The following is a 55125-nucleotide window of genomic DNA, read 5'->3' on the forward strand; positions in this document are numbered from 1 at the left end:
CGGTGATTTCGAGTTTCGTGGTCGGGCCGGTCTTGTCGTCCGCCTGGACAGTCACGGTCTGACACCCCGCAAGAAGCAGGCCCATGGAGACGAGTGCGAATGTCAGGCAAAATGCATGCGGCCCCATGACGACCCCCGCCATTGTCCGTACCGCTGCCCAAGATACTCCCGAAGACTTTTGCCCGCAAACAAGCGCCTTCCTTTGCCGCGCTCGATCAACCCCGCGGCATCGTTGCCGCCCACAAACGATGCCCGTCCGTCAGCACCTTCCTCTGTCGCTATCGCAACCTCGTCGAACGCTTCGTCAGCACTCAGGCACTTCCGTGCCGTCGTCACCGGCTTCGACAAGCACAGCGAAAACGACCTTGCTCTCGTCAAACTCGCTTCAGCCAAAACCTGGTTGTGCTCTACAGGTCGGTGACCTAGAAGAAGCTTCGAACGCTCGGAGCGGCGTTCAGGCAGGAGCCCGACCATGATCAAGATGAGCGTCTACTATCCGGCCGATGGCGGCTCGAAGTTCGATCACGACTACTACCGCACCCGCCACATGCCACTGATCCAGGAACGGCTCGGCGATGCCTGCCTGCGCTACGAGATCGATAAGGGCCTTGCGGGTCGCGAGCCTGGAAGCGCGCCGGGGTTCGTCGCGGCGTGCCACGTCTACTCGCCGAGCCTCGAGACATTCCAGGAGGCGTTAGGTCCCCACCGCGCCGAGATTGCCGCGGACGTCGCCAACTATACGGACATCGCGCCCATCGTGCAGATCAGCGAAGTCGTTGGAGGGTAGGGTGCTTTGGCGCACCATGACCCATGGTGGCGCAGCCGGTGCAGAACCGGTTGACGGTCGGGGACATGTGGTTGCCGTCGAAGCGTAAACGACCTTGCTCTCGTCAGTCTAGCTTCAGCCAAAACCTGGTCGTGCTTTATAGGTCGGTGACCTAGGCCAGCGCGAAGACGCGGGCCGGGCCGCCGGTGCCGCCGCGGTGCTTCGGCGCGCCGAGGATGAGAGTTGCGCCCTTGACCGGCAGCTTGTCGAGATTGGCTGCTGCCTCCAGCCCCCAGCGACCCTCCGGCAGCCAGGCATAATGCGTGGCGAAATCGGGCGAGGGGCCATGGTCGAGCGACAGCGTATCGACGGCGATACCAGCCGCCTTGCTTTCCTCGATCAGATATTTGGCCGCCTCGACGTGGAAGCCGGGGAAATGCAGCTTGCCGCCGCCATCGGCATTGCGGAACTTGTCCGTGCCCAGATGCGCGCCCCAGCCCGACAGCATGGCGACGCAGGCGTTTTCCGGGATCTCGCCATTGGCGGCGACCCAGGCCTTGAGGTCTTCGGGCGTCACCTGTGCATCGGCATCGGCCTCAGCCTTCTTTCTGATATCGACAATCACCAGCGGCACCACCAGCTTGTCGACGGGCAGTTCGGCGACCGAGAGGCCATCGGCGGAAAAGTGCAGGGGCGCGTCGACATGGGTGCCGGTGTGTTCGTTCACCCGGAGCTCGAACATGTTGAACTTGTCTTTTGCGTAGTTGAACTTCTCCTCGCGGAAGAACTGCTGCTGGCCGAAGAAGGTCGGGAAATCTTCGTGCAACTCGTGGGTCAGGTCGGTGACGCTTGAATGCCCCTGCGCCAGCGCCGGCGGGGCCGCGCCCACGCTTGCGGCGGCAAGACCCGCGGTTCCGACCGCGGCGGCCTTGAAGAAGCTGCGGCGCGAGAGCATGCGCTCTTTCACCGTTTCCATAACACAGGCATCGCACATCGACTTCTCTCCCCCAAGAGGCCTGAAGACAGGCGCAAAGCCGGCCGAAACACGCTGCCGGCGGTTGCAGGATAGCGCAGTGTCGGCGGCTGTAAACGGTAATTCTCTAGTGAATTTCTGGACAAAGCTGCGAGGCGTCGAGCGAAGCCCCCGTGCGTCATCATCCCGCCAACAAATTCGCTTTTATTACAATTGCGTAATGATGGTATTCTGTCGTTGCCCCGACACGCGCGAACAGGGATACTCCGCGCACAATCGGAACGAACCGCCGGCCGCGCCGCGCTGGGGCGTGTTTTATGTTTAATTCGGAGACTTGAATGCGGGTTTGGAAACAGCTTGCGGTGAGCGCCGCTGTGCTTCTCGTGGGCGCAGCCGTCTGGGTGCGTTTTGTGCCTGGTGCTGGTGAAACGCTGGCGGCGATTGGTGTTTCGCATCCGCTGATTGATGCCTTGTCCAAGCCGGGCGCCGGTGGCGGCGAGGGCGGCGAACGCGGCAATGGCCGCGGGCAGGGCGGCAACAACGCCATTCTCGTCATGGTCCGGCCTTCGGGCACGTCTGTTGTCAACGACCGGCTGAACGCGATCGGCAACGGCGAGGCGATCCATTCCGTCACCGTGACGCCGACGGCAACCGGCAACCTCACCGAAATCCTCGTGCGCTCCGGCGAAAAGGTGTCGCAGGGTCAGGTCATTGCCAAGCTCGACAGCGACGACCAGAAGATTGCTGCCGACCAGGCGAGGCTGACACGTGACAGCGCACGCGAAAAGGTCGAGCGCTACCGCAACCTGAGCACCGCCCGCGCGGTAACAGCCGTGGACGTGCGCGACGCCGAAATCGCCATGCAGACCGCCGAACTGGCGCTGAAGACCGCAGAGCTCGACCTCAAGCGCCGCGACATCGTGGCGCCATCGAAGGGCGTCGTCGGCATCATCACCGTCAATGTCGGCGACTACGTCACGACCACGACGCCGATTGCCGTCGTCGACGACCGCTCGGAAATCCTCGTCGATTTCTGGGTGCCCGAGCGCTTCGCCAACAAGATCTTCGTCGGCCAGCCGGTCACGGCCTTCGCCATCGCCCAGCCGGGCAACCAGCTCGACGGTGCGATCCACGCGATCGACAACCGCCTCGATCAGGCGAGCCGGACGCTGCGCGTGCGCGCACGGCTTGAAAACCCCGACGACAAGCTGAGGGCGGGCATGTCCTTCTCGGTCACCGTGGCCTTTGACGGCGACACTTATCCGACGGTCGATCCGCTGGCGATCCAGTGGAGTTCGGAAGGCTCCTATATCTGGCGCGTCTCCAGCGACAAGAGCGAGAAGGTGCCGGTGAAGATCATTCAGCGCAACCCGGACAAGGTGCTGGTGGACGCCGCACTGTCGCAAGGCGACGAGATCGTCACCGAAGGCGTGCAGCGCCTGCGCGACGGCGGCGCCGTGCGCATCGCCGGCCGCGAGAACAAGCAGGAACCGCAGAAGGTTGCGGAGGAAACCAAGTGAGCGGCGGCGACAGTCAGGCAAGCGGCCATGGTGCCGGCCAAGGCAGCGCCGGCGGCCAGATGTCGGCCCGCGAACGCGGCAAGACCGGCTTTACCGCACTCTTCATCCGCCGGCCGATCTTCGCGCTGGTGGTCAATACGCTGATCGTCGTTGCCGGCCTTGCGGCCTGGAACGGCATCGAGATCCGCGAACTGCCGCAGGTCGACCAGCCGGTCATCTCGGTGACGACAACGCTCGATGGCGCCGCACCCGAGACCATGGACCGCGAGGTGACCTCGGTGGTCGAAGGGGCCGTGTCGCGCGTGCAGGGCATCCGCGACATTTCCTCGACCTCGTCCTTCGGCCGCAGCCGCGTGACGCTGCAGTTCTCCGACACGACCGATATCGGCCAGGCTTCCAACGACATTCGCGACGCGCTCGGCCGGGTGCGCAACCAGCTTCCCGACAATGTCGACGAGCCGAGCATCGTGAAAGCCGATGCTGACAGCCAGCCGATCATGCGGCTGGCGCTGACCTCCGATACGATGTCGATGGAAGACATGACGCTGCTCGTCGAAAACGAGATCAGCGACCGGCTCGCCGCCGTTGAAGGCGTGGCCGACGTTGCCGTCTATGGCGACCAGGAGAAGATCTTCCGCATCGACCTCGACCAGGCGAAGCTCGCCGGGCGCGGCGTGACGGTCGCAAACCTGCGCACTGCGCTTGCCAATGCCTCCTATGACGTGCCAGCCGGCAAGCTGACGAGCGCCAGCCAGGACATCTCGGTACGCGCCACCGCCGACCTGCAGACGCCGGAGCAGTTCGAAAACCTGATCCTCGTCAACAATGTGCGCCTGCGCGATGTGGCGACCGTTACGCTCGGTCCCGACACCGGCACGACGGCGCTGCGCTCCAACGGCCGCCAGGGCATCGGCCTTGGCATCGTGCGCCAGGCGCAGTCCAACACCGTCGATATCTCCGAGGGCGTGCGCAAGGTCGTCGAGACGATCCAGACGCAGATCCTGCCCGAGGGTACGCAGCTCCGCATTACCAGCGATGACGCCGTCTTCATCAACGGTGCTATCCACGAGGTGGAAATCGCGCTGATCGTCGCGGTCTTCATTGTGACGCTGGTCATCTACATGTTCCTGCTCGACTGGCGGGCGACGCTGATCCCGACGATCTCGATGCCGATCGCGCTGATCGGCACGGTGGCGGCGATCTATCTCGCGGGCTTCTCGATCAACATCCTGACGCTGCTCGCGATCGTGCTTGCGACCGGGCTTGTCGTCGACGACGCCATCGTGGTGCTCGAAAACATCGTGCGACGGCGCGCCGAGGGGCTCGGCCCACGCGCGGCGGCCGTTCACGGCACGCTCGAAGTGTTCTTCGCGGTGCTGGCGACGACCGCGACGCTTGCCGCCGTCTTCGTGCCGCTCTCGTTCCTTCCGGGCCAGACCGGCGGTCTCTTCCGCGAGTTCGGCTTCGTGCTTGCCTTCGCGATCCTCCTGTCCTCCTTCGTGTCGCTGACGCTTTGCCCGATGCTCGCCTCGCGCATGCTGACGAAGGATACGCATACGGTGCCGGGGCCGATGGCGCGGTTCGGTGCGCGGGCGGCCGGGTTCTACCGGGTGACGCTGCGCGCCTGCCTCAACTCGCCGCTGATCGTCTTCGTCGTCGCGGGCTTCTTCACCGCCATGGGGGCTGCCGGCTTCCTGACGCTGAAATCGGAGCTGACGCCGACGGAAGACCGCTCGCAGATCATGATGCGCATCAACGCGCCGCAGGGCGTTTCGCTCGAATACGCCCAGGCCCAGATGCGCCGCATCGAGGACGGTTTGCAGCCGTTGGTGAAATCCGGCGAGATCGACAACATCTTCTCGATCTCCGGACAGGGCGGTTCGGTCAACAGCGGCTTCATGGTGCTGACGCTCGCTCCCTGGGACAAGCGTGACCGCACCCAGCAGGAGATCGTCACCGACATCAACAAGGTGACCGGGCGCATTCCTTCGGTTCGCGTCTTTGCGATGCAGCCGAACAGCCTGGGCATTCGCGGCGCCGGCAGCGGCCTGCAGGTGGCGCTCGTCGGCAACGACTACAACAAGCTCGGTGATGCGGCGGCAAAGCTGGTGCGCCAGATGGAAGACACCGGCCGCTTCGAAAACGTCCGCCTCAACTACGAGGCCAACCAGGCGCAGCTTTCGATCACCATCGACCGCGAGCGCGCCTCCGACATGGGCGTCGATATCGGCGGCCTTGCCTGGGCGCTGCAGGCCATGCTCGACGGCAACAGCGTCGTCGACGTCTATGTCGACGGCGAGTCCTATCCGGTGAAGCTTCTGTCCTCGACCAACCCGGTCAACGATCCGACCGATCTGCAGAACATTTTCCTCAAGGCCGGTGACGGCAAGATCGTGCCGATGTCGACGATCGCCAGCGTCGAGGAGATGGCGGTGGCGCCGCAGCTGTCGCGGGAATCGCAGCTTCGCGCCGTTTCGCTTTCGGCCGGCCTCAAGTCCGATCTGGCGCTCGGCGAGGCACTGACCATGGTCGAGCAGATGGCAGAGCCGCTTCTGCCGCCGGGCTCGCGGATCATGCCGCTTGCCGAAGCCGCAACGCTCAACGAAAACGCCAACGGCCTCTTCGTCACCTTCGGCTTCGCGCTCGTCATCATCTTCCTGGTGCTGGCGGCCCAGTTCGAAAGCTTCGTCAGCGGCCTGATTATCATGTCGACGGTGCCGCTGGGGCTTGCCTGCGCGGTCTTTGCGATGATCATGACTGGCAACACGCTGAACATCTACAGCCAGATCGGCCTCGTGATGCTTGTCGGCATCATGGCGAAGAACGGCATCCTGATCGTCGAATTCGCCAACCAGCTGCGCGACCGCGGCCAGGACGTGCGCTCGGCGATCGAGAATGCCGCCAACATCCGCCTGCGCCCTGTCATGATGACGATGATCGCCACCATCGTCGGCGCGGTGCCGCTGGTGCTTGCCAGCGGCGCGGGCGCCGAGGCGCGCATCGCGCTGGGCTGGGTGCTCGTCGGCGGTCTTGGTCTTGCGGTGATCGTCACCCTCTACCTGACGCCGGTCGCCTATCTGGTGATCGCGCGCTTCACCAAGCCGCATGCGGACGAGGAGCGCAAGCTGCACGAGGAAATGGACGCGGCGGCAGCGCTGGAGGTGCGCTAGCCGGAGCGGCCGTCGCGCGACGGCTTATTATTCGAGCCCGGCGGCAACGAGAAAGATCGCTGCCGCCAGCCCGCCGAGCGCGCTGCGCCCGGCGTGAAGCCTGCCCCAGAGACCGAGGAGATCTCGGCTTTCCGGGCCGGCGTCGTCCGGCCGGACTGCCTCCAGCTGGCGGTTGACCGGCATCACGAAGAGCAGCGTATAGGGCCAGTTCAGGATGATGATCGCGGCCCCCAGCCCCCACAGCACATGGCCGGTCTGTCCCCAGGCACCGGCGCCGAACAGGCCCGAGACGAGCGCGAGCGTCGCCTGCATCTCGAAGCCGCGCCGATAGGACGGCACCCACTGCACGAGTGCGGCGCGATCATCGAGATGCAGCCGTGCGGGCTGTTCTGCCCAGGTGATGTAGATGGCGGCGCCGAAGAAAACCGACGCGGTGAGCAAAGCGGTTAGACCCAGCATTTGCCTCTCCTTCCTTCACGCCTCCATCATAATCCAAGGCTCACGAAACGGCAGGTGTTTTCTGCCGTTTCGCTCTCATACGTAGCAGTACCGGAGTTCGGTCGGTCTGAGGCGTGACTTTTGCCAGCAGCAAATGTGGTGCGACGCGGCTTGCCCGTTTGCAAGGCCCTCTGTCTACCGGCCCGCCCGCCCTACGTGCCGTCACGCCGCACGGCCAGCGCCGTCGCGCAGAGCACGACCTCCACCTCTTCTTCGAGTTCGAGGCAGATCTGCCGGTACTCGTCAGCGAGATCCGGGCGGCCGCCGCCCAACACGAGTGCGTCCCGCATGTTGACCGCGAGTTCATAACTGCAGAACAGCTCAATCATGCAATCTGACGATGCCGACGCGATGCTGCCTCTCAGGTGCGGCAACCGCATCATCAGTCGCTTTCTGCCGATCTCTCCAAGCACGTCACACGTCCTTCCGCTCGGCTTTTATACGCAAGGACTTCCCGAACGGATCACCGCGCGGCGCGGTGTGGAGATGACATTTCGGCAAACGGGGACATATCGTGTCGGCTTTTCAGCGTTGGTGTTTTCCACGCTGTCATACAGTCTTGTGACACTCCGGTCTCACGTCAGGCGTTTTCCTGCGCTACTGTGACCGGGAAGTGCGCGAGCGTCTGGACAAAGTGATTCCGATTTGCACAGTAGCGCCTTGAAATGACTGCGCTTCCCGAACATCGAAAAGGCAGCGTGGCGAATGCAAGAGGAAGGGCGTTTTCCGTGGCATTGAAGGCGATCAGGGCTGGCGCGAGAAACGAGGCGGGGATTGCGGCGGCGAAGGCGGACCTTTCCGCCCGCTTCGGCGACCGGTTCCAGACGGGCGAGGCGATCCGCGCCCAGCATGCTCACACCACCACCTATATTCCGGCACAGCTTCCCGACGGCGTGCTGTTTGCCGAAGGCGCCGGGGACGTGCGCGAGATCGTCCAGATCGCCGCGCGACACAAGGTGCCGCTGATCCCGTTCGGCACCGGCTCCTCGCTCGAAGGGCATATCAACGCCCCCCATGGCGGCATCTCGGTCGATCTCTCGCGTATGAACAAGGTGCTCGAGGTCAATGCCGAGGACCTCGACTGCCGCGTCGAGCCGGGCATCACCCGCGAGGAGCTCAACACCTACCTGCGCGACACCGGCCTGTTCTTCCCGATCGATCCCGGCGCCAACGCCTCGATCGGCGGCATGGCCTCGACGCGGGCGTCGGGCACCAATGCGGTGCGCTACGGCACGATGAAAGACAATGTGCTGGCGCTGACGGTGGTGACCGCTGACGGGCGCGAGATCCGCACGGCGCATCGGGCGCGCAAGTCCTCTGCCGGCTACGACCTGACGCGGCTTTTCGTTGGCGCCGAAGGCACGCTCGGCATCATCACCTCGATCACGCTCAGGCTGCAGGGTATTCCGGAGGTCATTTCCGGCGGCGTCTGCCCGTTCCCGACGATCGAGGACGCCTGCAATGCGGTGATCCTCACCATCCAGTCGGGCATTCCGGTCGCGCGCATCGAACTGCTCGATGCGCTGCAGATGAAGGCCTGCAACGGCTATTCCGGCCTTTCCTATCAGGAGACGCCGACGCTCTTCGTCGAATTCCACGGCAGCCCCGAGAGTGTCGAATTACAGGCGCGCCAGTTTGGCGAGATCGCTTCGGAGTTCGGCGCCAGCGACTTCCTCTGGACCACCAATCCGGAGGAACGGGCGCGGCTCTGGAAGGCGCGGCACAATGCCTATTGGGCGCAAAAAAGCCTGATCCCGGGCGCGGCGATCCTGTCGACCGATGTCTGCGTCCCGATCTCGCGGCTGGCGGAATGCGTGGCGGCAACGCAGGAAGATAGCGCCGCCCACGGGCTGACGGCGCCGATCGTCGGCCATGCCGGCGACGGAAACTTTCATGTCGGCTTGCTGTTTGACGACAAGGATCCGGCTGACGTTGTGCGCGCCGAGGCCTTTGTCGAGCGGCTGAACGCGCGGGCGCTGGCCATGGACGGCACCTGCACCGGCGAGCACGGCATCGGCCAGGGCAAGATGCCGTTCCTTGAGGCCGAACTCGGCGACGCGCTCGATCTGATGCGCCAGATCAAGCGCTCGCTTGATCCGGACAATATCTTCAACCCGGGCAAGATTTTCGCTTGAGGTGAGACGCGCGACGGGCCGTTTTTTGGGACAATGCGCCGGCGACAAAGTGTGATACTGCATAATTCTCAAAGTCGGAATCGACCCCTAGGGAATTATGCGGCAAATCAAGGATGCTACGGCGCCATCAGCGGCGCTGCAGCCGGGCGCCGGTTTCTGGCGCTTAAATCGATTTGCGGCGCGGATGCGCCGATGAACGGAATGGGAATATAGGCACGGTGCTTTCGCGAATTCTTCTTGCCGTCGGCGGACTTGTGGTCGTTGCGCTCTTTGCGGCGCTGATCGCCCCGTGGTTCATCGACTGGACGGGTTTCCGCAAGGAGTTCGAGCGCGAGGCAAGCCGCATCATGGGCAAGCCCGTCGTCGTGCATGGCAGCGTCGATGCGCGGCTGATCCCATTCCCAACCGTGACGCTCAACGACGTGCGCGTCGGCGCCGCCGAGGACGGCGACCCGCTGATCCAGGTGGCGCAGTTCTCGATGAGCGCCGAGCTTGCGCCGTTCCTGAGCGGCGAGGCATTGATCTTCGACATGAAGCTCGATCGTCCGCGGGCCAAGGTGCGCCTGTTGCCCGACGGTACGCTCGACTGGGCGAGGGGCCGCCGGGCCTCGATCCCGGCCAAGACCGTCGTGCTTGAAAATGTCGAGATCACCAATGGCCAGGTCGAATTCGTCGACGAACAGACCGGCCGCACCCGCCGCGTGAGCGGCCTTGCCGCAGACATTTCGGCCCGCACGCTCGCCGGGCCCTGGAAGGTTGAGGGGCGCGCCGCGCTCGATGGCGAAGCCGGCAGTTTCTCCTTTACCAGCAACGAAGTGGACGAGGCGGGTACGCTCAGCCTGAAGGCGCGGGTAACGCCCGACAAGCGTCCCTTCGGCGTCGAGACCGACGGTTCGCTGCGCATCGTCGATTTCAGGCCGGTCTATAGCGGCCGCTTCACGCTGACGGAGAACCGCCCGCAGGCCGAGACGAAGGATGCGGATGGGCGGGCGCCGCTGCGCATCAACGGCAACTTCCAGCTGACCAACGAGAGCATCCGCGTCCCGGAATATCGCTTCGAAATCGGCCCGTCGGATGATCCCTATGTGGTCACCGGCGAGGCAACGCTCGATACCGGCAAGGACCAGAAGTTCCTGCTGATCGCCGACGGCCAGCAGATCGACGTCAGCCGCATCGGCCCGAGCCGCAACAACAAGACCGGCCGCGATCCGGCGATCTCGATGCGCCAGCGGCTCGAAGCCATGCTGGCGATCGCCGCCGAAATTCCCATCCCGCAGGTGCCCGGCCGCGCCAGCCTGAAGCTGCCGGCGATCGTCGTCGGCGATACGACGGTCCGCGACGTGCGGATCGACGTACAGCCCGATGGCGCCGGCTGGGTGATCGACAATGTCGTGGCGCTGCTGCCGGGGCGCACGCAGCTCGAAGCCAAGGGGCGGCTGAACCTCAAGGGACAGCGCACCTTCCGCGGCGACCTTCTGCTGGCCTCCAACCAGCCTTCCGGCCTTGCCAACTGGCTGGCGGGCTCGGTCGATCCGGCGATCCGCAAGCTGAGGACCGCCGGCTTTTCCGCCAAGGTGAACCTCACCGATACATTGCAGCAGTTCGAGAACCTCGAAGTGGCGGCCGACGAGGCGAGCCTCAAGGGGCGACTGGAGCGACAGTCCTTCGCCGACCAGCAACCGAACCTCTCGCTGCAGCTGAAAGGTAACCGCATCGACTTCGAAGCCTTGCAGGCGCTGACCGGGCTGGTGGCTGGCGACGCTTCCACCGACACCTTGCTGCAGCATGCGATTGCAGCCGATCTTTCGGCTGACGAGTTTTCCGCCTTCGGCGAGCAAGCGCAGGACGTGCAGGCGGTGCTGACACTGAAGAACGGCCAGCTCCAGGCCGAACGCGTGGCAATCGGCTCGCTCGCCGGCGCACAGCTCGCCTTTTCCGGTCGGGCCAGCGGCGACCTCGAAAAGCCCGTCGTCTCGGCCAAGATGAAGCTTGCCGCCAAGAACCTGACGCCGTTCCTGGAAATGATTGGCCGCCACGCGGTCAATCATCCAGCGCTCCGGCAGTTGATCAAGGCCGGTCCCTATTACAGCGACACGGCCTTCGACGTGACGCTGACGGCCGGCAACAAGGAAGGCAACGCGCCCGCGACCTTCGGCATCTTCGGGACCGCGAACGGTACCAAGATCGCCGCCAGCTACCAGGCGCCCGACATGGCGCAGGCGCTGACCGGCAAGGCCATGCTTTTGGAAGCGACGCTCGAAAATCCCGAGACGCGGCTCCTGCTCGGCCAAACGGGTTTCGATCCCTTGCCCTTCGATGCGGATGCCAACGGCATTCTCTCCGTCAAGCTGCAAAGCACCGACGGACCGACGGCGAACGGCACGGTGACCTTTACGACCGAGAAGACGTCGCTCGCCGCCAAGGGCAGCGTCGATCTTTCCCGCGATCATTTCCTCGAAGGTCAGGCGAAGGTGACGCTGCAGACCCAGGACCTGGAGCCCTATCTTCTGCTCCAGGGCGTGGCCTTGCCGCAGATGGGCAGCGGCCTGCCGCTGACCGTCTCTGCCGATATCGCGACGACGCCCGAAACAATTGCGCTGACCACTGTCGAGGGCAAGGCCGACCACAACGGCTTTACCGGCAATCTGACGATCGACCGCAAGACCCCGGGGGCGGCCAGCGGCCAGCTGACGCTCGACACGCTCGATCTCGCCTGGCTCGGCGAGGGCGTCCTCGGACCGATCGAGGATACGAACGGGGCCTTCTCAAAGGGGGCTCTGGCGCAGCCTGCCTGGACCGGGCTCAACGTGGCACTGGACGTGCAGGCGCAGAAATTCTGGCCGGGCGTCTATGGCGCAGTCACGAGCTTTGCCGGCAAGATGGAATGGAAGGGCGACGAGATTGCGCTGACCGATGCGGCCGGCGACTGGCTGGGCGGCAAGCTCGCCGGGCGGGTGCAGATCGGCAATGCCAATGGCTCGGGCTTCCTGCGCTCGCGCCTGGACGTCAAGGGCGGCGACCTTGCCCAGGCGGGCTGGGCTCATGCGGGCACGCCGGTCGCGACCGGGACTTTCGATCTTTCGGTAGCACTTGAGGCATCGGGTGCGACGCCCGAGGCGATGGCGCATTCGGCAAGCGGTTCGGGTACCACAACCTTCAACGGCATGACGCTCGCCGGCATCAACAGCGCAGCTCTGCCGCAGCTGATCGCGGCAGCCGATGCGCTGAAGACGCAGATCTCGGCGGACGCGATCAGGAGTGCGGCGGAGGCGACGATCTTCTCGGGTCAATCGCTGGTCGGCGTCGTCAAGGCACCCTTCAGCATCGCCGGCGGGGTGCTCCGGGCGCAGAACGTGACGGCTGGCGACGGCAATGCCGCGATGACCGGCGAAGCTTCGCTGGACCTTGCGGCGGGCCGGATCGACGCCGGCATCGATCTGACCTTCCGGCCGGGTGACGAGGCGCTTGCCGGTGCCGAGCCGCGTGTGCGCATCGGCTATGCCGGCCTGCTGGAAGCACCGGGCGTCGATCTCAACGTTGCCGATCTCGCGAACTTCCTGTCGCTTCGCGCCTTCGAGCGCGAGCGCCGGCGGGTCGAGATCCTGCAGGCGAACGTGCTGGAGAAGCAGCGTCTGCGCCGCGAACTTGCGCTTTACAAGGCGCGGGCGGAGGCAAGAGAACTGGAGCGCAAACGCGCCGTTGCCGAGGAACGCCGGCGCGCAGCCGGCGCTGCCGAGGCCGCCCGCCTCAAGGCGGAAGCAGACGCGCGAGCAGAGGCCGAACGCAAGGCCGAAGCGGAGCGACAGGCGGAAGCCGCGCGTCGGGCGGCAGAGGCAGCGCGCAGCGCCGGACAGGGCCAGCCGATCCCGCAGACGGGACCGACCCCCCAGACCGTACCGGACGGTGCCACCGGCACCCCTCCCGGACAGAGGCTCAACTTCGACGTCCTGCCCGACGTTACCGTACAGTAGCCGGCGACTATGCCGGAGCACGACGCTCCCTGGCTTTCGGGGCCGGAGATGCGCTTCCAATTTCGCATCCGGCCATGATCCCATCCTTGGCTTGTGTGCCCTGAAGAGCGTCGCGATCTTTCAGCTTCGCTCTCTGCGCTTTTGATTTTTCGCATGTCGTTATCCCAAGACCACTGCGCGCTTTTGCGCGACATGCTCTGGCTTCAGATTTCGAACATGCCTTTATCGGGCGGGCATTCTCTTGGTTTCCGGCGCATCGTGGCGCGCGAACGGGATCGGCAGAGTTTTAACGAATTCTGAAGCACATCCTCCACTATTGATCGCTAAATTAGCAATTTGCGTTGGATGGGGCAGGGGGTGCGGCTTGCGGGCCGCGTCTTTAATCGGCGCATGGGAAGGACGACGTCGATCGCTCCGGATTGACCCGAGCGGCGCGTCGCCGTCTGCTGAGGGGGCAACGATCAGAGATGCGCTACAATTTGAGGAAGAGAGCCGCCCGTATCTTTGCGGACGAGCGCGGCAACTTTACCGTTCTGACCGCGCTGATAGCTGTGCCGTTGTTGAGTGCCGCGTCGATCGCCATCAACCTGGCGCGGATCAATCTCGAGGCCGCGAAGATGCAGACGGCGCTCGATGCCGCTGCCTTCTCGGCGGTCAAATCCTACGGCGAGGGCGAGACCGAGGCCAGTGCCAGGGATCTCGCCAACAACGTCTTCTTTGCGAATTTCGGCCAGCCGGAGATCGTCGATCAGCTCGGCCCGGAGAGCGGTGTGGCGGTGGCGGCCACGCCGGTGCAGATCGCCTTCGGCGCCGCCGGCGTCGAGACCACGGCGACCGCGGCCTACGCGTTGAAATACAATCCGCTCTTCTTCGGGCTGCAGCCCTATACGATCGACCGGGAAAGTGTTGCCGCGCGCATGCCCGGGAGAGAGGCCTGCATTCTGGCGCTGCACCCGACGGCGAGCCGGGCCTTCGAGGTCAGCGGCGGGGCGAGCGTCGACACATCCGGCTGTACGATCACGTCGAACTCGACCGACGCGCAGTCGATCTACCTCAGCGGCTCGGCCACGCTCAAGGCCGAGTGTCTCTACGCCGCCGGCAAGGTGTCCGCGACGCTCGCCAACCTGCAGCTTGCCTGCGGCAAGGCGGTAGAGGAGGTGACGCCAATTGCCGACCCCTTCCGGTCGAAGAAGATGCCGACCACGGCAGGCTGGGTGAGCCTTGCCGGCTGCGGGCAGAATTTCGTCGGCGGCGGTGGCGGCAACGGCGACTGCAACGGCACCGGCAAGACGCCGAACAACGCGCCCGACACCTACCGCGTCGAGCTGAAGCCTGGCACCTATGGCGATCTCGAAATCAAGGGCAAGGTTCTTCTGAGACCCGGCAACTACATCATCGACGGCGGTAGCCTGAAGTTCACCAGCCAGTCGGTGGTGAGCGCCGAAGGGGTAACCTTCTTCCTCTTGAACGGCGCCCAGCTCGACATTCACGGCGGGGCGACCTTCCAGGTCAGCGCGCCGACGACCGGCGACTGGGCCGGCTTCTCGATCGTCGCCGGGCGCAACAACACGGCCAGCGCCACCATCAACGGCAACAGCGCCTCGTCGCTCGCCGGCATCATCTACATGCCGGCGTCGCGCGAGATCCAGTATGCCGGCAACGGATCGACCGGCGGTGAATGCGTGCGCATCGTCGCCCAGGAAATCACCATGATCGGCAACAGCAGCTTCAAGCTTGATTGCAAGGCGGTGCTGGCCAACACCACCATCAACAATCCCGGCGCGATCCGGCTGGTGCGATAACGACGGACGCGTCTTGCCACCGGCCGTTGGGCCGGCGGCGGATCGCTTGCCGGTGTCCAGGCGCGCCTTGCCTTCAGAAGCGGATGGACAGTCCGAGGATTGGACCTTGCTGGACCACGTCGAAGATGAAGCCGTCATTGTCGTAGTTGACGCCCAGCGCACGATAACCGGCGATCGCCGAGATCGTGTCGTTGAAACGGTAGCCGAGGCCAAGGCCGACGTCCCAGTCGATGTCGGCGCCGCCGGCGCCGACCAGGCCCCAGCCGGTCAGGTAGATCTCCGGGGTGAAGAAGTAGTTGCCGCGCACACCCACCATGCCGTCGACCCAAGTCTTGCGGTCATCGCGGCTGATACCGTCGAGCGGGCCGCCCTGAAAGGATATGGTGGTGTTGACCGACCAGATCCTGGCGCCGCCGACCACGTCGAGATGCGAGTTCTGATCCTCAAACACCGTGTAACCGACGCCGATGAGGCCAGCGAAGGTCTCCGATTCCACATCGACCGTATCGGTGAAGACGCCGCGCGCTTTGCCGTCGCCGGAGAGCTTCGTATAGATCAAGTCACCAAAGACGCTGAAGCGGTCCTTGCGCGCTTCGACGGTGGCCATGGCGGCGAAGTCGAGATTGCTCCAGATGTCGCTGAAGCTGGAGTCGATGTGAACGGTCGGGAGCCCGAATTGCGCTGTGTCGCCGGAGAGGCCCGCCATCCAGAAATAGGGCGCGAAGGTGAATTGCCAGCCGCTCTCGGTTTCTTCCACGGGGGCCGCGGGCGCCATCAGCGGCGTGATGTCGGCCGCGTGGGTCGGCAGGGCGAACAACAGGCCAAGGCAGGCCGTGAGGCCCAGTCGTGTAGGGATACTCATGAAACGCCTCCCGCTTGAGACAATCCCTGAAACGAGAGACGGGCCCGTCTGGAATTGCGCACTACAGACTCTCGAACACAAGGGCAGCGGAAAGTTGCCGCCTCCCGATGTGGGCATTGTTATATAAGTTTATTCGAATACAACTGTTTTGGCCGGAAACGGCGAAGCGGGGCATGCCAAATGCCGCGCGCTGTTGCATCGGCCACACAGTTGCCTTGGATCCGCCAATGCCTGTCGCCCGACACTGTACAGCGCTCGTGCGGCAACGGCGTGAGAACAAGGGCTCAATGTCTCGCGACTAGCCCTTTGACGTGACAGGCCTTGGGCGAATTCTGGCCGCGAATTCTGGCCGCGCTGGCCATCGACGGCGGGAGCTCAGGTCTCGTCGGGCAAGAGCGTCGAGCGTTGCGATTTCAGCCATTCGAGCACATGGACGCGCAGTGCCGAGGAGAGGTTGCTGTCGGGCGTGCGCTGGTCGTCGATTTCGGCGATCAGCTGGGCAAGCGGCACCGCCCGCGTTTCCGCGATCGTCTTCAGCTCCTGCCAGAAGGCGTCTTCGAGCGAGAAGCTGGTGCGATGGCCGTGGAGCGTTGCGGAATGCTTACGGATCATCGCCCGGCCTTAGAGACTGATTCAAGGAATTGGCATTTCGAGTCCGGAAGCTGCCGCAAGTCCTTGCTCCGGAATCACTTTTGCGGGCTCAGTCCTTGTCGACGTCGCCTTCGGCAGGGCGCTCGATGCGGCCCTGGTCAAGGCGGGTCTCCGCCTTGTCGTTCAGCGCTTTCGTCAGGGATTTCTCGGCCTTGGTGCGGCCGAAGGAGATGCGGTTCTGCTCGGCCTGCTTGTCCTTTTCCGTGCGCTCGCGACGCTTGCGGAACTGGCGCAGATTGACGACGTCTCCGGTCATGAGCCTCGGCTCCTCGGATCAGTTCTTCTTGCGGAAGGAATCGAGCGAGACGACGGAGCCGCCGCCATTCTTCGGCTCGGTGGGCTTGTCGTCCTTGGCCGAGGTCTCGGCATTTTCTTCCGGAACGGGATAGGCGGTGATCTCCGCCGATTCCTGTTCTTCTTCCTCGCCGGCCGCCACGTCGAACTCCAGTTCGAAATTGACCGACGGGTCGTAGAAGCCACGGATGGCGTTGAACGGGATCACCAGCCGTTCGGGCGTGTCGGAGAAGGAGAGGCCGATTTCGAAGCCGATTTCGGTGACTTTCAGCTCCCAGAACTGGTGCTGGACCACGATGGTCATCTGTTCGGGATACTTGGCTTTCAGGTGCTGCGAGATGCGCACGCCCGGCGCGCCGGTCAGAAAGGTGATGAAGAAGTGATGCTCTCCCGGCAAGTGACCGGTGGTGGCAACCTCCGTCAGGACCTTTCGGATGACGCTGCGCAGTGCGTCCTGTGCCAGAATGTCGTAGCGGATGTGGTCCTGGCCCATGAGCGTCCCGTCTTTCCTCGAACTCAATCTACTGTCTGCTGTCGGCTTGGAGGTCAAGCCGTCGGCTTTTCATTGCCCGTCTGAAGCAGACGAGTCAATTATTCAAGCATCTATAGACCATTTCGAAGCGGGGGAGAAGGTGAAGGCTTCTGTTGCCAGGTGCCTTCGGACCCCGCCTTACGGTGCTACCCGGAAGGACTTGATTTGAAGTGTCGCACCGCGATTAAGCAGCGAGACGTGCTTCAGCATAGTTGTCGTTTGCAACTATAAGTTTAGCCCGATAACGGTGGTACAATGCCGAGCAAAAAGTCGATCTTTACGCCCTTGTCGATCCTATTTCGCCCCCATTAAAAGCCGATCGATTCTGATCGGTTTTTGGTGGAGGCGCCGGGTACCGCCCCCGGGTCCAATGGGTTTATTTCATCGCCCGTTTATTGCCATAGCCGCCCGAAGACGGCAGAGTTCATATAGGTCTTTCCGGGCCCCAAGAAAAGGGGGATGTGTCGGATATATGACTTTCTCCCGGACTGCCCGGTGCCGAACCGCCTTGACTTGACCGGCATCCATGAAAAACTCCCGCTGCTGCCATGCGGCCGGCAATCTCCGGCCGCAGTTTCGAAAAGCAAAGCAAGCTGGAGGCCTCATGACGGACTACCTCGCAGATGTGCAGAAATACGACAGCGGCGCCGACGAGGCGATCGTGAACAAGATCGTGCGTCACCTTGGCATTGCGCTTCGCAACCGGGATTCCTCGCTCGTTTCGGCGTCGGATCCCAAGGAGCTCGAGCGGGTCAAGGAGAAATGGTGCGAGAAGAAGCTCGGCATCAGCGGCGCCGATGCGGACGGCGCGATCGACGCCACCGTCAAGGCGATGTCGGCGGACCGGTCGAAATCGCGCGTCACCTTCTACTATCTGGTGGCCAAGAACCTCGGCAAGCTACAGACCTTGTAGCTCCCCGCCGAATTATCCGGGATAATCGTCCCGTGGTCATTGGTTCGCCGCCGGCTTCGTCCTAAATTTAGCGAAAGTACGAATCGGCGGCGCCAGACCATGCAGCAATATCTCGACCTTCTCGACCATGTGATGACCAACGGATCCGACCGCGGCGACCGGACGGGAACGGGCACGCGCTCAGTCTTCGGCCACCAGATGCGCTTCGACCTCTCCGAGGGCTTCCCGGTGCTGACGACCAAGAAGCTGCACCTGCGCTCCATCATCCATGAGCTGCTGTGGTTTTTGAAGGGCGACACCAACATCCGCTATCTCAAGGAAAACGGCGTCACCATCTGGGACGAATGGGCAGACGAGAACGGCGACCTCGGCCCGGTCTATGGCTACCAGTGGCGCTCCTGGCCGGCGCCGGACGGGCGCCATATCGACCAGATTGCCGGCCTCGTCGAGAGCCTGAAGACCAACCCGAATTCCCGCCGCCACATCGTCTCGGCCTGGAACCCGGCGCTCGTTGACGAGATGGCGCTGCCGCCCTGCCATTGCCTTTTCCAGTTCTACGTCTCCGACGGCAAGCTCTCCTGCCAGCTCTACCAGCGCTCGGCCGACATCTTCCTCGGCGTGCCCTTCAACATCGCTTCCTATGCGCTCTTGACGATGATGGTGGCGCAGGTGACGGGCCTGAAGCCGGGTGATTTCGTGCACACGCTTGGCGACGCGCACATCTACCACAACCATTTCGAGCAGGCCCGGCTGCAGCTCACCCGCACGCCGAAGGCGCTGCCGCGGATGGAAATCAATCCAGACGTGAAAGATCTCTTTTCCTTCCGTTTCGAAGACTTTACGCTCGTCGGCTACGAAGCCGATTCATCCATCAAGGCGCCGATCGCCGTCTGACATATCCTGATGCTGCGGGTGGCCGGTCCGCATTTCTGAATTCTTCTCGATGCCGATGCCGCGCCACTCTTCGGGCGGGGCAGGAGCTTCGGTCGCCCGCACGCGCAGGGGCCGGCAATCCAAGGTGAGGGGCGGCCGGGGAGGGCTGTCGTCCAAGGGAGGTATCGATGCTCACACTCGTTCATGCGCCGCTGTCGCGATCCTCGCGCATCGTCTGGCTGCTTGAGGAGCTGGGCGCGGAATACGAGATCCGCTACGTCTCGATCCGCCGCTGGGACGGCTCGGGTGAGCCCGACGACAACAACCCGCATCCGCACAAGCAGGTGCCGGCGCTCATCCATAATGGCGCGGTGATCTGGGAGTCGGCCGCCGTCGTGCAGTATCTCACCGACCTTTATCCCGATTGCAGCCTCGGCCGGCCGCCCGGCCACAAGGAGCGTGGCGCCTATCTCTCCTGGCTTGCCTATTACGCGGGGGTGATCGAGCCGACGGCGCTTGCCCACATTTCCGGTGCGACCATCAACAACCCGGCGCAGGCGCGGCTCTACAGCGAAATGTGCGCCCATGTGATCGACGTGCTCACCCGACGGACCTATCTGCTCGGCGAAACGATGAGTGCCGCCGATCTGCTTTTGGCAAGCGCGCTGCAGTGGATGCGCAAGATCCTGCCGGAAAGCACGGTCGTCGATCGCTACATCCGTGTGGTAACGGACCGGGCAGCCTATGACCGCGCCAGAGAAATCGACAGCAAACCGAACGGGTTCCATGACTGAAACGAAGACCACCCACCCGAAGATATCGATCGTCGTCGCCGTTGCCGCCAACGGCGTCATCGGCCGCGACGGCGATCTGCCCTGGCGGCTTTCGACCGATCTCAAGCGCTTCAAGGCGCTGACGATCGGCAAGCCCGTGATCATGGGGCGCAAGACCTGGGCGTCGCTCGGGCGTCCGCTTCCCGGCCGCGCCAACATCGTCATCACCCGCAACGCGGATTTTGTGGCGGAAGGGGCAAGCGTCGTCCCGTCGCTCGATGCGGCGGTAGCGCTTGCCGGCCGAGAGGCGGAGGCCGCGGGCGTGGACGAGATCTGCGTGATCGGTGGCGGCGAGATCTACCGCCAGTCGATCGCGCGTGCCGATATCTTGCATGTGACCGAGGTGCAGGCGACCGTGGATGGCGACACGCGCTTCCCCGATATCGATCCCGGCATTTTCGAGAAGGTCTTCGAAGAGGACCTGCCGCAGGGTGAAAAGGACAGCCACGCCATGCATTTCGTCACCTTTAAGCGGCGTGCGACAGCCTGACGCGGCGGATCGTCAACTATTTTGAACCATTTACGGTGAACTCGGGTCTATCGCGTTGAAAGCGGTGCGGGTGATACCTATAACGGTTTCACATCATGAACGACCGTGCGGTGGCGCGGCCGTTCGGCGTGGGAAGTATTCAAAAGAGAGGTTTTGATGCCCTGGAGCAATCAGAATGGCGGCGGTGGCCCATGGGGCGGCGGCGGTGGCGGCGGCAATCAGGGGGGGCCCTGGGGCCAGGGGCCAAACCGGCCGCGTGGCGGCAAGGGCGGCCCTCCGGATCTGGAAGAGATCATTCGCCGTGGCCAGGACCAGCTCAAGAACGTCGTTCCCGGCGGCTTCAATGGTGGCGTCTTCGCCATTATCGGCCTGCTGATCGTCGGTTTTGTCCTGATCAATTCGATCTACACGGTGCAGCCGGACGAGCGCGGCGTCGAGATGCGCTTCGGCAAGCCGAAGGACGAGATCTCTATGCCTGGCCTGCACTATCATTTCTGGCCATTCGAGACCGTCGAATTCGTCAAGATCACCGAGCAGCAGCAGAACATCGGCGGGCGCTCGAGCGGCCAGTCGAATTCCGGCCTGATGCTCACCGGCGACCAGAACATCGTCAACGTCCAGTTCTCGGTTCTTTACTCGGTCACCGATCCGAAGGCTTACCTCTTCAACGTCGAGAACCCGTCCGACACGCTGCAGCAGGTGGCCGAAAGCGCGATGCGCGAAGTCGTTGGTCGCCGTCCGGCGCAGGACATCTTCCGTGACAACCGTCAGGCGATCGCCGCGGACGTGAAGAGCACGATCCAGGCAACGATGGACACCTACGGCACCGGCGTTTCCGTCAACACGGTCGCCATCGAGGACGCCGCACCGCCGCGCGAAGTGGCCGATGCGTTCGACGAAGTGCAGCGCGCCGAGCAGGACGAGGATCGCTTCGTCGAAGAAGCCAACCAGTATGCCAACCAGGTGCTCGGTAAGGCACGCGGTCAGGGTGCGCAGATCCGCGAAGAAGCGGCCGCCTACAAGGACCGTGTCGTCAAGGAAGCACAGGGTGAGGCGCAGCGCTTCATCTCCGTCTATGACGAGTACTCCAAGGCGCCTGACGTTACCCGCAAGCGTCTCTATCTCGAAACCATGCAGGGCGTTCTCGGCAAGTCGAAGAAGGTCATCATCGACGAGAAGAACGGGCAGGGCGTACTGCCATATCTGCCGCTGAATGAAATCGGTCGTCCGACGACGTCGGGTGCCGCAGCAGTTTCGGGAGCAGGCCAGTGATCAATAATCGTACCTCCGTTATCCTGATCCTGCTCGCCGTCGTCTTCGTCGGCATCTATTCCTCGGTCTTCGTCGTCAACGAGCGTCAGCAGGCGATCGTCGTTCGCTTCGGTCAGATCAAGGACGTCAAGAGCCAGCCGGGCCTCTACTTCAAGCTGCCCTTCGCCTTCATGGATGCCGACCGCGTCCAGTACGTCGAAGACCAGGCACTGCGCTTCGACCTCGACAACATCCGTGTCCAGGTCTCGGGCGGCAAGTTCTATGAAGTTGATGCCTTCGTCGTCTACAAGATCTCCGATCCCCGCCGCTTCCGCGAGACGGTCTCGGGCGATCGCGACTCGGCGGAATCGCGTCTCAGGACCCGTCTCGACGCGTCGCTGCGCCGTGTCTACGGTCTGCGTGGCTTCGAGGCTGCTCTTTCGGACGAGCGTGCGTCGATGATGCGCGAAGTGCGCGCCGACCTCAAAACCGACGCGGAGTCGCTCGGCCTCAACATCGAGGACGTCCGTATCCGTCGCACCGACCTGACGCAGGAGGTCTCGCAACAGACCTACGACCGCATGAAGGCCGAGCGTCTGGCGGAAGCCGAACTGATCCGCGCCCGCGGTAACGAAGAGGGCCAGCGCCGCCGCGCGATTGCCGACCGTCAGGTCGTCGAAATCGTGGCCGAAGCCCAGCGCGATTCGGAAATCCTGCGCGGTGAAGGCGAAGCCGAACGCACAAGGACCTTTGCTGACGCCTTTGCGCGCGATCCGAAGTTCTTCGAGTTCTATCGCTCCATGACCGCTTACACGCAGTCGATCGGTAGCCCGGACACGACGCTGGTGCTTTCGCCGCATTCGGAATTCTTCCGTTACTTCAATAACTCGGAAGGCACTCCGCCGGCCGCGGCACCTCAAGCAGCGACCGGAAACTAGGCGGGCGATGTCAGACTTTCTGACAGGATTCGCTTTCTTCCTGATCATCGAGGGGCTGGTGTACGCACTGGCCCCTTTGGTTTTGGTGGAAATGGCGAAGCGTTTGCCGTATGTCCCCGAACATCAGCTTCGACTGGCGGGGCTCGTTTGCGTGGCTGCCGGGGTCGGACTTGTATGGTTGCTTCGAGGATAATGCGAAATGCCACATAAACTGCTGATCCGGCTGGTCGATGCCGAATACGCCATCACCCGCCTTAATATCGGCTCCAGCATGCCGGAATGGCTGCCGGGGCCGGGCTTCTGGACCGTGTCGAGCTCGCGCGAGGAGATGACGCTGGTCTGCCGGGCCGCCCGCGTGCCGTCCAGCGTCCAGAGTTCGCTCGGCTGGCGCTGCTTCCGTGTCGAGCAGCATTTTGCCTTTGACGTGCCCGGCGTGCTCGCCTCGGTGCTCCGGCCGCTTTCGGATGCCGGCGTCGGCGTCTTTGCCAATTCGACCTTCAGCACCGACTACATCTTCGTTGCCGGCTCCGATCTCGACAAGGCGGTCCAGGCGCTGAAAGACCACGGTCACGAGCTCACCACCTGATCAGCCACGCCCGGCCTCGACGTAAAGGCTTGGCAGGGAACGTCCGTCCTTTCGCACCCTTGCGCGCAAGGATCAGGAAATCGTGTTTGGACCCTTCCGAATTCCGCCTTATCTTCAGAGGAAAGTCGGACGTCGCGGTCTTGCGGCTTGCGTTTGTCAAATCTGCCGCATAAGCCCGGCCGGCGGTTTCGGTCGAGGCGGAATTATGCGAAGAATCAAAGTGCTATGGTGTGCCGGTGTCACCGCACACAGCCAGAGGAGCTGAAGCGAATTGTCCACGCGATCAAAATCCCGAGTACACTCGCTTGGCGCCTCCCTCGGCGTTCTGGCGCTCGCAGGCGCGCTCGCCTTCAGCAGCACCGCGCTCGCCCAGAACACGGCGATCCGGCCGCCGAGCAATGGCCCGGCCTCCGTCGCCGATCTGGCCGCCGGACTGCTGGATGCCGTCGTCAACATCGCGACTTCGCAGAAGGTCAAGAACGACGATGATGCGCCGGCGCCGCAGGTGCCGGAGGGCTCGCCCTACCAGCGCTATTTCGACGAATTCTTCAAGGGCCAGGGCAATCAGGGCGGTAACCGCCAGCGCACGGTCGAATCGCTCGGCTCCGGCTTCGTCATCGATCCCTCTGGCTACATCGTCACCAACAACCACGTGATCGAGGGCGCCGACGACATCGAGATCAACTTCGCCAATGGCAGCAAGCTGAAGGCGAAGCTCGTGGGCAAAGACACACAGACCGATCTCGCGCTGCTGAAGGTCGAGCCGAAGGCGCCGCTGAAGGCCGTGCCTTTCGGGGATTCGCGCAAGATGCGCATCGGCGACTGGGTGATGGCGATCGGCAACCCGTTCGGCCTTGGCGGTTCCGTTTCGGTCGGCATCATCTCGGCGCGCGGCCGCAACATCAACGCCGGCCCCTATGACAATTTCATCCAGACGGACGCTGCGATCAACCGCGGCAATTCCGGCGGGCCGCTGTTCAATATGGCCGGCGAAGTGATCGGCATCAACACGGCGATCATCTCGCCAACGGGCGGCTCGATCGGCATCGGCTTCTCCGTGCCGACCGAACTTGCCGCCAATGTGGTACTTCAGCTCAAGGACTTCGGCGAGACGCGTCGCGGCTGGCTCGGCGTGCGCGTCCAGCCGGTGAACGACGATATCGCCGAGAGCCTGAAGATGGACGCGCCGCGCGGCGCGCTCGTCTCCGGCATCATCGAAGGCGGGCCGATCACGCACGGCGAGATCAAGGCCGGCGACGTCATCGTCAAATTCGACGGCCATGAGGTCGGCGAGGTGCGCGACCTGAAGCGCGTGGTCGCCGAAAGCCCCGTCGGTAAGGCGGTGGATGTCGTGGTGATCCGCGACGGCAAGGAACAGACAGTCAAGGTGACGCTCGGACGCCTCGAGGATGGCGCGCTTGCAAGTGCCGACGCGGCAACCGGCGACGAGGGGTCGAAGGCTGACAAGCCGGAGGCTGCGCCGCTTCCAGCGACCGACGTCGTGCTCGGCATGAAGCTTGCGACGCTCAACGAAGAGGCGCGCAAGAAATACGGCATTGCCGAAGACGTGGACGGCGTTGTCATCACCGAGGTCGCGCCGAATTCGGTCGCGGCAGAGCGGCGCGTAGAGGCGGGCGACGTCATCGTCGAGGTCGGTCAGGAGGCGATGGAGACGCCCGCCGACGTGGCCGACCGGGTCGAGGAGCTGAAATCCAGCGGCCGTCGCCACGCCGCCCTTCTGATCTCCAACAAGTCCGGCGAATTGCGCTTCGTCACCGTTCGGGTGGAGTAGGACGCATCGCGCCTTTCGGCAGTTGCGATTGCGGCATCGGATCGATGCCGCAGCGCCGCTTTCGGTCGAGGCCGATTGTCTGAATCTTTTCAGTGCTATCGCCTCTGGGGCTGAGAGGCTGAATCCACGTCCTCAGGTTTTGATTCAAGGCTGCGGTTCGGCCGACGGGCCGCAGCGCGCTCATGATGGGCACAGACACGGTCCCGCTGCCGCGACCTTCTCCCCGCTTGCGGGGAGAGGGTTAGGGTGAGGGGCATTCGAGAAGCGGTGAGGTGCCCTTCTTTCAGCAGTCCTTGCTCGCTTGCCTGGGGTGCGGGGACGGCTTGCGCGCCGGCTGGAAGGTCATCAGCCTGAGGGCTTCGAACAGAATTTCGATAATCGTATGCATTGCCGCACCTCCTTTCTTGCAAGCATTTCACTCCACTTGCCGGCACCCCTCAAACGAGTTTACAGTCGCCTCCGGATAACTTGAGGTTATGCATGAAGCGCGGCCGACTGCCCCTGACAGCGTTGCGGAGTTTCGAGGCGGCCGGGCGACTGGAGAGTTTCACACTGGCTGCATCGGAGCTTTTCGTCTCGCAGGCGGCCATCAGCCGGCAGGTGCGCGAGCTCGAAGAGCTGATCGGCCGGCCGCTGTTTGAGAGGCTCCACCGCGGTGTGCGGTTGACGGCCGATGGTCAGGCGCTGCTCGGCACGCTGACATCTGCCTTCGACATGGTGGGCGAAAGCCTCGACGCGCTCTCGGGGCGGCGGTTGTCGCAGACGCTGAAGGTCAGCGCCGAGCCATCCTTTGCCGGCTGCTGGCTGGTGCCGCATTTGCAGGAATTTCAGGAGGCGCATCCGGAGATCGATCTGGTGATCGATGCGGAGTCGCGGCTCGCCGAGTTTCGAAGCGGCGAGGCCGATATCGCCATCCGCCACAGCTTGACCGCGCGCTCCTGGTCGCGGGTGGAGACGCGGCCTCTTGCCGAGGTGGAGATGGTCCCGGTGATCACGCCTGCGCTCGCCGGCGCCGGGCGGCCGCTCGACCGACCCGAAGACCTGTTGCAGCATCCATTGTTGCATGAGGATAACCGGCAACTCTGGGAACAATGGTTTGCGGCGGCCGGCACCGCGCCGGTGAAGCTTGCACGCGGCGCGATCTTCGCCGATGGCTCGATGGTGCTGCAGGCGACGCTGCGCGGCAGCGGCGTCGGCCTCATCGACCGCGACCATGCCCGCGACGACATCGCCGCCGGCCGGCTGATCCAGCCGTTCGACGCCTCAGTGCCCTATGGCGCGTTCTTTATCGTGGCGCGGCGCTTCGAGGCGCTGTCGGAGGCGGCCAGAGCCTTTGTCGACTGGATCGAACGGAGCTACCCGGGGGCGGGGCGAAAGCGGTGAGGCGGCCCTTATCCTCACGGCGAGCGCTTGCCCCTCATCCGCCTGCCGGCACCGTCTCCCCGCACGCGGGGAGAAGGAAAGATATGGCGAACACTCGCCATTCTTCAGAGGTGGTTGGGTAGTGCCAGTGCGGCTGGCGTCTCTCTTCCCGCCTGCGGAGAGAGATGTCCGGCAGACAGAGAGGGCAACCCACGAAGCGGCAGCTTATTTCCCGGCCTTTGAACGATGCGCGCGCCATTCCTCGGCGCTGATCGCATAGAGCACATGCCGAACCAGGGTCGGCTGATCGGTTGGGACGCGGGGGTGGTCGAAGTCGCGACTTGGGTCGCGGTGCATGCCGATCCGTTGCATGACAGCGGTCGAGCGGGTGTTGGCGGGAACCGCGAAGGAGACGACCTCGCTCAAGCCCTTTTCCTCGAAGCCGTAGCGCAGCAGGGCGTTGGCCGCTTCGGTGACGTAGCCCTTGCCCCAGTAGGGCGGAGCCAGTCGCCAGCCGATTTCGACGGTTCCTTTGGGCAGGTGCGGCTCCAAATCCGTGAGCGCGAGGCCGCAGAAGCCGATTGGCTTGTCGTCGGCCTTGAGCGCCACGGCGAAGAAGCCGAAGCCGGTTTCGGCGATGCCCTTGCCGACGCGATCGAACAGCGCGTCTGATTCCGCGCGGCTGCGGCGGAAGGGAAAGAATTCCATCACCTTGGGATCGCTGTTGATCGCGAAGAAGAGATCGCGATCGCTTTCCTTCCAGGCGCGGATGCGCAGCCGCTCAGTCTCGGCAATGATCATCCGGCGAAATCCGTCTTGCGATAGCCCTGCAGATAGAGAAGGGCGGTGAGGTCGCCGTGGTCGATGCGGACCTTGGCCTGCTCGGCAACGACGGGCTTGGCGTGCAGCGCCACGCCGGTGCCGGCAAGCTGGATCATGCCGAGATCGTTGGCGCCGTCGCCGACAGCAAGGGCATCGTCCGTCGAGATGCCGAGGCGGTCGGCGATCTCGATCAGCGAATCGACCTTGGCCTGCTTGCCGAGGATGGGATTGGCGACTTCGCCAGTGAGGATGCCGTCTTCGGCGATCAGCGTATTGGCGCGGTTCTCGTCAAAGCCGAGCATCTCGGCGATCGGGCCGGTAAAGACGGTGAAACCGCCGGAGACGAGCGCGGTATAGTGGCCCCTGCTCTTCATCGTTGCGATCAGTTGTTTTCCGCCCGGCGTCAGCGTGATGCGCTTGGCGATGACCTCGTCGACGACGCCAAGTGGCAGGCCCTTCAGAAGTCCTACGCGTTCGATCAGCGCCGGCTCGAAGGCGATCTCGCCGTTCATGGCGCGGGCGGTGATCGCCGCCACCTTGTCTTTCAGGCCGACTTCGGCGGCGAGTTCGTCGATGCATTCCTGGCCGATCATGGTCGAGTCCATGTCGGCGATGAGCAGCTTCTTGCGGCGGCTCTCGGCGTCTTGCACGGCGACATCGACCGGTGCATCGCCGATCACGCCGTGCAGCAGGGTTTCGGCGGCATCCGGATCGGTGCCGTCGGTCAGCGCGATATCGCAGGCGATGCCATCGGCGAGCCAGTAGAGGCCGGATGCCTTGACGGCGTCAGCGGCTGCTTCCGCCAGTGCTGGCGTCAGAACAGGATTTGACGGATTGGCGATAAGCGTGGCAACGAGAGCCATGGACAACAACCTTGATACCGAGAGCGACGCGATCCTGATAACCGGGCCGACCGCCAGCGGCAAGTCCGCGCTTGCCGTCGAACTGGCGCGCCGACACGGCGGCGTGGTCGTCAATGCCGACAGCATGCAGGTCTATGACACGCTGCGGCTGTTGACGGCGCGGCCGGACGAGGCCGACATGGGCGGCATCGAGCACTGTCTTTACGGCCATGTGTCGGCGGCATCCGCCTATTCCACCGGTGCCTGGGCGCGTGAAGCGCAGGCATTGGTCGCTCAGCTCAAGGGCGAGGGACGCTTGCCGGTTTTTGTCGGCGGCACCGGGCTCTATTTCAAGGCGCTGACCGGTGGTCTCTCGGACATGCCGGAGATCCCGGCGGCGATACGGGAAAGGCTGCGCGAGCGGCTGAAGGCGGAAGGGGCGGAGGCGCTGCATCGCGACCTCGAAGCCAGGGATCCGGAAACGGCGGTGACACTGAAGCCCGGTGACGGCCAGCGGATCGTGCGGGCGCTCGAAGTGGTGGAGGCCACCGGCAAGCCGATCCGCTTCTTCCAACAGCAGACCGGACCCATGATCGTCGACCCGGACCGGGCTACAAAATATGTCGTGCTGCCGGAGCGAAAGCTCCTGCACGACCGCATCAACCGTCGCTTCCAGTTGATGCTTGCCGGCGGCGCGATCGACGAAGCGCGGGCGCTGCTTGCGCTCGAGCTGCCGTCGGAAATGCCCATCATGAAGGCGATCGGCGTCAGCCAGATCGCAGCCCTTCTGAAGGGCGAACTCGATGAGGCCGAAGTGATCGAGATGGGCGCTGCGGCAACGCGACAATATGCCAAGCGGCAGATGACCTGGTTCCGTAACCAGCTCGACGACAGCTGGCAGCGCATTTCGAGCGCCGAGGAGGTGCTTTGACGAGCGCCGTTGCTGCGGATCAGTCGGCGAGGTTCAGCTGCCAGGACACGCCGAAGCGGTCGGTGACCCAGCTGAAGCGCTGGCTGAAGCCGTAATTGTCGAGTGGCATCAGCACTGCCCCGCCTTCGGCGAGCATGCCATAAAGCGTGATGATCTCATCCTCGCTCTGGCATTCCACGAAGAAGGAGAACGACGGGGTGAAATCGAAGGCGTGCCGGACCGGGCTGTCGATGCACTTGACCCGCTGCGCGCCGAGCCGGAAAAGCGCCACCTTGACGCTGCCTTCGGGACCTTGCTCATCCGGTCCATAGCGCTCGACTTCCAGCACCTCGGCATTCGGGAACAGTGAGACGTAGAAGGCCATGGCGTCGTCGGCGACGCCATCCTGGAACATCAGAAAGGGCGTGATGCTTGTAACCATGGCGCGCTCCCGTTGTCGTCGGTGTCAACAAAACCGGCTGACTGATCCTACCCCAGGATGTCGCCACGACAACGGTCGGCCCGCGGCAAAGTTTCCTTGCAGGATAGGCGCTGATGCCTTGCTGTGAGCGGGGCGGCTTGCAGGTTCGGGCGGCGCATGCCATGTCCCGATCATGACAGACGAGCAGAAAACGTCTCCTGACAGCGCGGAAATCCGTCTGTCTCCCGATGAAGTCCTGGTGCTTTTTGAACTTCTGTCGCGTTGGAGCGAGGAGAACGCAGTTCCAACGCCGGACGCCTCCTGTTTCGAAAGCACGGCCGAATGCGCGGTGCTGCTCGGAGTGCTGGCAGACCTTCAAAAGCAGTTGGTTGCACCCTTTCGCGAAGACTACGCCGAAGCGGTGAAAGCGGCACGCCGCCGTCTGGCGCCATCGTGGGATTCCCCTGACCTCAGGGGGTGATTTGCTTGCTTGTGCCTACGCTTGATCGGCTCACACCAGTCACGCCAGCAGCGGCCACAGCACCAGTCCGATCCCGATGATGCTGGTCGCAAACAGGACCGAGCGCAGCACGGGAATGCCGATCGCATAGGCGAGCCAAAAGGCGAGCCGTGCCGAAAGCCAGACGATCGCACCGAGTTCCGTCGTCGTGTTGTTTGCGCCGGTGACTTCGACCGCAAGCAGCGCGGACGCGGCGAAGGGAAAAGTCTCGAGGAAGTTTGCCTGCGCGCGTTTCAGCCGTCCGACGAGGGGCGTTGGCGGCGGCCCGGTCGCTTCGCGCGAAGAGAGCGACCAGGCCAGTCCGTTCTGGCGCGTCTGGAGTTGCGCCGCGACAAAAACCTGGATGATGCCGAAGATGCAGCCGAGCGCCAGCACGGTCATCTCCATGCTCATGACCGCGCTCCGAAAGCCGTCTCGAACTTTACTGTCGCGTGTGCCTGCGCCATGTCAGCCATCGTGCTTTCCTCCCGCATTGTTTGCTGAAAGCACGCTAACTCTCTGGTACGATATCGTAAATACGGACAAAAAGGATAGTACGGGGGGCGCCGACATGACGGAACAAGCCGTGGCATCGGACCGAGGTATCGGGCCGAAAGTGTCCAGCCTGACCGGTCTCGACATGAGCCATATCCGGCTCTGCCCCGCCATCGCCTTCAACCAGATCGTTGGCGGGCGCTACAAGCTGCACATTCTTTGCGTGCTCGAAGGCGGGACGCACCGCTATGGCGAAATCGGACGGTCGCTGCTTCGTGGCGGACTCGGTAAGCCGATCACCCCGCGTATTCTCAGCCGCGAACTGCGGGAACTGGAGGAGCGGGGCCTGATCAGCCGCCGGGACTATCCCGTGGTGCCGCGCAAGGTGGAATACAGTCTGACCGCCCAGGGGCAGGCGCTGCTGCCGATCCTTGCCGAAATCGTCCGCTGGGGCGCAACGGGCGCGCACGAGCAAATCCTCGGGATATGACTTCCTCCTGCTCGGCCCTTCAAAACGTCGAGAAGGCTGTCGCGCTCACGCTTTCACGGCCGAGAAGAAGAGGAAGCGCGGTTTGGTCGTCAGGCTCCTGTAGGCGTCCGGAAAGAGCGTGCTGGCACGCGGATCGGGCTCCGGTTCGCTCACCGTCTCGGTGGCAAATCCGGCTGATTTGAGCGCATCGAACATGGCGTGCAGCGGGCGGTGCCAGAAGCGCATGTGGATGGTCCTGCCGCCCCGTTCCCAGGTATCGTCGAAGCGATAGGTCTCGAAATAGTTGTCGTGACCGGAAAGGGAATGATCCATGAACGGATGGTGCGTGGAAAACACCAGGCGGCCGCCCTTCTGCAGAACCCGGTTGAATTCGGAAAGCGGGAGCGACCAGTCCTCCAGATAGTGCATGACGAGGGATGCCACGATGAGGTCGAAGGCACCGTCGTCGAACGGCAAGGGTTCGCCCAGATCGGCCCTCAGCAATTGCGCACGCCCGTCGAGGCGTCGACGGGCGATGTCCAGAAGACCGGCGCTGCGATCGATGCCGGTCACCGTGGCGCCGCGCTCGATGAGCGCTGCCGCGTGCGCTCCGCCGCCGCAACCGGCGTCGAGCACCCGAAGCCCGGCGACGTCGCCGGCGAGTGCCAAAGTCGCCGGCCGCTCGTAATAGGCGTTCCAGGCGTTGTTCTCGTTGTCGGCATCATAGGCTGCCGCAAAGGCATCGTAGTCGTTCTCTGGCAAGGTCTTTTCTCCGCTGCCACCGAAAGGCGTGCGCGATCAGATGTCGAAGCGCTTGAAACTTCTATTCTATCGGTCTGCGACGCCATCGGGCAACGCCGCTTGTACCGTTCTGTTCGGGTGCCCGGAGCCACGGCCGCATTGGGGCGGGCCGAAGCATGCCAATCGCGTTAATGTGGAGCGCCCCCTGGAGGACCTTCGGTCGCAAGGACGCGTGCGACCACCCAGCGAGCCGCTATTCCCCTCCAGAGTTGTTCACGCACTGCCGCCCGCAGCGCATGTCTGGACAAAACGCTTTTACATCTCTGGTTGTCAAATGGGGCGCCCGCAGTTTTACGCGTTCGCTGCCTAGGTCTTGCGGATGATGCTGCCGAGGGGCCGCTTCAACAGGCTTTCGCGCAGCGAGCCCTGGCGCGGCCGCTCGCCGGACGCCGGGTCAGCCGTTTGCGAACGGCGTTGGGCCTGATCGGCCGGGGATGGCTCGTTCAAGAGCTGCTGGCGGATCTGATTGAAGCGCTCCAGCTCCGGATTGACGGGGGCAGGCGCGCGCGGAAGCATGTCCGGACGATAGGGCTCGATCTCGACCTGCGGCTCGCTGAGGCCCGGTTGCGGCTCGGCTTCTGCCGTGGCGCCCAGTTCGGTCTCCCAGCGCTGCTCTTCGCTCACGGTCTGCGCCGCCATGTAGCTCTGCTGGAAGTTCGAAATATCCGGCCCGTTGATGGCGCGCATGCGGCTGACGATCGCGCGCAGGTCAACGGTCGGCGGATGGTCCTCGTCGATCCGGTCGATGATCCCGTGGGCGCGCGGCAGGCGCTCCTCGGCGATGCGAGAAAAGCGCATGCGCATCGGCACGGCCACCGCCTCGCCGAATGCGATTGCCTCGCCATTGCCGATCGAGGAAATGAAGCTGGTCGTCGATGTCGACGAGTTCGGAATGGCCGAGCGGATGATGTCCTGGTCACGGTCGTTGGCAAGCCGCATGGCAAAGACCGTCGAGCACTGCGACAGGATCGTCGGATCGAGTTCGCCGGGGCGCTGGGTGATGATGCCGAGCGAGACGCCGTATTTGCGGCCTTCCTTGGCGATGCGGGCAATGGCCTGGCGGGTCGGAAGGAAGCCGAGCGACGGATCGGCGGGCACATAGCGGTGCGCCTCTTCGCAGACGACCAGCATATGGATGCCGCCATTGCTCCAGAGCCCGATTTCAAACGCCATGCGGCAAAGCACCGAGGCGACGGAATTAACGACTTCCGAGGGGATGCCGGCCAGCTGGAAGGTGGCAATCGGCCGGCCGTCGCCTGGAATGCGGAAAACCCGGGCGATCGTGTCCTGGATCGTGTCGGTGATCGTGTTCGACGAGAACATGAAATGATAGCGCGGATCGTTGATCGCCGAGACGATCTTGACCTTGAGCGAGCGCAGATGCGGCTTGTCGTTGCGCCCTTCGAGCCGGCCGATGCGCTCGTCGATCAGCGCCAAGAGGTCGGCGATGCGGTAAGGCACCGGCGTGTCGGCGGTGATCGAGCTCTTTTCCGTCTGGCGCCGCACGATGCCGGCGTCGCCGCCGCCGCGGAAGGCCTTCTTCGCCTCGGGGATGATGTCGCGCAGCATGTCGAGCTCGTCCGGCGGCGCCGGGCGGCCGCGGAAGATCACCTCTGCGAACTCCTCCAGTCGGAAGAACCAGAAGGGCAGGTCGAGCGTATCGGTGTCGATGACGACGGCAAGGTCGGGGAAGGCGGCGGCAAATTCGTTGTGCGGGTCGAGGATCAGCACGCGCAGCTTCGGATCGGCAATGATCGCCTTGTTGAGCAGCAGCGTGACCGCGGTCGACTTGCCGACGCCGGTCGTGCCGACGATGGCGAAATGCTTGGCGAGCATCGAGGGCACGTGAATGGTTGCGTCGAGGCTCTCGTCCTGGGTCAGCTTGCCGATGATGCAGCTGTCGTTGCGGCCGGAATCGTAGATGCGCGCAAGGTCGGCGGCGCGGATGCGGTGGGCGATGGCACCGAGATAGGGATATTGGCTGATACCGGCGGAAAACTCTTCACGACCGTCGGGCCCCCTATGGACCTCGCCCATCAGTTCGACTTCGATGCGGAAGGTGTTGTTGGTCTCTTCGCCCCATTCGCTGGAGGTGGTCTGCATCGAATAGACCAGCGCCACCACGCGGTTCCTGCCGACGGAAATGGAAATCAGCCGGCCGACGGACCAGAGTTCGGTCAGCGACGTCTCGCCGCTCTCTGCGATCGCAGCGATCGTCGCGCGCGCGCCGTTGCAGGCAACCACCCGTCCGAGGAACCGGTTGCCGGGCTTCAGGCCGTCACGGCGATCCTGCTCTCCGGCACGGATCGAGGAATGAAGTTCATTGTTCAGCAACGCGAGAAACCCCGGCAATACGGCGCTTCATGTTAGCCAAGGGGATTTAACAAGTGGTTTCGAGATGTTGCACGAGCACGCGGGGCACGGGCAGCGGCACGGCGACTTGCGCGATCCGATTAGTTCCCTGTCAGAGCGATAGCCGGCCGGCCATCCTCCTCGCCGAGCTACCGTACTGCCAGCGCATCATGAAGTACGAGACTGTCAGGAGGAGGGCCATACCGCCTGCGATCACGAGACAGAGAACCATGTCCAGAGACATCAGCAGGGAGACGAACTGCTGCCGGTTGACGTAGTAGGCGATCTCATAGCCTGGGTCGCCAAATACAAACGCCATGACGTAGACCCAAGCAGCAATTGCAACACCCGGCAGAATGCTAATTGCCGTGGCTAAGCCCAAGGAGACGCGGGCCAGTTTCGCTTTCTCTTCTTCCGTCGGGCATCGGCGATGCCTTTGCACGAAACGGCTGGCTGTGGCGGTAGCCGATGACAATGTCTGCGCAAACCAGACGCCGTATGCAGTTCCCTTCGGTATCGGGCCAACAAGGGTCTCGTAGGCGAACATCCCGGCCACGCAGACTCCTGTCAACGCCAGGCAAACGAGGGCGAAGTAGCGATAATATGGCGTCAGCGACACGGTCGGCGTCATGCGTGGTTCCTGGCGGGCGGTTGTGGGGCCACTTGGCATGATTAGCGCATAACGTGCAAGATTGTGCGCTCTCCCTGAGCAAACTGTCGGGAAAGCTCGCCGACGTTGGCCGGACTGTGTGACGCCTCAGCCCTCCGATGGTTTGATGCACTGAGCAAACGACCGGAACAGCGCCCGCCCTTCCGGCCAGTCGCTCAACCCGCTCTTGCCGTTGATATGGCCGACGGCGCCGGCTTCGGCGAACCGGCTGCCCCATTGCGCCGCCCGCATCTGCGCGTAGCCGATGGTGCCGAAGGGGTCGTTGGAACTCGCGACGATAAGGGAGGGAAAACGGAAGCGTTCCGTCGGGACCTTGGCGAAGCTGGCAGCCTCCGCCGGGAAGGCCGCAGACGTCGGATCGGGAACCGCCACGAGAAAAGCGCCGGCGACAGGACGGGTGCGGACTGCATGCCAATGGGCGACGAGCAGACAGGCAAGGCTGTGGGCGACGAGAAGGGGCGGCTCGCTTGCTGAGGCAACGGCGCTGTCGAGCGCCTGGATCCAGTCGGCAAGCTGCGGACGATCCCAATCGCCCGGTTGGAAACGGCGCATGTGAGGGTCTGCATACTCCCATCGGGTTTGCCAGTGCGCCTCGCCGGAACCGCCGATGCCGGGCAGGATGATGATATCGTTCATGTTGTCCTCTCATCTTCAACATGGGGGAGACTGCCAGCTTCCCTTGACCATCTGAATGCGCAATCATCGGAAAGTGCGGCCGTTTGCCGATGGATTAAAGGTGAAACATGGCGGTTGACCGTTCTGCCCTCGACCCGACCGATATCGCGATCATCGAGGTATTGCAGGAAGACGGACGCATCGCGATCTCGGAGCTCGGGCGGCGTATCGGTCTGTCGCAGCCGGCGACCTCGGAGCGGGTCAAGCGGCTGGAGGAGCGCGGCATCATTTCCGGTTATGGCGCACGCATCAATGCGGCACGCCTCGGGCTTGGCATGATGGCGGTGATCCGCCTGAAGACGACGCACGAACATATCCGTGCCTGCCTCAAGCAGTTTTCCGAGATGCCGCAGGTGATCGAGGTGCTGCGGCTGACCGGCGAGGACTGTTTCCTTCTCAAGGTGCTGGTGCCGACGCCGGGCGAGCTTGAAACGATCGTCGACACGATCGCGCGCTATGGCGCCGTGACGACGTCGCTTGTCTTGAGCGGCGAGCCGGAAAAGCCGATCGGGCGGGCGCTGATCCAGCGGGTCTGAGACTGGGCGCCGGGCACGCTCCGACTTGATGAAAGTCAATGCAGAACGCGAGAGGACGCGGGATAATTCAACCATAGGCCAGGCACGTCCGTTCGGGTGACCGTCGGGGGCGTTGCCGGCCACGGACGCTCGAAGGGCGAGCGGGAAGCGGGCGAGGGGAAGCCATGAGCGATGCAATTGCCTATTTTCGTCGGACACCCATACTCTGGCTGATCGTCTTCGTGCCGATCGCGATCGCCGGTGAGCACATCTGGCCGGACGCCCATACGCTGCTCTTCCTGCTGTCGGTGGCGGCGATCGTGCCGCTGGCGGCGCTCCTGAGCCAGGCGACGGAGGCGGTTGCGGCCCGCACCGGCGACACGGTCGGCGCGCTCTTGAATGCAACGCTCGGCAACCTGACCGAGCTCGTCATCGCCCTGATGGCGCTTGCTGCCGGCCAGTATCTGCTGGTCAAGGCCTCGATCGCCGGCGCGATCGTCACCAACACGCTGTTCATGCTGGGTGGTTCGTTTCTGCTCGGCGGGCTCAAGTTTCACCTGCAGGAGTTCAACCGGGTGAATGCGCGCTTTCTGGCGAGCCTCCTGTTCATGGCGACGATCGCCGTGCTCGTGCCTTCGCTGATCGGTGCTGCCGACGGCCAGCCGCAGACGGCTTTCACCCAACAGCTGAGCGCCGGCCTCTCCGTCCTTCTCATCATCACCTATGGGCTCTGGATGCTGTTTTCGCTGAAGACCCATCGCGAGCTGTTCGTCTCGGCCACTTCCGAGCATGGCGGTGATGAACCGCACTGGCCGCTGGCGACGGGCATCATCGTGCTGCTGGTGGTGACCGTTCTTGTGGCGCTTGTCAGCGAAGTTTTCGTCGGCTCGGTGCAGGTTGCGGCCGAAGAGCTTGGCATGACGCCGGCCTTCGTCGGCTTCGTTGTCGTCGCGCTCGTCGGTGCCGCGGCCGAGATGGCGACGGCTTTCTCCGCTGCGCGCAAGGATCGGCTGGACCTGAGCGTCGGCATAGCGCTCGGCAGCGCCGTGCAGATTGCGCTCTTCGTCGCGCCGCTGCTGGTGCTTCTGAGCTACGTGCTCGGGCCGCAGCCGATGGACCTGCAGTTCTGGCCGGGGGCGATCGTGATGATGCTGGTCGCGACCATGGCCGCGACGCTGCTTTCCAACGGCGGGCGGTCTGCCTGGTACATGGGCGTGCTGGCGCTCACCGTCTACGTGATCTTCGCCATGACGCTGTTCCTGCTGCCGCCGCAGGTGTAGCCCTGCGGCGGCTGAAATCAGCGCCCGCCGGCCGCAATCAGGCTGCGGGCGCAGTCGAGGATGGTGGCGTTCACCGGCCTCGGCGCAAAGCCAAGCAGGCGCCGGGTTTTGTCGGATGACAGCGCAAACTTGCGACCGAGCAGCGGGGCCAGCGGCTTCAAATCGGCGCTGAGCGGGGCCAGCAGCCGCACGAGCGCAGTCGGCAGCCGTCGCGTCGGCACCTTGCGGCCATCGACGCCGAGGCCCAGGCGCAGCGTGGCGGCGATCTCCTCCATCCATTGGAAGTCGCCGGCGGCGAGAAAGCGTTCGCCTGCGGCCTCAGGCGCGGTCATGGCGGTGACGTGCAGGTCGGCGAGATCGCGTACGTCCACCACCCAGAAACCGAGGCGCGGCAGGAACCGCGGCCGGCCGCCGACGAGGTCGCCGATGATCTTCACCGAGCCGAGATTTTCGCTCGAAAGCACCGGACCGAAGACGGCGCCGGGCAGCAACGTGGCGAACTCCGTCGCCTTGCCCTCCATGAACTTCCAGGCGGCACGTTCGGCGAGGATCTTGGAGACCCGGTAATTGTCGAATTGCGGGTCGTCGGGGTCGGCCCAGCGCGTCTCGTCGCTGGCAAGGCCTGAGTCCAGCGGCGGCCGGGTCGTGGCGGCCGCCGAAGTCATCACCACACGCCGGACGCCGGCATCGACGGCGGCGGAAAGCACCCGCAGCGTGCCTTCGCGGGCCGGCATAACATAGGCGTCGCGACCGCCGCCGGGAATGCCGCCGAGCGGCGAAGCGACGTGCAGGACATAGGTGCAGCCCTCCATCGCCTCGGCCCAGCCGTCATCTCCGGTCAGATCGGCCCTGGCGAAGGACAGTCGGTCTGTCGCGTCGCTGACGGCGGCGATCGAGCGCCTGACGGCGTCGGCCTTTGCGAGATCGCGCAAGGTGGCGCGAACGTGGTATCCGCCTTCGAGCAGAGAGACGATGCACCAGCGGGCGACGAAGCCGGTGCCGCCGGTGACAAGAACACATTCATTCATCGGTTTTCATCTTCTTTCGTTGCGTCAGTCGCAGGTCCTGCCCATGGCCGTGAAGGGTTTGCGCCGGCTGATCCGGTAGACGGAGGCGGGCGGGAAGTTTCTGATGGTGCCGCCGATGCGCCGGGCGCGAAGGCCGAGCCGGTCGAGCAGCGGCCGCGGGATGGGGCAGCGCGGACCGTAGGTGAACTGGTAGAGATGGCCACCCGGCCGCATGTGCAGGAAAATACCGGAAAGGATTGCCATAACCTTGCGGGTGGGCATGGAGAGCAGCGGCAGGCCGCTGACCGCAGCGCCGATGCCTGCGGGAATTTCGGAATGACCATCGGCAAGTCGCGCCGCGTCGATCGAAAGAATGGTGGAGGCCGGGAAACGCGCCTTCAGGACGGCAGCAAAGTCAGGGCCGGATTCGACCAGCACAAGGTCTTCCTCGCGCACGCCCCGCTCGATCAACGCGCGCGTGAAGACGCCGGTGCCGGGACCGAGTTCGAGCACCGGGCCATAGCGTGGGTCGATCTCGCGCGTGATCAACCGGGCAAGCGACCGGGAGGACGGCGTGACCGAGGCGACGCGCAGTGGATCTGCGAGCCAGGAGCGGAAGAAATGCAGGCTGTCGCCATAGGCGCAAATGCTGGTCACATGAGGCTCCGTGGATGGAATGAAGGCTGTCTTGCAAGGCGCGTTGCAGCGGCAAGTCTACGTCTGTATACTTTCGATTCATGAGAATGTCTACACGTGTATACTAAGGAGGAGCCATGCCTGCCAAAAAGGAGGCTGCTGAAAAAGGGGGCGCAGAAAAACGGCCTGCCGAAAAGGACGGGCGCCGCCGCGATGCGAACGCCACGCGCGCCGCAATTCTTGAGTCCGCACGCTCCGCCTTCATCGCCTCGGGATATGAAGGCGCCGGTGTGCGCGAGATCGCCGAAGGGGCCGGGGTTACGGCGATGCTGATCAACCGCTATTTCGGTTCGAAGGAGGGGCTCTTTGCCGAAGTGCTTTCGACTGCCAACCAACGGCCGATCATCGCCACGCCGGAGACGCTCTGCGCACCGGACCGGGCAGCGCGCATCGCAAGCGCGCTTTTGAAGGTGACGGAACCGGAGGCAACCGCGCTCGACGGCTTCCTCATCATGCTCCGCTCGATCTCCAACGAGCGCGCGGTCGATATCGCGCGACAGGTGGTCGAAAGCCACCACCAGAAGAACGTCACGGAGGCGCTTTCAGGCCCGGATGCAGGTCAGCGCGCGGCGCTGCTGATGTCGCTCGTCGCCGGCGTGCAGATCATGCGCCAGGTGGTGGGGCTGGAAGCGCTGAACAAGGGGCATGACGCCGAGCTCGAGCGCCTGCTCGGTGATCTCGTCGCCAGGCTTGTCGATGAATAGGGGGTGCCTCCGTGCGCTCCGGCAGGGATCGCAGGCCTCTCACGGAGGCAGGCTTGGAGCGCGGGGGTCTATTTCGGGGCGTTCATATCGAACACGACCCAGCGGAAGAACAGGTAGATCGCGCCGAAACTGAGGAGGAGAGGTGTGAGCACGGAAAGGTCAAGCATCTCATTGCCTTTGTTTTTAAGCTGCATCATGCAGCCAAGCTAATTTGCCACGGCAAATGTTAATGGCCGGTGCATGCGGACGCGGCCGACCTCCAAAATTGCTCTGGTATCTGCCGCTTGACCTCAACCATGCTTGAGCTCTTACAAACCTCTCCATCGGCGTTCGCCCGAACGCCATCTCCGGCTCGGATCCGGCCCGAGAAGCCAGCAATACGCGACATGGAGGATGCATGACCGAGCAACTGCTTTTCCGAAATCTGATGAGGATTACTCCCGGCCATCTCGAACCGTTCCGCGAGGCGGTGCGCAGCGCGATCGCCTTCGTCGAAGAGCATGCGCCGCAGTTGATGGTGCAGACGTTCATCGACGAGAAAGAGATGCAGGCGGTGAGCATCCAGCTCTACCGCAATTCTGAGGACGTGCTCCGGCACTGGCAAATGTCGGATGCACACATCAACGACGTCTCCGCCCACTGCACGGTGGAGCGGCTCGAGGTCTATGGCAATCCGAGCAAAGAGGTGGCCGCGGGGCTGGCGCCGTTCATCAACGATGGCCGCGGTTCCATCATGCCGTCGCTTGTCGGGTTCTCGCGGTTCTAGCGACAGGGACTGCGACGCGCCGGAGAGCCGGCGCGTCGCGCGCAGATCAGCCTGACGGAGCCGTTGCGGGTCGTTGGCGCGAGGCCTGCCACAACACCAGCAGCGCGACCGCGAGAAGCAGCGCGTCTGCAGTCGGCATGGCGAACCAGATGCCGGGTTCGCCAAAGCTCGACGCGTAGAGTGCGACCAGCGGCATGGTGAAGAGATAGGGCTTGGCAAGCCCCAGGATCGCCGCCCGGCGCGCATCGCCGATCGCCTGGAAATAGCTGCCGAGCATGATCAGCGGTCCGGAGAAGACGTACATCGCGACCATCACCGGCATGATGCGCGCGACGTCGGCGATGACCGCATCGCTGTCGACGAAGGTCGCGCCAATCGGCCTGGAAAAGCCGAGGAGCAGCACCTCGACGGCGAGGCAGTAGAAGAACGCCACAAGCATGCCAAGCCGCAGCATCCTTTCTGCCCGGTCCGCGAGGCCGGCGCCGACATTGTTGCCGACGATCGCCTGCATCGCCTGGCTCAGGCCCAAGAGCGGCAGCAGCGCGAAGGTCATGATGCGGGTGATGATGCCGTAGGCGGCGACCGTGGTGGCGTAGTTTTCGGCCGCCGTCTTCTGCAGCGCCGCCATGATCGTCACCGACACCAGCGCCATGCCGATGAAGCCGAGGCTCTGGGGGCTGCCCAGCGCGATCATGCGGCTCCATCCCGTCAGCGGATTATGCCGGAGGAGGGCGGAGAGCCGCAGTTCCGTGCGTCCGAACAGGCGGAAGAGGGCGATGAGGCCGAGCGCGAGGAGCTGCGCCAGCACGGTGCCGGTCGCGGACCCCGCGACACCCATGTCCAGCAGCGCGATCAGCCCATAGTTGAGGGCAAGGTTTGCGACCGAGACCAGCAGGCTGAGGCCGGCCATCAGCCCGGCGCGTCCCTCGCATCGGAGCGCATCCGATTGCACTGCCAGCAGGAACTGGACGGGCGCGCCAAAGATGATGATCGCGATATAGCGCTCGGCCATGCCGGCGAGCGGCCCCGGACCATTGGTGAGCGTCAGCACCAGGCGGTCGCCAACGGCTGCGAACAGCGCGATCAGTGCAACAGCGATCATCAGCGCCAGCATGTGGGCGCCGGCGAAGACGCCGCGGGCTTCAGCAAAGCGGCCGGCGCCGAGATGGCGGGCAAGCAGGCTCGCCATGCCGCTGACGACGAGGGTGGCCAGCGCCACGGTGAGAATGAAGATCGGAAACACCGTGGTCACGGCGCCGACGGCTTCGGCGCCGACATAGATGCCGAGCATGATGGCATCGGCCACCGTCAACAGCCCGTTCATGCTCATGACGAAGATGATCGGCAGCGCCGTTTTCAAGAAGGTCGCGCCGAGCGGCGCGGTCAAGTAGGCATTCGGCTTGGAGTTGTCCTTGGACATCCCGCGCTCCTGTTCTCGCATTTCGATTGGGAAGAGGAGGGGCTCGCATTGCCTGCCACACGAAATGCGATCGGGGCGAGAGGTATCGTCAGAAGTCAGATTTCACCGAGACTGGAAGCCTGCGAGCGGCGGGGATCTGAAGCCCGGAAAGGGAGGTAGCGCCAAGCCGCATCGCCGTCAAGCCAGGGGCCGATGACCCTTGCGCGTCATGAGACAAGCGGTGCCTTGCCGTGGTCGCTATGGGCCTGTTCGCGCAGCTTTCTCGGACGGTTTGCGCAACAATGTTCCGAGAAAGCGCCGGATCGTGTAATGAAAAGCCGTTGACGCCTCAGGCATTTGTGTTTATCAACTCGGCCCATGAAAAATTTTGCGGTTATTCTTGTGGTGGGACGGCGCATGGGCAGGATGGTGTAACCATCCGGCGGTAGCCACCCATGCGCTGAACGAGGCTCCTGACGGGGCCTTTTTTTATGCCTTCAAACAAGCTAAGCACCCAACTGGGAAAAGGGACGGAAGCAAGTCAATGAGCGGTACAGAAAACCAGATGACAGGCGCGGAGATCGTTCTCCAGGCACTGAAGGACAATGGCGTCGAGCATATCTTCGGCTATCCCGGTGGCGCCGTGCTTCCGATCTACGACGAAATCCACCAGCAGGACGATATCCAGCACATCCTCGTTCGCCACGAGCAGGGCGCCGGCCACATGGCCGAAGGCTATGCCCGCTCCACCGGCAAGGTCGGCGTCATGCTGGTCACCTCCGGCCCAGGTGCTACCAATGCGGTGACGCCGCTGCAGGACGCGCTGATGGATTCGATCCCGCTCGTCTGCATCTCCGGCCAGGTTCCGACCTCGCTGATCGGCTCGGACGCCTTCCAGGAATGCGACACGATCGGCATCACCCGGCCTTGCACCAAGCACAACTGGCTGGTTCGCGACGTCAACGATCTCGCCCGCATCATCCATGAGGCCTTCCGCGTCGCCCAGTCCGGCCGTCCGGGCCCGGTCGTTGTCGATATCCCGAAGGACGTCCAGTTTGCGACCGGCACCTACACGCCGCCGTCTGCCGTCCCGACCCAGAAGAGCTACCAGCCGAAGAAGCAGGGCGATCTGAAGAAGATCGAGGAAGCGGTCGAACTGATGCGCAATGCGCGCCAGCCGATCATCTATTCCGGCGGCGGCGTCATCAACTCCGGCCCCGAAGCCTCGCATCTGCTGCGCGAATTGGTCGAGCTCACCGGTTTCCCGATCACCTCGACGCTGATGGGGCTTGGCGCCTATCCGGCCTCCGGCAAGGCCTGGCTCGGCATGCTCGGCATGCACGGCACCTATGAGGCCAACATGGCGATGCATGACTGCGACGTCATGATCTGCATCGGCGCCCGCTTCGACGACCGCATCACCGGCCGTCTCAACGCGTTCTCGCCGAACTCCAAGAAGATCCACATCGACATCGACCCGTCGTCGATCAACAAGAACGTCCGCGTCGACGTGCCGATCCTCGGCGATGTCGGCACGGTTCTGGAAGACATGGTTCGCCTCTGGCGCGCCGCTTCCAAGTCGACCGACAAGGCACGTCTCTCGGACTGGTGGGAGATGATCACCAAGTGGCGCGCCCGCAATTCGCTCGCCTATGCGCCGAACGACGACGTCATCATGCCGCAATATGCGATTCAGCGGCTCTATGAGCTGAGCAAGGACCGCGACACCTACATCACCACGGAAGTCGGCCAGCATCAGATGTGGGCAGCCCAGTTCTTCGGCTTCGAACAGCCGAACCGCTGGATGACCTCGGGCGGCCTCGGCACCATGGGCTACGGCTTCCCCGCGGCGATCGGCGTGCAGGTCGCGCATCCGAATAGCCTCGTCGTCGACATCGCCGGTGACGCCTCGATCCAGATGTGCATCCAGGAAATGTCCTGCGCGGTCCAGTACGGGCTGCCGGTCAAGATCTTCATCCTCAACAACCAGTACATGGGCATGGTGCGCCAGTGGCAGCAGCTGCTTCACGGCAACCGCCTGTCGCATTCCTACACCGAAGCGATGCCTGACTTCGTCAAGCTGGCGGAAGCCTATGGCGGCGTCGGCATCCGTTGCGACAAGCCGAGCGAGCTCGACGCAGCGATCCGCAAGATGATCGACACGCCGGCGCCGGTTATCTTCGATTGCCGCGTCGCCAACCTCGCCAACTGCTTCCCGATGATCCCCTCGGGCAAGGCCCACAACGAGATGCTGTTGCCCGACGAAGCCACGGACGAAGCGGTCGCCAACGCGATCGACGCCAAGGGCCGTCAGCTGGTCTGAGATAGGTAGAGGAACCACTCACATGAACGCACACCTTCAACCGACCGGCTCCGCCTACTTCATCGCCAAGGAGACCGAAGTCGCCGAAACCCACACGCTTTCGGTTCTCGTCGACAACGAACCGGGCGTCCTTGCCCGCGTCATCGGCCTGTTCTCCGGCCGCGGCTACAACATCGAGAGCCTCACGGTTTCGGAAACGGAACACGAGGCGCACCTGTCGCGCATCACCATCGTGACGCGCGGCACGCCGCACGTGCTCGACCAGATCAAGAACCAGCTGGAACGGCTGGTTCCGGTCCACCGCGTCGTTGACCTGACCGTGCGCGCCGCCAGCCTGGGCCACGACCGGCCGATCGAGCGCGAACTGGCGCTCGTCAAGGTACACGGCTCGGGCGACCACCGCGTCGAGGCTCTGCGCCTTGCCGACGCCTTCCGCGCCTCGGTCATCGACGCCAACATCGATCACTTCGTCTTCGAAATCACCGGTAAGCCGTCGAAGATCGAGCAGTTCATCGCCATCATGAAGCCGCTCGGCCTCATCGAGGTCTGCCGCACCGGCATCGCAGCGATGAACCGCGGCCCGCAGGGCATGTGATTTTGCCGAGGTGAGGGGGCTCGCGTGCATTCTTGCGCGCGAGATTTTCCGAGCGGGATTGCCCCTCGCACTTTGTGCGGAGGCTGCCCCTCACCCCAGCCCTCTCCCCGCAGGCGGGGAGAGGGGGCGCTCGCACCGAGCGAGCCGCTTCTTTCCTCCTTCATGATGACCGTCCATCAAAGGCACGCTTCTGCTGAAGATGCTAAGCGCTCGCGGTTCAAGGGAACCGGGCGCCCGCTGCACGTTTCCTTCTCCCTGCTTGCGGGGAGAAGGTGGCCGGCAGGCAGGATGAGGGGCCGCCGCAGTTGCAGCCGAAACCTCCCGGCCGGCCGGATGATCGGTGCACGCGCTTGCGGCCGCCAGACGTCACGCGCGTGGTTGACTTCGCACGGCATTTCTCGCCGAGTATTCCCTCAGAAGATTTCTCACGATCGCAGGTGCCCGATGAATTCTACCAAGATGAAGGCCTTGGTCCTTACGAGATATCGTGGTTCCGATGCCGCGGAGTTGCGCGACGTGCGGCGCCCACGCGCAGCGCGCGGCGAGGTGCTTGTCCGAGTGCATGCCGCCGGCCTCAATCCGGTCGACTACAAGACGCGCGACGGCATGCTGAAAGTCGTCCAGCGCTATCCCTTGCCTGTCGTCATGGGCAACGAACTCTCAGGCGTCATCGAGGAACTGGGAGAAGGCGTCGCGTCGTTTGCGCCGGGCGACCGGGTCTTTGCGCGCATGCCCAAAGACACCATGGGGGGCCTTGCTGAGTATGCCGTCGTGCCCGAACAACTCCTGGCGAAGATGCCTGCATCGATCGACTTCAACACGGCAGCCGGCGTGCCGCTTGCCGGCCTTACCGCCTTGCAGGCGCTGCGCGACGAGCTTCATGTGGGGCGGGGCAGCCGGATCTTCATCCCCGGTGGCGCCGGCGGTGTGGGTACTTTCGCCATTCAGCTGGCGAAATGGCTGGGCGCGGAGGTCACGACGACCGCATCGCCCCGCGGCCGCGCGCTGGTCGAAGCGCTCGGCGCCGACGTGGTGATCGACTACACGAAGGAGCGCTTCGAGGAGCGCTTGCGCGACATGGACGGCGCCTTCGATCTGCTGGGCGGCGAGACGCTCCTAAAATCCTTCGGCGTCGTCAAGCGCGGCGGCAAGGTGGTTTCCATCGCCGGCATGCCCGAGCCCGAAACCGCGCGAAAGGATCTCGGCCGCGGTCTGTTCCTCAGGGCGCTGTTCTGGCTTGCGTCCTATAAGATACGCGCCGTCGCCCGGAAACAAGGCGTCTCCTACCGCTACCTCTTCATGCATCCTGATGGTGCCGAGCTTGCCGAACTCGCAGGCCTCATCGACGCCGGGACGGTCAGGCCGGTGATCGACCGCGTGTTTGCACTGAACGATGTCGCCGAAGCCTTCGCCTATCTGGAATCCGGTCGCGCCAAGGGCAAGGTGGTGGTGGAGATCGAAGGCTCGTCCGCGTGATCGAAGTCGGCTGCACCGGCATCCCTGCGATGACGTGCGCCGGCGTGGTCAGCTTAATCGGGTAGTCGCTGAACAACCTCAACCACGTCGCGCGTGCGGGTCGCCCGCCCGCTCCATTTGGCATCAAATTCATTGCCCGGTGATTGAATGGCAGCGTTCGCGGTCTCTAAATTGGAGAACTCGTAGAAGGCGGTGTGCTTGGAGGGATCGGTTCGGCTCCAGGTGCGCCACGCCCGGACTGCACCAAACGCGCGCAATGCCTCCGGCATATGGCGATCATACCATTGGTCGAAGGGAGTTCGGTCCACTTCATTCGGAACCTCGGCATGCACTATCAGCAGCACTTGCATAGACATTTCGCCTCTTTGCCAGACCGCATATGACGTGAAACGCTCCGATAAACATACAGGAATTTGGCGCGGTTCACGAACGGGTGCAAATCGTTCGCCGGACCGCGGGGCAAGGCTGGTGGCATTGCTACATAAGCCGCAGATTTCCTTCTCAGCGCAGACGGGGAAGGTTGCCGGCGAGCCGCTGAGGGGCGTCGCCCTCAACCGTCCTTCGCCTTCGCTTCGCTCTCCCGCTTGAGAGGGCGGCTGACGGGGCAAACCTCCTGGGCAAAGCCGTTCAACGTGTTGATCAGATTGTTGGTCACGATCGTGTAGTGGACGAACTGGCCGCGCTTTTCCTTGGCGATAAGGCCGGCGTTTTCCAGTACCGTCAGATGTTGCGACACCGAGGGCTTGCTCATGTTGAAGCGCTCGGCAATTTCGCCCGCTGTCAGGCTCGAGGCTGACAGGTAGGCCAGTATCTTGCGCCGATGCAGCGAAGAAAGCGCGTTGAAGATGCGTTGCGCCGGTCCGCCTGCGTCATGGTTGAGCGTATCGTCGTTCACAGCGTCTCCTTTGCCGGGCTGGCACCGATCATCGTTCTGTTAGGCAATTAGGATATTGCCTAAATATTTTTTCGCAGCTAAATATGTAATTAGTTTATTTCCTAAATACCTTCTGTGCCGGTTGTTTTCAACCGGGTCCTTCAGTGTTGCTCGAAATATGATCGCGGAGGGTGCCATGGATCTTGTGTCGACGGGCCGAATGATATCGGAGCCTGATAGTGACCCGGTGAGCGGCAAGGTCGTCTGGATTCCGGGCAAGTCGCTCTGGATTGCCGGAATGACGCTGGTGGCCGTTATCGGCGGGCCGATGACTGTCTCAGTGGACGTTCTTGTCGTGTTCGCCGTTCTGACGGCTCTGACGATCTGTCTTGGTCATTCGGTCGGCATGCATCGCCTGCTGATCCATCGCTCCTTCGAAACGCCGCTTTGGTTTGAACGGACGCTCGTCTACTTCGGCACGCTCGTCGGCATGGCCGGACCTTTCGGCATGATCCACGCCCACGACATTCGCGACTGGGCGCAACGCCAACAGGCTTGCCACGATCTCTTCGCGCACCGGCGCCCATTCCTTCAGGACGCGTTCTGGCAGATGCATTGCGCCGTCGCGCTTGATCATCCGCCACGGTTCACCATCGAGAATCGGGTTGCGCGCGACCCCTTCTATCGCTTCCTTGAGGCGACCTGGATGCTGCAGCAGGTGCCATTGGCGCTTTTGCTTTTCGCCTTTGGAGGCGTCTCGTGGGTCGTCTGGGGCGTGGCGGTGCGCGTTGCCGTTTCTCTCACCGGTCACTGGCTCGTCGGTCATTTCGCCCATCGTGGCGGCGAGCAGGGGTGGCGTGTGGATCACGTTGCCGTGCAGGGCTACAATCTGCCGCGTTTCGGTCTGGTAACCTTCGGCGAGGCCTACCACGGCAATCACCATGCCTTTCCGGAATCCGCCCTGCTTGGCATCGAGGCCGGGCAGGTCGATCTCGGCTGGTGGTTCATCCGCCTGCTTTCGCACCTCGGGCTGGCCTCAGAGATCAAGCTGCCGACCAACACGAACCGGCGCGCCGGTCTCAAGCGCGTCGCCAAAGTGGTCGCGGGCCCCGATGCTCAGCGAAAAATCTGTCCGGTCGTGAGCACGCTTCGGCGCTAGTGTCGCCCCCCCAGATTCTTTCCGGCGTTCCGGGCATCGTCTGCCTGATGCCGTCACAGACCTGGTATGCTCTTGGTTTGGTCGGCAACGAAATCGCAAAATCGCCGAACGCGAAGCGGTATCATCGAGCCGAAGGCGTGCACCACGTTGAGAGGCTGCGGCGGCAGGTCCAGTTCAGTGGAGATATCGATCAGCCGGCCGTCGTTCAACTCGTCCTGAACCACACACTTCATGAGCAGTGCCGCCCCCAGACCGTGGAGTGCCGCTGCCCGCAGTGCCTGCCCGGTATCGCAATCCACGCGGCCCTGCGGTGAAAACTGCTTGCCGCCCGCAAAGACCATCGGGCTCGGATGACCACGCACGATGTACCGGGCGAAGGGAAGAGCCGAGGCCTCGTCTACTGAACGCGGCTTGCCGTGTTTTTCGAGGTAAGCCGGAGACGCGACGATCACCATGTTGACATTCGCTAGCTTTCGTACGCGCAGTTCGCCTTGGCCACTGCCGCCCACGCGGAAGGCCACGTCGTAATCCTCCCGGATCAAATCAACTTGCCGGTCTGCGAGCCCCACCTCCAGCTTGATGGCGGGGAAGGCCGATGCGAAATCTCGAAATATCGGGGTCAAGAAGTAGCGGGCAAGATCGCTTGGCATGCTGAACCGAATTCTGCCGGCGAGCGTGTCCTCACGGCTGGCGACCTCGTCCGACGTATCAAGCTGGCGCAGGAGAGGAGCAACCTTGTCGAACAAGGATTGCCCTTCGAAGGTTAGAACCAATGCTCGCGTTGACCTCAGGAACAGGCGGGCCCTGACCAAGGTCTCCAACCTTCCGACGCTCCTCGAGACGGCAGACGGCGATGTCCTCAGGATCTTGGCCGCAGCGCTGAACGAACCGCTCTCCACGGTCCTGACGAACGCGATCAAGCCAGGCGTCTCGTTCAGCAGATTGGGCATCTACACCTCGCAGGCACATGTCATGTGCTCATGAACCCGCTAATGCGCCGTCCAAGGCATCTCTATCTCCATGACACCTAACATGGAGACGAAAATGAAAACACTTCAAGGAAAGGTCGCCGTCATTACTGGCGGCAACAGCGGCATCGGAAAGGCGACCGCCAAGCTCTTTGCCGAAGAAGGCGCCCAGGTCATCATCACGGCTCGACGCCAGGACCTTCTAGATCAAGCCGTTCAGGAAATCGGCTTCGGCGCGATCGGCATCCAGGGTGACGTGGCTGATCTCGCCCATCATCGGGTGGTCGCGGGCACAGTTGCGGAACGATTTGGCGCGGTCGATATCTACCTTGCCAACGCGGGCGTGATCGACCTCAAACCGACCGACGCAATCTCCGAAGAAGCCTATGACCGGCATTTTTCCATCAACACAAAGGGCGTCTTCTTCGGCGTTCAAGCCATCGCTCCCATCATGAACGAGGGCGGGAGCATCATCATCACCAGTTCGCTGGCGGCGACCAAGGTTCTCCCGAACCATAGCGTCTATGCCGGTTCCAAAGCTGCCGCAGCGGCGTTCGCGCGCAACTGGGCGATCGAGTTCAAGTCGCGCCGCATTCGCGTGAATGTTCTCAGCCCGGGGCCGACGGACACGGAGATCCTTGGAAAGCTCGGAATTTCCGAGGCTGAACGCGGACCCTTTCTCGAGCACATGGCCGAGACGATCCCGGCCGGACGGCTGGGCACGTCCGGGGAGCTTGCCAGTGCGGCACTCTTCCTCGCTTCGGATGCCGGTCGCTTCGTCAACGGCATCGAACTCCACGTCGACGGCGGGATGTTCCTTGTCTGACGGATAGCGGATGTCGCCGAACAGCAGCGAGGGCGTTTGATTGAACCGTCATCGATGTTGCACCGACTGCGCGTCCGGCGCGCAGTCGGGCTGAGCGGCTGAGGGCGCGGTCAACGTTATCGCGACGCTTCTCTCAAATCATCTCCAGCGACCGCTTGCGCTTCGGCGGCGGGAAGGCGTGGTCGAGGGCGGCGAGGTCTTCGGCGGTCAGGTGGATGTCCATTGCGTCGCGGTTTTCGCGGAGGCGGTCGGCCGAACCGGTCTTGGGGATCGAGATGACGCCGGGGCGGGTCTTGAGGAAGGCAAGGGCGATCTGGGAGGGCGTCGCCTGATGCGCCTTGGCGATGTGAATGAGATCGGGGTGGCGCAAGAGCCGACCTTCGTCGAGCGGAGAATAGGCCATGATGGCGATGCCTTTGCTCTGGCACCAGGGCAAGAGGTCGTATTCGATGCCGCGGCGCGACAGGTTGTAGAGCACCTGGTTGACGGCGACGTTTTTGCCATCCGGCACGTCCAGCAGCTCCTCCATGTCGTCGACATCGAAGTTCGAGACGCCCCAGCCGCCGATCTTGCCTGATTTCTTCAGCGCCTCCAAGGCGGCAACCGTTTCCGCCAGCGGGTAGCCGCCGCGCCAGTGCAGGAGGTAGAGATCGATATGGTCGACGCCGAGATGCTTCAGGCTGCGCGCGCAGGCGGCCTCGGTGCCAATGCGGCTGGCGTTGGACGGCAGCACCTTGCTGACGATGAAGGCCTCGTCGCGGCGCCCGCGCACCGCTTCGCCGACCACGCGCTCCGAGGCGCCGTTGCCATACATTTCGGCCGTGTCGATCAGCGTCAGGCCGAGATCGAGGCCGAGTTGCAGGCTCTTCACCTCATCGGCCTTGCGTGCTGCGCTGTCGCCCATGCGCCAGGTGCCTTGGCCGAGAACCGGGATCGAGCGGCCGTCGGGAAGTGTCGTCGTCGGGATCGGATCGTGCATGCTTTTCTCCTCGCGGCCGAAATTGCCCACAGCGGCCGCAGCTTTCAAGATGCGCCTCTCACGCTGTAGCACTTTGACGTGCGCCCTGTTGCTATCCGTAAAAGCGGAAACGCTTTCAGGAAATCGGCGGGTAGCGGGCAATCTAGCGCATCCCGCCGGTCTTTCGAGCCTTCATCCGGCAAGCCGCCCGCGCTCCTTTTCCATGCGCTGCAGGATCTCGACGAAGGCGCGCACGCGCGCCGGGCGGAAATGGGAGGGCGGATAGACGACATGGATACCGCCCGAGGGCAGCGACCAGTCGGAAAGCAACCGTACCAGCCGGCCCTCGGCGATGTCGGTTCGCACCTGATAGTCCGGCAGCACGGCAAGGCCGATGCCGGCGACAGCGCAGCAGTGGGCGGAATCGGTGCTGTCGGCGGTCACCAGCGCCTTGCCGTGGATTGCCGCCCCGTTGCCGGAAGCATGCGTGAAGGTCCATTCCAGCGGCGCCTTCAGCGCGCCGTTGGCGATCCAGTCTGCCTCCATCAATTGATTGGGGTGCGTGATGTCCCCGAGCTTTGCGGCATAGGCGGGCGCAGCGACGAGGTGCTGCTGAAACGTGCCGATGCGTTTTGCCCGTTCGCTGGAATCTACCAGCCAGCCGGCGCGAATGGCGAGATCGAGGCGGTTCTCGATCATGTCGAGAACCGTGTCGTTGAAGCTCAGCTCCACCCGCATGGCGGGATAGGTCGCGAGATAGGCGGCGACGGCGTTGGTTACGACCTTGGCGCCATAGTCGAGCGGTGCCGTCAGCGTCAGTGTGCCGCTCGGGATCTCGGTTTCAGCCGAGACCGCGCCGACGGCCTCATCGGCATCGCGCAGGATCAGCGCGCAGCGCTCGTAGAAGCGCTGGCCGGTAGCGGTCGGGCTAAGCCGCCGTGTGGTGCGCACGAGCAGGGTGGTGCCCAGCTCCTTTTCGAGTTGGGCGACCTGATGGCTGACGGCGGCTTTGGCAAGCCCGAGCCGTTCGGCAGCCGCGGTGAAAGAGCCGCACTCGACCACGGCAACAAAATGCGAGAGGCGATTTAAATTTACAGTCATTCGAAATTCTTCGCGATTGTCTGAGGTTGTCAGACAGTCTGTTCGGACTGCCGGGCTTTTTCAAGAGCGCCCGTGCCGTCATCCTGCCGGGCACGACAAAAGCCCAAGGAGACCCCATGCAGATCCAGTTGACCCGGCGGACCGCACTCAAGACGGCAGCGGCGGCCGGCGCCGCCATCCTCATTCAGCCGGTCGGTGGCCGCCTTGCCAATGGGGCCGCAGCGCTCGAATGGCGCTATTTCCAGGCGGATGATGCCGGCTTCAACCGTACACCGGTGTTGCTGACCGGAAAGAGCGAGGCGATCCTGATCGATGGCGGCTTCACGTTTTCCGACGGCCGGGCGGTGGCCGAGGCAATCAAGGCAACGGGCAAGCGGCTGACGACCATCTATGTCAGCTGCAACGATCCGGATTTTTATTTCAGCCTCAAGCCGATCGTCGAAGCCTTTCCGGATGCGAAGGTCATCGCCGCTTCGGCAACCGTCGAGGCGATCAAGGCCAATGTTGAAGGAAAGCTTGAAACCTGGGGGGCGCAGTTGAAGGACAATGGCCCGCAGACGCTCGCCGATGTGGTGATGCCGACGCCCGACGACCGCCCCGCGTTGACGCTCGAAGGCAGCACGATCGAGATCGTCACGATCGAGGGGATGAAGGACCGGCGCTATCTCTTAGTGCCGGAACTGCAGGCGATTTTCGGTGGCGTGCTCGTCTATTCCGGCTCGCATGTCTGGGTGGCCGACGAGGCGACGGCGGAAGGGCGGCAGAAATGGATCGAGGCGCTCGATGCCATGGCGACGCGCAAGCCCGCGATCGTCGTGCCGGCGCACAAGAGCGCGGGCGGGCCGGAGGGCGTCGAGGCCATCCGCTTCACCCGCGATTATCTCGCAGCCTTCAACGAGGCGGCGGCCGCCGCCAAGGACAGCGGCGAGCTGATCGCGGCGATGACAAAGCGCTATCCGGATCTGCCCGGCGTCTCGACGCTCGAGCTCGGCGCCAAGGTCGCCAAGGGCGAGATGAAGTGGGGCTGAGGCCGACCACCGTTCTTGCACAGGCGAGGCGGCGACCGGTCACATGAATGTACGGATGCTGAAAACGGTGCGCACCAAGACCAAGGACACTGTTACTTTAGGAGTTCAAAGGCGCGAACAAATCCCGGAAACGCATTGGTAGCGACGCCCGTCGCGTAGATTTCGGCTGTGCCGTCGCTGCTGCATGTGATGGCGATTGTGCCGTCGATTTGGAGAAATAGAGCGACGGCGCCACCGTCCCACGGCACCAGTTTCCAGTCCCTTCCACCTGTGACGAGGCGCATGACCTCCTGCTGCACCTTCTGACATCCGGTGAAGGATGGCGTTGTCATAGACTGCCTCTCCTCTGATCGCGCCATGGCTGGGGCCGTGAACACGAAAGTGGCGAGAGCGGCAATAATCGTCCTCCTCATTGTGGCCTCCTACCCACGTGTATGACAGCGAGAGTACACACACGGCTGAGGCTGGACAACGACGGGCTTGGGCGCGTTGTCATCGCATTGCCACCCCATCACCGAGGCCTCTCGGCAGGCCGCTCAATCAACCGACTGGTCGCTTCCTTGCTCCGACCATCTACCGTTGAGCCGGAGCCCGAGAGGCGTGTAGGGACCCTGATGGCCTCAAGTAAGATTCCGCGAGGCCCATCCCACCGGGGCCCGGCACGACATAACGGGGTCTGAGGGACGCAGGGCCCAGGCGGATACCCTAGCGCTGCCCTAGGTCCAAAGTCGTACGAACGTTGTAGCCAAATTTCTGTATTATAACGGTTTTTTGGCAATTTATCGGCGAGGGGAAACTTGTCACCATGACAAGTTCGCAGCTGATGCCGGCTAATAGGTCAATTATGCTGACCCAATTGACCGGGAGGAAACCATGCAGGCCGATACGCTGCTGGCGCTGTTTTTGTTCGCATTCACCACTTCGATCACGCCGGGGCCGAACAACATGATGCTGTTCGCGTCGGGCGTGAATTTCGGTTTCGTGCGCACCATCCCGCATATGCTGGGCATCGGCGCCGGCTTCTTCCTGCTGCTCATCGCCGTCGGTTTCGGCCTCGGTGCGCTGCTCCATTCCGTGCCGGTCGTCTACACGGCGCTGAAGTTCGCAGGCGGTGCCTATCTCATGTGGATCGCCTGGAAGATCGGCACCTCGCGTTCGCTGTCCGAAGGCAAGGCCAGCGCACAGCCGATGACCTTCATCGGGGCTGCCGCCTTCCAATGGGTCAATCCCAAGGCGTGGGTCATGGCGGTGTCAGCGATGGCGACCTATACCAGCAGCGAAAGCTACCTCTTCAGCGTGCTCGTCGTCGGCGTCGTCTTTGCGCTCGTCAACGTGCCGAGCGTTTCCACCTGGGCGGGCTTCGGTTCGGCGCTGCGCCAATGGCTCTCGGAACCCTCGCGGCTGAAATGGTTCAACATCACCATGGCGGTGCTTCTCGTCATCAGCCTCTGGCCGATGCTAAAATAGTGCGAATTGTGGTTTCATCAGCATCAGCCAGAAGATGCCGGTGACGGCGAAGAAGGCCGGAAAGCCGCAGGCAAACCAGATCGCATAGAGCCGGTCGAACTCCGGCGGTAGCGGCGCACCGTTGGCCGTTGCAAGCCGGGCGAGATCGCGCAGCCGCAACTGGATCCAAACGACCGGCAGCCAGAAGACGCCGGTGATGACATAGAGGATCAGCGACAGCGCGATCCATCCTTCCGTCAGCGACCAGCCGATGCTCGTCGCGAGCAGGTAACCGGTGATCGGCTGGAGCAGCACCGCTGTCGCGGTGAAGACCGTGTCGGCGACGACCACCGTTGCGGCGACGTGCGCGATCAGCCGGGCATCGCGCGTGCGCCTGGCCATCAGCATGAAGAAGGCGATACCAGCGCCGGTGCCGAAGAGCACCGCGGCACCGATCACATGGGCAAGGCGCAGCAGATCTTCGAGCATCATCAGCGTTCATCCAGTATGGTCAGCGTCGCCAGCGTGAGAAGCAGCGACGGCAGCACCTTGACGAGCGGCCCGAGCGGATCGGCCCAAAGTTGGGGTTCGACGAGGGTAGCGGAGGCGAGATAGGCGACCGACAGTGCGAGCATGCCGAAGAGCGCGCGCCTTGCCCACGGGCGCACCAGCACGGCGACGCCGAGCGCAATGTCGGCAAAGCAGGTGGCGAGCGTCAGCGCCGTTGCCGGGCCATGGCCAATAAACCGCAGGAAATGCTGCTGGGCCGCGTCGAGATCGAACAGCGGGATCACGCCCGAGAGCAGCCAGAAAAGCGACAGCCCGACGATCATCAG

At 63.5% G+C, this 55125-nt stretch carries 57 protein-coding genes and 1 other RNA gene (2 of these 58 only partly in view); 30 read left to right on the top strand and 28 right to left on the bottom strand.

The features are described from left to right. On the bottom strand, positions 1 to 127 hold the 5' portion of the coding sequence (locus tag ASE71_RS20285; protein WP_060515953.1) for a hypothetical protein. The gene continues 518 nt to the left of window position 1, outside the view; 127 of the gene's 645 nt are visible here — the first part of the coding sequence; it begins with the start codon at positions 125 to 127; the stop codon falls past the left edge of the window. Positions 128 to 472: 345 nt separating this feature from the next. Between ASE71_RS20285 and ASE71_RS20295 the strand changes: the two genes are divergently transcribed. Next, complete coding sequence (locus ASE71_RS20295) at positions 473 to 787, top strand: EthD family reductase (protein WP_034792570.1); 315 nt, start codon at positions 473 to 475, stop codon at positions 785 to 787. A 151-nt stretch (positions 788 to 938) separates the two neighbouring features. Here the strand turns inward: ASE71_RS20295 and ASE71_RS20300 are convergent, their stop codons facing one another. Beyond that, a complete protein-coding gene (locus ASE71_RS20300; RefSeq protein ID WP_060515955.1) occupies positions 939 to 1760 on the bottom strand; it encodes a cyclase family protein in 822 nt (273 codons plus the stop codon). Positions 1761 to 2077: 317 nt separating this feature from the next. On the opposite strand from ASE71_RS20300, the gene ASE71_RS20305 reads away from it, so the two are divergent. Beyond that, on the top strand, positions 2078 to 3259 hold the full coding sequence (locus ASE71_RS20305; RefSeq protein ID WP_034792575.1) for an efflux RND transporter periplasmic adaptor subunit: 1182 nt from the start codon (positions 2078 to 2080) through the stop codon (positions 3257 to 3259). Between the two features lie 59 nt (positions 3260 to 3318). Beyond that, entirely contained in the window at positions 3319 to 6429 is a 3111-nt protein-coding gene (locus tag ASE71_RS20310) for an efflux RND transporter permease subunit (RefSeq protein ID WP_060516170.1), read from the top strand. Positions 6430 to 6456: 27 nt separating this feature from the next. Here the strand turns inward: ASE71_RS20310 and ASE71_RS20315 are convergent, their stop codons facing one another. Both ASE71_RS20315 and ASE71_RS35820 read right to left on the bottom strand, forming a co-directional pair. After that, positions 6457 to 6888, bottom strand: a complete 432-nt coding sequence (locus ASE71_RS20315) for a DUF1772 domain-containing protein (RefSeq protein WP_034792578.1) — start codon at positions 6886 to 6888, stop codon at positions 6457 to 6459. A 191-nt stretch (positions 6889 to 7079) separates the two neighbouring features. After that, entirely contained in the window at positions 7080 to 7340 is a 261-nt protein-coding gene (locus tag ASE71_RS35820; protein ID WP_060515956.1) for a hypothetical protein, read from the bottom strand. A 315-nt stretch (positions 7341 to 7655) separates the two neighbouring features. On the opposite strand from ASE71_RS35820, the gene ASE71_RS20320 reads away from it, so the two are divergent. The 3 genes from ASE71_RS20320 (at position 7656) to ASE71_RS20330 (ending at position 14835) form a co-directional block, all read left to right on the top strand. After that, positions 7656 to 9062, top strand: a complete 1407-nt coding sequence (locus ASE71_RS20320) for an FAD-binding oxidoreductase (protein ID WP_060515957.1) — start codon at positions 7656 to 7658, stop codon at positions 9060 to 9062. A 254-nt stretch (positions 9063 to 9316) separates the two neighbouring features. Then, positions 9317 to 13033, top strand: coding sequence for an AsmA-like C-terminal region-containing protein (locus ASE71_RS20325; protein WP_060516171.1), 3717 nt, complete (start codon positions 9317 to 9319; stop codon positions 13031 to 13033). Positions 13034 to 13500: 467 nt separating this feature from the next. Further along, positions 13501 to 14835, top strand: a complete 1335-nt coding sequence (locus tag ASE71_RS20330) for a TadE/TadG family type IV pilus assembly protein (RefSeq protein ID WP_060515958.1) — start codon at positions 13501 to 13503, stop codon at positions 14833 to 14835. A 73-nt stretch (positions 14836 to 14908) separates the two neighbouring features. Here ASE71_RS20330 and ASE71_RS20335 read toward each other — a convergent pair whose 3' ends face one another. The 5 genes from ASE71_RS20335 to ssrA all read right to left on the bottom strand — a co-directional run bounded on the left by ASE71_RS20335 (position 14909) and on the right by ssrA (position 17632). Next, on the bottom strand, positions 14909 to 15697 hold the full coding sequence (locus ASE71_RS20335) for a hypothetical protein (RefSeq protein ID WP_034792592.1): 789 nt from the start codon (positions 15695 to 15697) through the stop codon (positions 14909 to 14911). Positions 15698 to 16072: 375 nt separating this feature from the next. Then, complete coding sequence (locus ASE71_RS20340; protein ID WP_034792594.1) at positions 16073 to 16309, bottom strand: ribbon-helix-helix domain-containing protein; 237 nt, start codon at positions 16307 to 16309, stop codon at positions 16073 to 16075. 88 nt (positions 16310 to 16397) lie between these two features. After that, complete coding sequence (locus tag ASE71_RS20345; protein WP_034792596.1) at positions 16398 to 16604, bottom strand: DUF4169 family protein; 207 nt, start codon at positions 16602 to 16604, stop codon at positions 16398 to 16400. A gap of 18 nt (positions 16605 to 16622) precedes the next feature. Next, entirely contained in the window at positions 16623 to 17135 is a 513-nt protein-coding gene (locus ASE71_RS20350; protein WP_034792598.1) for an SspB family protein, read from the bottom strand. Between the two features lie 138 nt (positions 17136 to 17273). Beyond that, positions 17274 to 17632, bottom strand: a transfer-messenger RNA (tmRNA) gene (ssrA, locus tag ASE71_RS20355). A 146-nt stretch (positions 17633 to 17778) separates the two neighbouring features. Here ssrA and ASE71_RS20360 point away from each other — a divergent pair. The 10 genes from ASE71_RS20360 to ASE71_RS20405 all read left to right on the top strand — a co-directional run bounded on the left by ASE71_RS20360 (position 17779) and on the right by ASE71_RS20405 (position 26233). Next, positions 17779 to 18087 carry a DUF2853 family protein gene (locus ASE71_RS20360; protein WP_060515959.1) on the top strand — a complete coding sequence of 103 codons (309 nt, stop codon included), beginning with the start codon at positions 17779 to 17781 and terminating at the stop codon, positions 18085 to 18087. Between the two features lie 99 nt (positions 18088 to 18186). After that, positions 18187 to 18981 carry a thymidylate synthase gene (locus ASE71_RS20365; protein WP_060515960.1) on the top strand — a complete coding sequence of 265 codons (795 nt, stop codon included), beginning with the start codon at positions 18187 to 18189 and terminating at the stop codon, positions 18979 to 18981. A 167-nt stretch (positions 18982 to 19148) separates the two neighbouring features. Next, complete coding sequence (locus ASE71_RS20370) at positions 19149 to 19754, top strand: glutathione S-transferase (protein ID WP_060515961.1); 606 nt, start codon at positions 19149 to 19151, stop codon at positions 19752 to 19754. After that, positions 19747 to 20283, top strand: coding sequence for a dihydrofolate reductase (locus ASE71_RS20375; RefSeq protein ID WP_034792608.1), 537 nt, complete (start codon positions 19747 to 19749; stop codon positions 20281 to 20283). The genes ASE71_RS20370 and ASE71_RS20375 overlap by 8 nt, the downstream gene beginning before the upstream one ends. A 156-nt stretch (positions 20284 to 20439) precedes the next feature. Then, on the top strand, positions 20440 to 21555 hold the full coding sequence (gene hflK, locus ASE71_RS20380) for an FtsH protease activity modulator HflK (protein ID WP_060515962.1): 1116 nt from the start codon (positions 20440 to 20442) through the stop codon (positions 21553 to 21555). Next, positions 21552 to 22472 (top strand): protease modulator HflC, encoded by a 921-nt coding sequence (gene hflC, locus ASE71_RS20385; RefSeq protein ID WP_060515963.1) that lies wholly within the window; start codon positions 21552 to 21554, stop codon positions 22470 to 22472. The genes hflK and hflC overlap by 4 nt, the downstream gene beginning before the upstream one ends. 7 nt (positions 22473 to 22479) lie before the next feature. Then, a complete protein-coding gene (locus ASE71_RS20390; RefSeq protein WP_034792618.1) occupies positions 22480 to 22665 on the top strand; it encodes a DUF2065 domain-containing protein in 186 nt (61 codons plus the stop codon). A gap of 6 nt (positions 22666 to 22671) precedes the next feature. Next, complete coding sequence (locus tag ASE71_RS20395; RefSeq protein WP_034792627.1) at positions 22672 to 23058, top strand: ACT domain-containing protein; 387 nt, start codon at positions 22672 to 22674, stop codon at positions 23056 to 23058. A gap of 271 nt (positions 23059 to 23329) precedes the next feature. Next, positions 23330 to 24850 (top strand): DegQ family serine endoprotease, encoded by a 1521-nt coding sequence (locus tag ASE71_RS20400; RefSeq protein WP_060515964.1) that lies wholly within the window; start codon positions 23330 to 23332, stop codon positions 24848 to 24850. 480 nt (positions 24851 to 25330) lie between these two features. Then, positions 25331 to 26233: a LysR substrate-binding domain-containing protein gene (locus tag ASE71_RS20405; protein WP_060515965.1), complete on the top strand. Its 903-nt coding sequence runs from the start codon at positions 25331 to 25333 to the stop codon at positions 26231 to 26233. A 204-nt stretch (positions 26234 to 26437) separates the two neighbouring features. On the opposite strand, the gene ASE71_RS20410 is transcribed toward ASE71_RS20405, so the two are convergent. Both ASE71_RS20410 and serB read right to left on the bottom strand, forming a co-directional pair. Next, the gene (locus ASE71_RS20410) at positions 26438 to 27013 is read right to left on the bottom strand and encodes a GNAT family N-acetyltransferase (RefSeq protein ID WP_060515966.1); all 576 of its coding nucleotides are present in this window, start codon (positions 27011 to 27013) and stop codon (positions 26438 to 26440) included. Then, positions 27010 to 27897, bottom strand: a complete 888-nt coding sequence (gene serB / locus ASE71_RS20415) for a phosphoserine phosphatase SerB (protein WP_060515967.1) — start codon at positions 27895 to 27897, stop codon at positions 27010 to 27012. The genes ASE71_RS20410 and serB overlap by 4 nt, the downstream gene beginning before the upstream one ends. Here serB and miaA point away from each other — a divergent pair. Further along, positions 27896 to 28807, top strand: coding sequence for a tRNA (adenosine(37)-N6)-dimethylallyltransferase MiaA (gene miaA / locus ASE71_RS20420; protein WP_060515968.1), 912 nt, complete (start codon positions 27896 to 27898; stop codon positions 28805 to 28807). The two genes, serB and miaA, sit on opposite strands and share 2 nt — an antisense overlap. Before the next feature lie 19 nt (positions 28808 to 28826). On the opposite strand, the gene ASE71_RS20425 is transcribed toward miaA, so the two are convergent. Then, a complete protein-coding gene (locus ASE71_RS20425) occupies positions 28827 to 29228 on the bottom strand; it encodes a VOC family protein (RefSeq protein WP_060515969.1) in 402 nt (133 codons plus the stop codon). Between the two features lie 172 nt (positions 29229 to 29400). Here ASE71_RS20425 and ASE71_RS20430 point away from each other — a divergent pair, with 172 nt between their 5' ends. After that, positions 29401 to 29688 (top strand): hypothetical protein, encoded by a 288-nt coding sequence (locus ASE71_RS20430; RefSeq protein ID WP_060515970.1) that lies wholly within the window; start codon positions 29401 to 29403, stop codon positions 29686 to 29688. Positions 29689 to 29727: 39 nt separating this feature from the next. On the opposite strand, the gene ASE71_RS20435 is transcribed toward ASE71_RS20430, so the two are convergent. After that, entirely contained in the window at positions 29728 to 30120 is a 393-nt protein-coding gene (locus ASE71_RS20435) for an MAPEG family protein (RefSeq protein ID WP_060515971.1), read from the bottom strand. A gap of 157 nt (positions 30121 to 30277) precedes the next feature. On the opposite strand from ASE71_RS20435, the gene ASE71_RS20440 reads away from it, so the two are divergent. After that, on the top strand, positions 30278 to 30691 hold the full coding sequence (locus ASE71_RS20440) for a winged helix-turn-helix transcriptional regulator (RefSeq protein WP_244496814.1): 414 nt from the start codon (positions 30278 to 30280) through the stop codon (positions 30689 to 30691). Positions 30692 to 30736: 45 nt separating this feature from the next. Here ASE71_RS20440 and ASE71_RS20445 read toward each other — a convergent pair whose 3' ends face one another. From ASE71_RS20445 to ASE71_RS20460, 4 genes are all read right to left on the bottom strand, one after another. Next, positions 30737 to 31432, bottom strand: a complete 696-nt coding sequence (locus ASE71_RS20445; protein ID WP_060515972.1) for a class I SAM-dependent methyltransferase — start codon at positions 31430 to 31432, stop codon at positions 30737 to 30739. Between the two features lie 345 nt (positions 31433 to 31777). Continuing rightward, positions 31778 to 33805: an ATP-binding protein gene (locus ASE71_RS20450; RefSeq protein WP_034793613.1), complete on the bottom strand. Its 2028-nt coding sequence runs from the start codon at positions 33803 to 33805 to the stop codon at positions 31778 to 31780. 130 nt (positions 33806 to 33935) lie between these two features. Then, the gene (locus ASE71_RS20455) at positions 33936 to 34454 is read right to left on the bottom strand and encodes an ABZJ_00895 family protein (RefSeq protein ID WP_034792648.1); all 519 of its coding nucleotides are present in this window, start codon (positions 34452 to 34454) and stop codon (positions 33936 to 33938) included. Between the two features lie 126 nt (positions 34455 to 34580). Next, positions 34581 to 35129 (bottom strand): RBBP9/YdeN family alpha/beta hydrolase, encoded by a 549-nt coding sequence (locus tag ASE71_RS20460; RefSeq protein ID WP_060515973.1) that lies wholly within the window; start codon positions 35127 to 35129, stop codon positions 34581 to 34583. Positions 35130 to 35236: 107 nt separating this feature from the next. Here ASE71_RS20460 and ASE71_RS20465 point away from each other — a divergent pair, with 107 nt between their 5' ends. Both ASE71_RS20465 and cax read left to right on the top strand, forming a co-directional pair. Further along, complete coding sequence (locus tag ASE71_RS20465; protein ID WP_060515974.1) at positions 35237 to 35704, top strand: Lrp/AsnC family transcriptional regulator; 468 nt, start codon at positions 35237 to 35239, stop codon at positions 35702 to 35704. Positions 35705 to 35868: 164 nt separating this feature from the next. Beyond that, positions 35869 to 36963, top strand: a complete 1095-nt coding sequence (cax, locus tag ASE71_RS20470) for a calcium/proton exchanger (RefSeq protein WP_034792668.1) — start codon at positions 35869 to 35871, stop codon at positions 36961 to 36963. A 17-nt stretch (positions 36964 to 36980) separates the two neighbouring features. On the opposite strand, the gene ASE71_RS20475 is transcribed toward cax, so the two are convergent. Together ASE71_RS20475 and ASE71_RS20480 are read right to left on the bottom strand one after the other, a co-directional pair. Continuing rightward, positions 36981 to 37991 (bottom strand): NAD-dependent epimerase/dehydratase family protein, encoded by a 1011-nt coding sequence (locus tag ASE71_RS20475; protein ID WP_060515975.1) that lies wholly within the window; start codon positions 37989 to 37991, stop codon positions 36981 to 36983. Positions 37992 to 38015: 24 nt separating this feature from the next. After that, a complete protein-coding gene (locus ASE71_RS20480; RefSeq protein WP_060515976.1) occupies positions 38016 to 38627 on the bottom strand; it encodes a class I SAM-dependent methyltransferase in 612 nt (203 codons plus the stop codon). 116 nt (positions 38628 to 38743) lie between these two features. Here ASE71_RS20480 and ASE71_RS20485 point away from each other — a divergent pair, with 116 nt between their 5' ends. Both ASE71_RS20485 and ASE71_RS20490 read left to right on the top strand, forming a co-directional pair. Next, positions 38744 to 39370, top strand: coding sequence for a TetR/AcrR family transcriptional regulator (locus ASE71_RS20485; protein WP_063891132.1), 627 nt, complete (start codon positions 38744 to 38746; stop codon positions 39368 to 39370). 397 nt (positions 39371 to 39767) lie between these two features. Beyond that, entirely contained in the window at positions 39768 to 40136 is a 369-nt protein-coding gene (locus tag ASE71_RS20490; RefSeq protein WP_060515977.1) for a hypothetical protein, read from the top strand. Between the two features lie 46 nt (positions 40137 to 40182). Here ASE71_RS20490 and ASE71_RS20495 read toward each other — a convergent pair whose 3' ends face one another. Beyond that, the gene (locus tag ASE71_RS20495; protein ID WP_063891133.1) at positions 40183 to 41556 is read right to left on the bottom strand and encodes an MATE family efflux transporter; all 1374 of its coding nucleotides are present in this window, start codon (positions 41554 to 41556) and stop codon (positions 40183 to 40185) included. A 523-nt stretch (positions 41557 to 42079) separates the two neighbouring features. On the opposite strand from ASE71_RS20495, the gene ASE71_RS20500 reads away from it, so the two are divergent. The 3 genes from ASE71_RS20500 (at position 42080) to ASE71_RS20510 (ending at position 45929) form a co-directional block, all read left to right on the top strand. Then, entirely contained in the window at positions 42080 to 43858 is a 1779-nt protein-coding gene (locus ASE71_RS20500; RefSeq protein ID WP_034792684.1) for an acetolactate synthase 3 large subunit, read from the top strand. 22 nt (positions 43859 to 43880) lie between these two features. Beyond that, complete coding sequence (gene ilvN / locus ASE71_RS20505; RefSeq protein WP_034792687.1) at positions 43881 to 44453, top strand: acetolactate synthase small subunit; 573 nt, start codon at positions 43881 to 43883, stop codon at positions 44451 to 44453. A gap of 444 nt (positions 44454 to 44897) precedes the next feature. Then, on the top strand, positions 44898 to 45929 hold the full coding sequence (locus tag ASE71_RS20510) for an NADP-dependent oxidoreductase (RefSeq protein ID WP_244496815.1): 1032 nt from the start codon (positions 44898 to 44900) through the stop codon (positions 45927 to 45929). Between the two features lie 53 nt (positions 45930 to 45982). Here the strand turns inward: ASE71_RS20510 and ASE71_RS20515 are convergent, their stop codons facing one another. Continuing rightward, positions 45983 to 46279, bottom strand: a complete 297-nt coding sequence (locus ASE71_RS20515; protein ID WP_226020596.1) for a hypothetical protein — start codon at positions 46277 to 46279, stop codon at positions 45983 to 45985. A gap of 200 nt (positions 46280 to 46479) precedes the next feature. Continuing rightward, on the bottom strand, positions 46480 to 46824 hold the full coding sequence (locus ASE71_RS20520) for a metalloregulator ArsR/SmtB family transcription factor (protein WP_060515980.1): 345 nt from the start codon (positions 46822 to 46824) through the stop codon (positions 46480 to 46482). Between the two features lie 175 nt (positions 46825 to 46999). Here ASE71_RS20520 and ASE71_RS20525 point away from each other — a divergent pair, with 175 nt between their 5' ends. Then, on the top strand, positions 47000 to 47962 hold the full coding sequence (locus ASE71_RS20525) for an acyl-CoA desaturase (protein WP_244496816.1): 963 nt from the start codon (positions 47000 to 47002) through the stop codon (positions 47960 to 47962). 53 nt (positions 47963 to 48015) lie between these two features. On the opposite strand, the gene ASE71_RS20530 is transcribed toward ASE71_RS20525, so the two are convergent. After that, positions 48016 to 48912: a LysR family transcriptional regulator gene (locus ASE71_RS20530; protein ID WP_060515981.1), complete on the bottom strand. Its 897-nt coding sequence runs from the start codon at positions 48910 to 48912 to the stop codon at positions 48016 to 48018. Between the two features lie 94 nt (positions 48913 to 49006). Here ASE71_RS20530 and ASE71_RS20535 point away from each other — a divergent pair, with 94 nt between their 5' ends. Beyond that, complete coding sequence (locus tag ASE71_RS20535) at positions 49007 to 49756, top strand: glucose 1-dehydrogenase (RefSeq protein WP_060516174.1); 750 nt, start codon at positions 49007 to 49009, stop codon at positions 49754 to 49756. Positions 49757 to 49889: 133 nt separating this feature from the next. On the opposite strand, the gene ASE71_RS20540 is transcribed toward ASE71_RS20535, so the two are convergent. Together ASE71_RS20540 and ASE71_RS20545 are read right to left on the bottom strand one after the other, a co-directional pair. Then, a complete protein-coding gene (locus tag ASE71_RS20540) occupies positions 49890 to 50735 on the bottom strand; it encodes an aldo/keto reductase (RefSeq protein WP_060516175.1) in 846 nt (281 codons plus the stop codon). Between the two features lie 171 nt (positions 50736 to 50906). Continuing rightward, the gene (locus ASE71_RS20545; protein WP_060515982.1) at positions 50907 to 51815 is read right to left on the bottom strand and encodes a LysR family transcriptional regulator; all 909 of its coding nucleotides are present in this window, start codon (positions 51813 to 51815) and stop codon (positions 50907 to 50909) included. 116 nt (positions 51816 to 51931) lie between these two features. Here ASE71_RS20545 and ASE71_RS20550 point away from each other — a divergent pair, with 116 nt between their 5' ends. Next, a complete protein-coding gene (locus ASE71_RS20550; RefSeq protein WP_060515983.1) occupies positions 51932 to 52843 on the top strand; it encodes an MBL fold metallo-hydrolase in 912 nt (303 codons plus the stop codon). Between the two features lie 92 nt (positions 52844 to 52935). Here the strand turns inward: ASE71_RS20550 and ASE71_RS20555 are convergent, their stop codons facing one another. After that, entirely contained in the window at positions 52936 to 53175 is a 240-nt protein-coding gene (locus ASE71_RS20555; protein ID WP_156400684.1) for a hypothetical protein, read from the bottom strand. A gap of 541 nt (positions 53176 to 53716) precedes the next feature. On the opposite strand from ASE71_RS20555, the gene ASE71_RS20560 reads away from it, so the two are divergent. Then, positions 53717 to 54310, top strand: coding sequence for a LysE family translocator (locus ASE71_RS20560; protein ID WP_060515985.1), 594 nt, complete (start codon positions 53717 to 53719; stop codon positions 54308 to 54310). On the opposite strand, the gene ASE71_RS20565 is transcribed toward ASE71_RS20560, so the two are convergent. Next, positions 54302 to 54778, bottom strand: coding sequence for a DUF2269 family protein (locus tag ASE71_RS20565; protein ID WP_060516176.1), 477 nt, complete (start codon positions 54776 to 54778; stop codon positions 54302 to 54304). The genes ASE71_RS20560 and ASE71_RS20565 overlap by 9 nt on opposite strands. 2 nt (positions 54779 to 54780) lie before the next feature. Further along, on the bottom strand, positions 54781 to 55125 hold the final stretch of the coding sequence (locus ASE71_RS20570; protein WP_060515986.1) for an SDR family oxidoreductase. Its footprint extends 936 nt past the window's final position; the window shows 345 of its 1281 coding nt (coding positions 937–1281); its start codon lies off the right edge, out of view — the gene reads right to left on this strand; it ends in the stop codon at positions 54781 to 54783.

Source organism: Ensifer sp. Root954 (assembly GCF_001429005.1).
In the GTDB taxonomy this organism is placed as follows: domain Bacteria; phylum Pseudomonadota; class Alphaproteobacteria; order Rhizobiales; family Rhizobiaceae; genus Ensifer; species Ensifer adhaerens.

Excerpts from the sequence above, each read along its gene's own strand:
- ASE71_RS20295 (WP_034792570.1), top strand. The coding sequence starts at position 473 with ATGATCAAGATGAGCGTCTACTATCCGGCCGATGGCGGCTCGAAGTTC.
- ASE71_RS20300 (WP_060515955.1), bottom strand. The coding sequence starts at position 1,760 with ATGTGCGATGCCTGTGTTATGGAAACGGTGAAAGAGCGCATGCTCTCG.
- ASE71_RS20305 (WP_034792575.1), top strand. The coding sequence starts at position 2,078 with ATGCGGGTTTGGAAACAGCTTGCGGTGAGCGCCGCTGTGCTTCTCGTG.
- ASE71_RS20310 (WP_060516170.1), top strand. The coding sequence starts at position 3,319 with ATGTCGGCCCGCGAACGCGGCAAGACCGGCTTTACCGCACTCTTCATC.
- ASE71_RS20315 (WP_034792578.1), bottom strand. The coding sequence starts at position 6,888 with ATGCTGGGTCTAACCGCTTTGCTCACCGCGTCGGTTTTCTTCGGCGCC.
- ASE71_RS20330 (WP_060515958.1), top strand. The coding sequence starts at position 13,501 with ATGCGCTACAATTTGAGGAAGAGAGCCGCCCGTATCTTTGCGGACGAG.
- ASE71_RS20335 (WP_034792592.1), bottom strand. The coding sequence starts at position 15,697 with ATGAGTATCCCTACACGACTGGGCCTCACGGCCTGCCTTGGCCTGTTG.
- ASE71_RS20340 (WP_034792594.1), bottom strand. The coding sequence starts at position 16,309 with ATGATCCGTAAGCATTCCGCAACGCTCCACGGCCATCGCACCAGCTTC.
- ASE71_RS20345 (WP_034792596.1), bottom strand. The coding sequence starts at position 16,604 with ATGACCGGAGACGTCGTCAATCTGCGCCAGTTCCGCAAGCGTCGCGAG.
- ASE71_RS20350 (WP_034792598.1), bottom strand. The coding sequence starts at position 17,135 with ATGGGCCAGGACCACATCCGCTACGACATTCTGGCACAGGACGCACTG.
- ASE71_RS20360 (WP_060515959.1), top strand. The coding sequence starts at position 17,779 with ATGACGGACTACCTCGCAGATGTGCAGAAATACGACAGCGGCGCCGAC.
- ASE71_RS20365 (WP_060515960.1), top strand. The coding sequence starts at position 18,187 with ATGCAGCAATATCTCGACCTTCTCGACCATGTGATGACCAACGGATCC.
- ASE71_RS20370 (WP_060515961.1), top strand. The coding sequence starts at position 19,149 with ATGCTCACACTCGTTCATGCGCCGCTGTCGCGATCCTCGCGCATCGTC.
- ASE71_RS20375 (WP_034792608.1), top strand. The coding sequence starts at position 19,747 with ATGACTGAAACGAAGACCACCCACCCGAAGATATCGATCGTCGTCGCC.
- hflK (WP_060515962.1), top strand. The coding sequence starts at position 20,440 with ATGCCCTGGAGCAATCAGAATGGCGGCGGTGGCCCATGGGGCGGCGGC.
- ASE71_RS20390 (WP_034792618.1), top strand. The coding sequence starts at position 22,480 with ATGTCAGACTTTCTGACAGGATTCGCTTTCTTCCTGATCATCGAGGGG.
- ASE71_RS20395 (WP_034792627.1), top strand. The coding sequence starts at position 22,672 with ATGCCACATAAACTGCTGATCCGGCTGGTCGATGCCGAATACGCCATC.
- ASE71_RS20405 (WP_060515965.1), top strand. The coding sequence starts at position 25,331 with ATGAAGCGCGGCCGACTGCCCCTGACAGCGTTGCGGAGTTTCGAGGCG.
- ASE71_RS20410 (WP_060515966.1), bottom strand. The coding sequence starts at position 27,013 with ATGATCATTGCCGAGACTGAGCGGCTGCGCATCCGCGCCTGGAAGGAA.
- miaA (WP_060515968.1), top strand. The coding sequence starts at position 27,896 with ATGGACAACAACCTTGATACCGAGAGCGACGCGATCCTGATAACCGGG.
- serB (WP_060515967.1), bottom strand. The coding sequence starts at position 27,897 with ATGGCTCTCGTTGCCACGCTTATCGCCAATCCGTCAAATCCTGTTCTG.
- ASE71_RS20425 (WP_060515969.1), bottom strand. The coding sequence starts at position 29,228 with ATGGTTACAAGCATCACGCCCTTTCTGATGTTCCAGGATGGCGTCGCC.
- ASE71_RS20430 (WP_060515970.1), top strand. The coding sequence starts at position 29,401 with ATGACAGACGAGCAGAAAACGTCTCCTGACAGCGCGGAAATCCGTCTG.
- ASE71_RS20435 (WP_060515971.1), bottom strand. The coding sequence starts at position 30,120 with ATGAGCATGGAGATGACCGTGCTGGCGCTCGGCTGCATCTTCGGCATC.
- ASE71_RS20440 (WP_244496814.1), top strand. The coding sequence starts at position 30,278 with ATGACGGAACAAGCCGTGGCATCGGACCGAGGTATCGGGCCGAAAGTG.
- ASE71_RS20455 (WP_034792648.1), bottom strand. The coding sequence starts at position 34,454 with ATGACGCCGACCGTGTCGCTGACGCCATATTATCGCTACTTCGCCCTC.
- ASE71_RS20460 (WP_060515973.1), bottom strand. The coding sequence starts at position 35,129 with ATGAACGATATCATCATCCTGCCCGGCATCGGCGGTTCCGGCGAGGCG.
- ASE71_RS20465 (WP_060515974.1), top strand. The coding sequence starts at position 35,237 with ATGGCGGTTGACCGTTCTGCCCTCGACCCGACCGATATCGCGATCATC.
- cax (WP_034792668.1), top strand. The coding sequence starts at position 35,869 with ATGAGCGATGCAATTGCCTATTTTCGTCGGACACCCATACTCTGGCTG.
- ASE71_RS20475 (WP_060515975.1), bottom strand. The coding sequence starts at position 37,991 with ATGAATGAATGTGTTCTTGTCACCGGCGGCACCGGCTTCGTCGCCCGC.
- ASE71_RS20485 (WP_063891132.1), top strand. The coding sequence starts at position 38,744 with ATGCCTGCCAAAAAGGAGGCTGCTGAAAAAGGGGGCGCAGAAAAACGG.
- ASE71_RS20490 (WP_060515977.1), top strand. The coding sequence starts at position 39,768 with ATGACCGAGCAACTGCTTTTCCGAAATCTGATGAGGATTACTCCCGGC.
- ASE71_RS20495 (WP_063891133.1), bottom strand. The coding sequence starts at position 41,556 with ATGTCCAAGGACAACTCCAAGCCGAATGCCTACTTGACCGCGCCGCTC.
- ASE71_RS20500 (WP_034792684.1), top strand. The coding sequence starts at position 42,080 with ATGAGCGGTACAGAAAACCAGATGACAGGCGCGGAGATCGTTCTCCAG.
- ilvN (WP_034792687.1), top strand. The coding sequence starts at position 43,881 with ATGAACGCACACCTTCAACCGACCGGCTCCGCCTACTTCATCGCCAAG.
- ASE71_RS20510 (WP_244496815.1), top strand. The coding sequence starts at position 44,898 with ATGAATTCTACCAAGATGAAGGCCTTGGTCCTTACGAGATATCGTGGT.
- ASE71_RS20515 (WP_226020596.1), bottom strand. The coding sequence starts at position 46,279 with ATGCAAGTGCTGCTGATAGTGCATGCCGAGGTTCCGAATGAAGTGGAC.
- ASE71_RS20525 (WP_244496816.1), top strand. The coding sequence starts at position 47,000 with ATGGATCTTGTGTCGACGGGCCGAATGATATCGGAGCCTGATAGTGAC.
- ASE71_RS20530 (WP_060515981.1), bottom strand. The coding sequence starts at position 48,912 with ATGCCCAATCTGCTGAACGAGACGCCTGGCTTGATCGCGTTCGTCAGG.
- ASE71_RS20535 (WP_060516174.1), top strand. The coding sequence starts at position 49,007 with ATGAAAACACTTCAAGGAAAGGTCGCCGTCATTACTGGCGGCAACAGC.
- ASE71_RS20540 (WP_060516175.1), bottom strand. The coding sequence starts at position 50,735 with ATGCACGATCCGATCCCGACGACGACACTTCCCGACGGCCGCTCGATC.
- ASE71_RS20545 (WP_060515982.1), bottom strand. The coding sequence starts at position 51,815 with ATGACTGTAAATTTAAATCGCCTCTCGCATTTTGTTGCCGTGGTCGAG.
- ASE71_RS20550 (WP_060515983.1), top strand. The coding sequence starts at position 51,932 with ATGCAGATCCAGTTGACCCGGCGGACCGCACTCAAGACGGCAGCGGCG.
- ASE71_RS20555 (WP_156400684.1), bottom strand. The coding sequence starts at position 53,175 with ATGACAACGCCATCCTTCACCGGATGTCAGAAGGTGCAGCAGGAGGTC.
- ASE71_RS20560 (WP_060515985.1), top strand. The coding sequence starts at position 53,717 with ATGCAGGCCGATACGCTGCTGGCGCTGTTTTTGTTCGCATTCACCACT.
- ASE71_RS20565 (WP_060516176.1), bottom strand. The coding sequence starts at position 54,778 with ATGCTCGAAGATCTGCTGCGCCTTGCCCATGTGATCGGTGCCGCGGTG.